Raw genomic sequence first — 52,263 nt, forward strand, 5'->3', positions numbered from 1 at the left:
CCCTTATCCCCCTGCACCCCCAAACCCCGACAACGCTTTTAGGGGTTACGCATTTTCAATGCGTAACTTGAATTCCTTTAAATTTTTGCGTGGGCGGTATTAAGCTCAAAAAACTAACCCCTAAAAATCCCACGAATAGTAGAATCTCACAATATGCGAGGTGTTTTTGGGCTCATAGAGCGCTACATCTTTGCCGGTATAATCTGTGAGGCGCGCGGGATTTGAGCCTTCCACGCTCCAAAACTCATATATCACGCCAAAGGAATTTTTCTCCCCATCTTTGTTGAAAAAAGAAAATCCCACTTTTGCAATTCCCCCCAAGCCTTTTGTCTGCGTGGTATCAAGCGCACCACTATAGCCCCAGCCATAGCCATTTGTGTAGTGATTCCCAAATAAAAAGAGATTGTAGCCAAGCGCATAATCAAGGGCTAATTTCTCACTTAGCGCAACTTGTCCCTCCACCTCAAGCGGAATATACGCATAGCCCTGCAGACGCGGGATAGAGAGGAAATTTGTCCAATTAAAATAATACCCAAACCCGCTTTGCAGATACAAACTCGCAGAAGAAAAGGACTTTAGCACATCATAGCCCACGCGCCCCACACCTTTTATAAAAGTATTGCCAATGAGCGTTTGCAGGCTTTGCCCATCGCGATTTGCATTTGAAGTATCAAGTACAGCGCCGGTATAAAGCCCAATCGAAGCATTAATCTCTGCTAGCGCGTCAAGTTTTAGCCCATTTTCATACGCCTTGCCAAGACTCCCAAACACGCCAAGTGGCGCAGTATCCATACGCATGACAAAATCCCCTCGCCTATCAACCTCGCCATAGTAGTAATATCCAGCGCTTAAGCCTACATTTTTATATACGCCATTTTTTAGCAAACTCATCTTTTCTGCGCCATTCACCACGCCTTGCAATCCCAAAAACACAAGAGCCACAAAATAAAAAATATTCATTCTTTTCATACAGCCCCCTTAGAATCCAAAGCCAATTTTTAGGTTGATACCCAAAGTGTTGTTTGATGGATAAAACACATCTGCGCGCACATCGCCTAAGATTGCGGGGTTAGAATTTGGCGTGCGGGAAGGTGTGAGAATCTGCTGTGTGGGGCTTTGCGGTGCGTAGATATAGCTTAAGATTAACCTTGCAAAGAATCTCGCATCTTTGCTGACTTTATAACTCACTCCCGCGCCCAAGCGCACACCATACGAAATCACATACTCTTTTGCCCTCTCTTGCGCGCTTTTCCTCACCGTGGTAGGACCAAAATTATAAATCGTGCTCATCAAATCAAACGCGCCAAGATAATAGATTCCAAACTTTTCATTATGATAAAACAGCCCCTCGACTTCAAAGGGGATCACAGAATGCACGATATCCGCATACGCATCGCCCACACTTGCGATTGCTATATCTTTGACATACATTCCGCTATTAAGATAAAGTGTGCCATGCGTGGCGTTGCTGCGCTCAAGGATATTTATCCCGCCTTTTAAGCCAAACTCAAAATTTAGAAGTTGCTTCGCGCCTTGATAGCGCGTGGTGGTATCGACAATGCTAGGATTGCTTGAAACAAAACTTGCGCTCTTATCACTCATAGGCGAAGAAAGAAAGCTTCCTAGCAAGCCAATTTTGAAAGTATTTTGCAAAATATAGCCAAGCTCAAAGCCAATGCCACTAGGGATTGCGCTCGCGCTTGCATTGCTATTTGTATGGTAAAAATAGCCTGTATTAAAGCTTGCCTCACCATAAAATCCGCTTTTAGCCTCTAAGCTAAAACCTTGCGAACAAAGCAAAAACGCGCACAATAAGAGTTTTTTACAATGCCTTTTCAAAAGAATCCTTTTTAGAAAAAAATTCCTAAGGATTCTATCTAAAAACTTATATATTTAGTGGCTAAATTTTACACGCAAAATACGCCAACTGCGCTAAACAACGCGCTTAATGGCAACTCGTAGCAGCAACATAGCCATAAGAAAGTATGCGCTCCACATCTTTTTTAGGCGCTTCGCCCTGCGTGGTGAGATAATCGCCCAGCACAACGGCATTTATCCCACATTCAAAGAGTGCCTTTTGCTCCTCGCCAAAAATATGCTCTCTCCCGCCTGCTATCATCAAACGCGTATTTGGCAAAAACTCGCGCGCCAGCACCACGCATTCTAGCGCCTCTTCTTTGGTGAGCTTTTGGGCAGAAAGTGGCAAGTTTGGATTTGCGATAAAAAAATTTATCGGGCTTGAGTGCGGGGTGAGAATCTGCAAGGTTTTTAGCATATCAATCCTATCGCTCCAGCTCTCCCCTAGCCCAAAAATCCCGCCACTGCAAAGCCCAAGCTCGGCTTTTAGCGTATTTTCGCAAGTCTCAAAGCGCTCATTCCAAGTGTGCGTGCTACACACCTGCGGGAAAAAATTCTTTGAAGTCTCTAAATTGTGATTGTAGCTATCCACGCCGCTCTTTTTAAGGTATTTTAGAGAATCCAAATCCGCACGCCCACAGCACGCGATAATATGCAAGCCCAAATCTGCCTCTTTTATCGCGCTTGCAGCCTTTGCGATATATTCACATTTATTAGAATCTAGCCCGCGCCCAGAAGTTACTAGACAAAACCCAAGCGCGCCATATTCCTTTAGCGTCCTTGCTTCTTGCAAAATCTTTTCAATCGGCTTGTTTTTATAAGTTGCAATTTGTGTATTGTATTTCGCACTTTGCGTGCAGTATTTGCAGTCCTCCGCGCAGTTTCCAGAAGTCACATTGCAAATACTGCAAAGAAAAATTTCATTTTGAGCACTCACCTTTTTTCTCCTAATTTCCTTAATTCAAAGTTGTTGTGTTGTTTTACGCTACGCGCTTAGTTTGATTATTTCATTTGCCACAAGGGGGGGGGCTATGAGATTTTGTATCTTATTTGCCACAAGCATGGCGTTTTTGCCATCATTTTCATTTGGTGCTTTTGGGCTACTTTTACCACTGCGACACATATTTGCAAAGTCTAGCAATTCCAAAAGTAGCGCTTCTTGCGGGCGCACCTCGATAGATTCACTCCGACTAGAAATTGAGATATTATGCAAATGTTGCTCGATAGTTTGCTTATTTACAAGCACTTCTTTACTTAAAAGATTGCAATCCACATACATATCTTCACAAGTTACGCTTATTTGACGGATTCTCTTTTCTGTCACGCGTGAAGCGGTGATGGTGCTAAATGCGCCATTTGTGTGCGTTATCATCGCGCGCGCGTATTCTATCATGCCATTGATTACCACGCCATGGGCTTCTATCTTTTCCGCCGCTCCGTTAAAAAGCAAACTCAAATCAATATCATGTATCATCAAATCCATCACCACATCAACATCTGTAATGCGATTGCTCATTTTATTTGTGCGGGTTAAATCGATATTAAAAATCCGCTTTGAGTTTTTCAGCAACTCCTGCAGTGCGCAAATCGCCGGATTATAGCGCTCGATAAAGCCTACTTGGATATTGAGATTCTTTGTTTTGGCAGCATTAACGATGATTTCAGTTGTATCAAGCGTGTCGGTTAGGGGCTTTTCGACAAAGATATTTTTGATATGACTGCTCACTTTTTGGATATAGTCAAAATGCGTAAATGTCGGCGTTACGATAATCACACCATCGCTTGCTTTTAATGCGTCCTCTAGCTCGCTATCATTTTTAAGCGCGTGGATTCCAAATTCTTTGGCAGTTTTTTGCAAAAGCTCTTCATTCGCATCATAGATAAAGCTCACCTCGACATTTTTTAACATATTGAGATTTCGCAAGTGGTTTTGCCCCATTTTGCCAATGCCTAGCAAGCCGATTTTTACAAGTTTATTTTCCATGAGAAATTGCCTTTTTTAAAGTTTGTGGATTTGAGAATCTAGCGTCTTTATAATGTAGTCTTGCTCCTCGTGTGTGAGAAACGCGCTAAAAGGAAGCGAGAAAATCTCACTTGAGACTTTTTCGCTCACTGGGAAATCGCCAAGCTTGTAATCAAGGTAGCGCAAAGATTCTTGCAAATGTAGTGGGATAGGATAATGCACAGCTGTTGGGATACCTTGAGCGTTAAGCGCATTAAGCAAAGTTTCTCTTTTTTGCGCGCGGGATTTAAGCGCAGATTCATCAAGTGGCGCGCTTTCGCACAAAGAGTGAGAATCCACCAAACGCAAGGAATACTGCGCATACACGCTCACGCAGTTATTTGGCACAAAAGGCAAAATAAGGCGCGGATTAGAATCTGCACTTTGCGTAGCCCCGCTTTTTTGAGCGGATTCTAAAAACGCAGATTCTGACAAGCTCAAAGGTGCAAAGCCTTCATTATAGCGCTTTGCTAGCTCTTGACGCGTGGCAAGTTCAGATTCAAAGTATTTGAGTTTTGCATTCAATACCGCGCACTGCAGGGAATCTAGCCTTGCATTAAGCCCGATATATTTATGCACATAGCGCCCGATTTGCCCGTGATTGAGGATTGAAGCGATTTTGGAATCTAGCTCCTCATCGTTGCAAAATATCGCCCCGCCATCGCCATAGCACCCAAGCGGTTTTGAGGGGAAAAAGCTCGTTACGCCAATGCTCACAACGCCTTCCTTGCCTAAATTGCAACTTTTGCGCCCTTTATAAAGCGCGCCAAAGCTCTGACATGCATCTTCGATTACTGCGAGATTATGCGTTTTAGCGATTTCATTGATTCTATCCATATCCGCGGGCAAACCATACAAGCTCACAGGGATTATGGCTTTGGTTTGAGGGGTAATTGCTTCTTCGATTTTGTTTGGATCAATATTATAAGTGCGCTCATCAATATCCACAAATACCGGCTTTGCACCAAGTAGTGCTATCATCTCGGCTGTAGCGATGAAGGTAAAAGGCGTAGTTATCACCTCATCACCGCGCGTAATGCCAAGCGCCATAAGCGCCACCAAAAGAGAATCCGTCCCACTAGAAATCGCCTTTGCTCCCGCGCTTCCTACAAACTTCGCAAGATTAGATTCTAGCTCTTGCACGCTTTTACCCAAAATATAACTGCTAGATTCCAAAACTTCCGCCATGTGAGAATCTATATCCGCTTTATAGGCACTGTATTGGGCTTTGAGATTGATAAACTCAATGCGCTTTGTATTCATTAATAAGCCTTTTGTTAGATTTTTCAAGCAAATTCTACCAAAAAAGTATTAAAGTTTTTTGCGACTTTCCGATTTACACCTCAACCTATCGCAAGGACGCGGAGGAATAACTACAAGGAGTAACACATGGCTTTCCAAGTCAATACAAACATTAACGCACTTAACTCACATGTGCAAGGGGTCTTCACACAAAATAGCTTGAAAAGTTCTTTGGAAAAATTAAGCTCAGGTTTAAGAATTAACAAAGCAGCTGATGACGCGTCAGGTATGACGATTGCAGATAGTTTGAGAAGTCAAGCTAGCGCGCTAGGGCAAGCTATTAAAAACACAAATGATGGTATGGGGATTATCCAAATTGCGGATAAAGCGATGGATGAGCAAATCAAAATCCTTGATACAATCAAAGTAAAAGCCGTGCAAGCAGCACAAGATGGACAATCTACACAATCTCGTCAAGCAATTCAAGCTGACATTAAACGCTTGATTGAAGGTCTAGATATGATTGGTAATACAACCACTTACAACGGACAAGCTTTGCTTTCTGGTGCATTCTCTAATAAAGAATTTCAAGTGGGCGCGTATTCTAACCAAAGCATTAAAGCATCTATTGGTTCTACAACTTCTGATAAAATCGGTCAAGCGCGTATCGAAACAGGTCAGAATGTGACTTCAACTGGTGAAGTGAAAATTAAATTCATCAATGTTGATGGTATCAATGATGTCGAGCTAGAATCTGTAAAAATCTCTACTTCAGCAGGCACAGGTTTAGGAAACCTCGCAGAAGTTATCAATAAAAACTCTGATAAAACAGGTGTGCGCGCACAGGCAAATGTTATCACCACTTCAGATGACGCGATTAAAGCAGGATCACTTGGTGGCGTGGTGCTAAATGGCGTAACAATTGGTGATATCATCGGTATTAGAGATAATGACAGCGATGGACGCTTGGTGCAAGCAATCAATGCTGCTACTCAAGATACAGGTGTGGAAGCTTACACAGACAATCTTGGTCGCTTAAATCTACGAAGCACAGATGGACGCGGTATTAGCTTTGTAACAACAGGCGTGGTAAATCAACCCGGTGCAGGACAAGGCGGACAAGGACAACAAGGACAAGGTGCGCTTGCTATTGATACCGTTAATGGCGGACAAAATATCCAAGGAACAGTTAATAATGGTGTAGCTACAGGTGGTTCTATGAACCTTGGGCGTCTTTCACTTGTGCGCACAGACGCAAGAGATATCCTTGTAAGCGGAACAGGTGTGAGTGCTACAGGCTATAGCCCAAATCAAACCGTGGCAGAAGCTACTGTGAATCTTCGTGAAGTTACAGGCTCTTTTGGTGCGGATATCCGCTCTGCTGCTGGTGGTAACTACAATGGCGTATTTGCTGCTGAAGACAAAGGGCTTGGCGCTGGTGTAACAAGCTTACGTGGTGCGATGGTGGTAATGGATATCGCAGAATCTGCTACAAAAATGCTTGATAAAATCCGCGCTGACTTAGGTTCTGTACAAGGACAAATGGTGAGCACAGTAAATAACATTAGCGTTACTCAAGTGAATGTCAAAGCAGCTGAATCTCAAATCCGCGAAGTGGATTTCGCAGCTGAAAGCACAGAATTTAGCAAGCTCAATATCCTTGCTCAATCTGGTAGCTATGCACTTTCACAAGCAAACGCAGTGCAACAAAATATCCTAAGACTTCTTAACTAATCTTAAGAAAGTCTTTCAAAAGCTAGGGGCTTCCCCTAGCTCTCTTACAAATCCCCCTACAAAACCAAATCCCTAAAAATCCCTTTTTCTTAGCAATTTTTTATAACTCTATAGAATTTAAAAATAGATTCTCGCGCCACTTTGGACTGAAAGCGTAGAAGTGTAATTATTTGGCACAAGGTTATATTCCAAAGTTGTGAAAAGCCCTAGATTATGGATAAGATTAATTGACGCGCTCAAAGTGACATAATGCCCAAAAGTGCGCAAATCATAAGCCCTAAATTTATATTCTGTATTAAATTTCAAGCGCGCATCGTTTGAAAGCGAAACCCCAAGCACATTTGCAAGCAAAAAATCTGCTTTATTTTTGGTATTAAAATAAATTGTTGGCTCAAAGAGATAATAGGCAAACGAATTGCGCCCGATATTTTTTGACACACCCCCGCCAAAGGACGCATAAGCGCGCAAATGTGGTGTCAAAAACTGCCTTGAAGCACCCAAATCCATTCTATAAGAAAATGGCGTGAAAAATTTGCTCACGCCTGCAAATGAGCCGATGGATAGCAAGTGGCTTGATGGACTTGCAAAACTTGATTATTTTTAGAATCTAAGCCCGCATAAGCTAAGACTTTTAAAAACTCGATTTGCGCACCTTTCAAATATCCCAAATCATTATCCGTAATATCATGGTAAGTCAAGCGAAAATCAAGCCCTAGTGCATTTGTAGCATTGCGCGCATTGTGAGAATCTAACCTTGCGTGATAAAAATACATTGGACTTACGCGCAAACCTTGATTTGCCCCTAATGGCGAGCTAGGCGCGGGCGGTTGCAACGCAGTGCTTGCACCTAGATTGCTACGCTCTAGCGCAGCTTTGTGCGCAATATCGGTGTATTGCTCCTTTTCAAGCTTGCCCTTCATATACCAATACTCGCTCATTTCAATGCTAGATTCTAAAATAAATTGCTTTTGGTTGAGAGAAAGCACAGAATCTCGCGCTATAGTTTGGGGCTCAATTTTCCCTAATGCCACTTTCTTTGCCTTCCTCACATCGCCAAAACTCATATAGCGCTCATACTCAAGCAGTTTTGTGCGTTTACTTGGGCGAAAAGTCTCTTTTTCAATCAATCCTGCCTCATTAATGGCATGCAATGTTTCAGGCGGATTGACTTGATAGATAAACTTTTTGCGTAGATTTAGGCTCGGGCGCGCGACTTCAAGCAACCACAGCATATTATACGAGCAATTTTCATCAAAAAAATAATACCACGCCCACGCATCGCCAAGCTCCCAAATATGCCGATACATCTGCGCAATCTCATCACTTGTAAGATTTAGATCAAACTCCCAAATATCGCGGTTTTCAGAATCCCGATATTCTTTAATCTTGTCGTAATATGGCAAAATCGAGTAACGCCCCTCATAAAAGCCCAGCAAGCCTTTATACGCAAACGCAAGACCATTTTCGCTTTTCTCATCAGCGGCAGCTTGGTAATTGATTGCAAAAGAGAGCAAGCGCGAGTTAAAGCCGGAATTTAGCAATAAAAATGTATGCCCAAACATCGAAGCAGGCGAGTTAATATGCGCGGAAGGAAAAATAAGCGTGGCACTTTTTGGATTGACATAATCGCGCATTTGGTGGAATTCCTCGCATTCTACTTGCGGAAGATTCTCAAAATTTAGCACAGAATTAAGATAAAAAAAGCGCGCAGGAAAGCGACAAATCGCGTGATAATCTTGCTTTTTTGCCGAACGGCGTGGCAGTGAAGTCACCGCGGAATCCAAAAGCGCATTTGTTTTTGAAACCTTTTCTTCAAAATCTTTTGGCACTTCCACCAAATCTATTGGCGTATAAAATGCCTTGATAGTAGCGATAAGCTCAGCCTCCGCGTCCTTTTTGCCATTTGGCGCGTAAAAAAATTCTAGCGAATCAATCTCGCTTTCCCACCTGCCAAAATGAAGCAAATCTCGCCATTGCTTAGAATCTGCAAGCTTGAGCTCTAGGGCTTTGTTGATAGGATTTGTAGATTCTATTCCATTAATTGTATCACCTTCGCGGGAATGAATCCCGCTCGGCTCCGCTTCGCGTGCATACTCGGGGTTTTTTTGATTTGTTAGATTTGTAGATTCTGTAATGCTGTTTGGTTGATGAGATTCTATGTCATTAATTGTATCACCTTCGCGGGAATGAATCCCGCTCGGCTCCGCTCCACTGCGTTGCGCGCTCATACTCGGCGTTTTTTGGTTGCTTAGATTTGTAGATTCTGCAATGTTTTTTGGTTGATAAGGTTTAGAATCCGCCAGCAGTGGAGGAAAGAGCGAAATAAAAAGAAGCCAAAGAAAAAAGAGTTTGGGAAATTTCATCATTATTTATAAAGTAGTGTGTAAAAGCGCCCCATTTTGCAAGTATTTTTGCGTAATGAGGGCTTTTAAAAAATTAAAGTGTAGCTACGCCGCCTAGCACATCAGCCATTTGAGCGTCTTTGCTTGCGTAAAGTTTATTGTAGTTTTCTTGCAATGCTACTTTGAAGCCTTCTTTATCCTCAACTTTTAGAAGCTCTACTAAAGTATCAAGTGACTCGCCCTTGCCTTGCGCGATTTCTTTAGAAAGTTGGTCCATATTTGAAGCCACAAATTCTTGTGTGCGTGTATCCATTACGAGACCTTCATTTTTACAACCAAGCGTTCCTGAAGTGATACCAAAAGTTTGATTCCAAAGAGTTGAGTTTGTTGTAAGTTGTAAAATATTCCAAACAAGCCCTTTTTTGTCAATCAAATATGATCCAAGACCACAACCTGTATTCGAGTTTGCCGCAGCAAATGTGCCACTTACCAATGTGCCTGCTAGGGCTAAACTTACTAGAACTTTTTTCATTGTCCTGCTCCTAAAATAGATTTTGAAAGCTTAAAGCTTTCGGGCGTGCATTGTGCCAATTCTTTACTTAAAAATAGATTTTACAATTTCAAGCATCGCATTGCATTTGCTAAGGCTATCAGCGCCACGCCCACATCGCCAAAAACTGCTTCCCAAATATTTGCCAAGCCAAAAAGCCCAAGCACGATAAACGCGCCTTTGACTGCAAGCGCGAAAATAATATTTTGATAAATGATGATTTTTGTTTTTTTAGCGATTTTTATGCTTTTTAAAAGCGTGCCAAGAGAATCATTTAGCAAAATCACATCAGCATTTTGATGACTTATATCACTTCCCCCACCCATAGCGATCCCAACATCAGCAAGCGCTAAAGTCGGCGCGTCATTGATTCCATCGCCTACAAAGGCAACTTTGCCTTTGCCCTTATTTTGAACGCGTGCTTTTAATTCAGAAAAAATCCTTGACTTATCTTGTGGCAATAAGGAATGATAATACTCACAACCTAGCTTTTTTGCCACCACTTCGCATGGATATTTCCCATCGCCACTTAGCATAACGCATTCTATGCCCATATTTTTGAGCTCATGTAGCACTTCTATCGCGTCATTTTTAAGCTCATCAGCAATTAGAATATAGCCCAAATAGCTTTTATCCACGCTAATATGTATCACGCTTCCTTCCACATGGCAGGTATTATGCAAAATATCAAACTTATGCAAAATCTTATCATTTCCCGCGATTATCTCGTGATTATCACATACAGCGCGCACACCAAGCCCGGAAAGCTCCTCATACTCGCTCACATGGTGCGTGTGGGAAAGCTCCTCATACGCGCTTTTGATAGATTGTGCGATGGGGTGATTTGAGAGATTATGCGCACACAGGGCGTAATGCAAAACATCATTTTTACTATAGCCTTGAGCAGGGAAAATATCAATCACCTTAAAAACGCCCTTTGTGAGCGTGCCGGTTTTATCAAACGCGATGAGAGAGAGCTTACTTAGCGCCTCAAGGTAGTTTGAGCCTTTTAAAAGCGCACCATTTTTACTCGCTGCGCTTAATCCCCCAAAATAGCCAATCGGCACAGACACCACCAGCGCACAAGGACAGCTCACCATCAACACCACAAGCGCGCGGTGAATCCACTCTTCAAAAGATTCCCCAAAAACAAGTGGCGGGATAATCGCAATAAGCACAGCAAGCGCAAGCACGATAGGTGTGTAATAGCGCGCAAAAGTGGTGATGAAATTTTCTGTATAAGATTTTTGCGAAGAAGCATTTGTGATAAGCTCGGTAATTTTAGCAATTTGGCTTTTTTCAAAAGGGCGCAAGATTCTAAGCTTTATCGCACTTCCTAGCGCAATTGAGCCAGAAAGCACTTCAGAATCCTTGCTAAAATCACAGGGCAGAGATTCCCCGCTAATTGCCGCGCAGTTAAAACTCGCGCTAGATTCTAAAAGCGTGCTATCACAAGGCAGCATTTCTCCCGCATACAGCACGATTTCATCACCCACTTTCAATTCCTTTGGATCAATATCCTCAACCTGTGCGCCTTCAATTTTATGCGCGATGGTTGTTTGGTCCAAAGTAGCGGCGTTTATTGTGTCTTTTGACTTTTTCACGCTCACATCTTGCAGATATTCCCCCGCGGAAAAAAACAGCATAATACTCACCGCCTCTTCCCACGCACCAATGCAAAATGCCGCAATGGACGCGCTTAGCATAAGCACATTTTCATCAAAAAACTCTTTTTTCTTAAAACTCCTTAGCGCACCCAAAAACACATTGCGCCCGCTTACAAGGTAGATCCCAACCCAAAAAATATGAAAAAACACCTCATAATTTTGCGCGCCTTCAATATAGTGAAACACCCAAAGCGACGTCAAAAACAGCGCCACCAAACCAAGAAGCAAGAAAAACTGCGAATTAAAAAAATAAGTCTTTTCCTTTTTCTCACTCAAAGTCACATCTGGCTCTAGGCGCGCAATGAGCGCTTTTATAGATTCTATATCATCGCAGTCAATTTGCAAAGTATTAAGCGCAAAAGAAAGTTTGACTTCGCGCACACCCGGCGCATTTTTGAGCTCTTTTTCAATCTTTGCAGCACAAGAAGCACAATCTAAATTTTTTATAAAAAATGTCTGCATAAATCTGTCCTTAAAGTAAATCTCATAGAATCTTGCAATCTTGCAAATCCCGCAATTTCGCGTGCCAAAATGGCGGTGAGATTCTCATTTTCCCTTAAAAATTAGAATAATTCTTAAGAAGCCTCGCATTATATGATTTTTGGGTAAAAATCGCGCAATTGTTTTTCTCTAAGATTCTAAAATCTCTCTAATTAGCATAATAATCGCGCTTTCACACGCTTGCTTTTGGATACTTGTGCGCGTCCCTTTGAAGCAATGGCGCTCGATTTTTGCGCCTTTATTTTTGCCCTGCACACTTATAAACACAAGCCCTACAGGCTTTTGCGCACTTCCGCCCAGCGGTCCTGCAATCCCACTTGTCGCAAGCGCAATATCCGCGCCACTTAGCTCTAGCGCGCCTTTAGTCATCTGTCCAACGACAGATTCACTCACCGCACCAAAAGTTTCTAAACTTTGAGAATCCACCTTAAGCCACTTTTGCTTTATCGCGTTTGCATAGCTTATCACGCCTCCATCAAAGACTTCTGACGCGCCACTAAGTTTGGTAAATTGATACGCCAAAAGCCCGCCGGTGCAACTTTCGGCGGTGGTGAGTTTGAGATTTTTTGCTTTTAAGAGATTGAGCGCGATTTGTGGCAGACTTTCGCCAAAAAGCGCTTTTGAGCCAAAGAGCGCCAAAACTTCCGCGCAAAATCCTTTCAAGCCAGAATCATTTGAGCCAGCGCGCGGTTCATCATTTTCACGCGCACAAAGCAAAGAATCCTTTTCCTCTAGCACCACACCAAAACGCTGTGCTTGCCTATTGAGCAGGATTTTTGCACTTTGAGAATCCACACCTAATAAAAGTAAATTTATCTTGCGCATTTTAGATTGTTTCATTTTTTACCTCCGCATACAAAACTTCTAATTTTAAAAGCTATTTTAAGTAACAACTTTTTGTTAAATGATACCATATTAGCTTATTTGAATTACAAGGAGTGAGCATGTCTAAGGAAAAGCAGTTGGTTATCCGCCCGGAGAATGAGCTTGATTTAAAAGAAGTGTATAAGGCTAAAAATGGTCGCATGAAAGAGAGCTTTTACGAGCAAGAATTGCAAAAACTTCACATTGAATTATGCAAGTTGCAAAATTGGGTGAAAAAGTATGATAAAAAAATCGCCATACTTTTTGAAGGGCGCGATGCAGCGGGGAAAGGTGGCACAATCAAAGCATTGAAAGAACATCTAAATCCGCGTGGTTGTCGCACGGTGGCACTTCCTAAGCCAAGCGAGGTAGAGCGCACAGAATGGTATTTCAAACGCTATATTTCAACATTGCCAAGCGGTGGGGAAATCGTCTTTTATGATCGTAGCTGGTATAACCGCGCGGGTGTGGAGCGCGTGATGGGCTTTTGCTCACAAGAGCAGTATAAAGAGTTTATCACGCAAGTGGCGAATTTGGAGCATATGCTAATCGCAAGTGGGACGATGATTTTTAAATATTTCCTTGATGTGGGGAAAGATGAGCAAAAACGCAGAATCTTGCGTCGCAAAACTGATCCGCTTCGCATGTGGAAGCTAAGTCCGATTGATGATAAATCGCTAAGCTTGTGGAATGAATACACCGAAGCATTTGAAAAAATGTTTGCGCGCACGCATACGCATTTTTGCCCGTGGATTTTGGTGAATACCAACGACAAAAAGCGCGCAAGGCTCAATATCGCGCGCGATTTGCTAAGCAAAATCGATTATGAAGAAAAGGATCAAACGCGCGTATGCCTTTTGCCTGATCCGCATATCGTGTGGCAGTATTCTGAATACCAACACCACAGCGATGACCCAACGCAGGAGATTCTAAGGCAGTTTAAAGAGCGCAAAAAGGCTGAAAAATCCCAAAAGAAAAAAGACAAAAAACTTCAAGCCAAAGAGCAAAAAGAGTTGAAAATCTTAAAAGCAAAAGAGCAAGAGGTGAAAAAAGAGCTTGCAAAAAGTGGAAAAGATTCTAAACAAAAAGAGCTCAAAGCGCCTAAAGAAAATAAAGAATCTAAGGCAAATCAAGAGAGCAAAGCTAAAGATTCTTAAAAATAGCGCAATAAAATCTCTTTAAGAAAATCTCGCAACCTTAATTGCCTTCTTAATTGCTTCTTTAGTTGCGCTTATTGCGTTAAATTAAGGAAGCTAAAGGCAAGCGGGATTTTCACTTTTGCAAATTAGAGAATCTAAGCTTTTTTAAAACGCATTTTTTCTCTTTCACTTTTTATCCCCCCCCCCAGCCACGCGCTACCTTTAAAATTTCTCTACAAAAACGCTATAATTTCTTTTAAAAATTTTTAGGAGAGAGGCGATGCAATCCCGCAAAATGGCATGGGCATTTTTACTATTAGCCATAGCTTTGGAAGTGAGTGGCGTAAGCATGCTAAAAGCTTTGCAAAATCCGATATACGGGAAAATCACAATGATTGTATTTGTGAATTTTTCTTACTTTTTTATGGCATTAGCACTGCGTCAAATCGCCCTTGGCGTGGCATACAGCGTGTGGGAGATTCTAGGGCTTGTGGGCGTGCTGGCAATTAGCTTTTTGTTTTTTAACCCACATTTAAGCACACAGCAATATTTTGGCATTGTCGTTGGCTTTGTAGGCATTATTTGTATTATTGCTGGTGAAGAGCATTAGAAAGATTTAAGGGGGATAAATGGGCTTTTTGATGATTGTATTTTCTGGAATCTTAGATGTGCTGGCAAATCTTTGCTTGCAAAAATCGAATGGATTTAAGAATCTTATTTGGGGCATTAGCGCACTTGTGCTCGTAGATGTGGCGTTTTTGCTTTTAGCGTATGCAGTGAGTTTTGGCATTGCATTGCCTATTGCTTACACGCTGTGGGGTGCTATTGGGATTTTAGGTTCAGTGCTTGGGGGCTATGTGTTTTTTAAACAAAAGCTAAAGCCTATCGGCTATGTAGGCGTGGTGCTTGTAATAAGCGCGGTTTTGTTGCTAAATCTCTAAGTTAAGAATCTTTACAGATTGCTTCAGCTCTGCCTCGCAGTGACAAATTAAAAAACTTGCAAACCAAACAACACTAACAAAGGCAGAAATCCAAACAACTATAAAAGGTGGAATGTGCGCTAGCGAGACGATACAAATTAATGAAATACGCTATTGCTTAATGCCTAGCAAGGTTTCTATCATTCTATCAATGGTTGTTATCACCTTGGCATTTGCTGCGTAGCCGCCTTGGAATTTGATGAGATTTACCATCTCTTCATCAATGCTTACTTGAGAAATCGCTAAATGCTCCTTTTTCACCGCCGCCAAAACAGAATCTTTTGTCTCTTTTGTGCGTTGTGTGGATTCTGTTTGCGTAGCCACGCGCCCTGTGAGCGTTTGGAAAAACTCCGTGATACGCATATTTTTCTTTTCAAACTTATTGACATAAAAATCCACATTCTCATATTGAAGCTGCTGCATCATATTTGCCACTTCAAAATTCCCATTCACAGGCGCAAGCCACGGACGGATAAGGGTAGAATCTTTCTCATACTCTCGATTAAGCGCAATATCTTTTGCATTTGAGCCTTCAAAAAATTTATTTAGCCCAAATGCGCCTGTGAAGTTGCTCCCATTGTCTTTAATCGCGATATACAGCCCTTTTGAAGGATCTTTTGCTTGGATTACAAATTCCCTTGAAACATTATCAAAAGACGCCTCAAAGTAGTCATCAACATCATTGAGTGGGTTATTGTCTTTATTGTCATCAGTGCTGGCGTTGATGGCATTGACGACATCATTCATTGAAGTAATGCGATTTATCTCAATAGTCTTTCGCACCATCTCCTCGCCCGTAGTGCCATAAACGATAATATCAAAACTCCCTTCTTTGATATTATAATTCGTATCGCTCAAAGCCGTTGTGCGCCACACATCAAGCTTATCACTTTTGACAACCTTTGAGGCACTTTGCGCATAGATGGCATTTGTCGCTTCGATAAAGCCTTTTGAAAATACATCAAGCTGGTTGATATAATCTTGGATTTTACCCACCGGTGTGCCTTCCACCCCCGAGCTATACAGCGCGATGAGCGAGCCAGCTTTGCCTTGATTGATTTTATCTGTGATTTCGATGGTTTTAAAATCATCACCTTGAAAATACACACGACTAAGATTCTGCGCGTTATTTTCTTTATTCAAAATGATAGGGTGATACATCGCTCCATCTACGATATTAAAGCCATGCCCGATATTTAGCACATATTCATCATCAAAATCCGCGCGCATTGGGTGGATCGCATAATCGCTTCTTAGGTGGTTTTTAAACACATTCGCGCCGATAAGCGTTTGAAGGTTAAACTCAAGTTCATCGCGTCTATCGCGCAATTCATTTGCTTGCTTGAGCTCTAAACCATCTTCCATTTCTTTAAGTTTTTTATTGATTTCTGCAATTTCTTTGGCATTTTGATTGACTTCTTTTACCACGACTTCTAGTTCATCGCTTGCCTTTTTTTGCAGGATTTCAAGCCGTCTGCGCGTGTCTGTGATATTTTGGGTGAGCGTTCTAGCATCTTTTGCTAGGACTTGCTTTTGGGCTGGATCACTGGAATTTTTAGCTAAATCTTTCCATGAGTTAAAATACTGCTCTAGGTCATTGTAGATTCCCACGCCATCGACTTCTGGGAAAAACGCGCTTGCTTCGCGCAAAAAAGTAAAATGTGTGTCATAAAACTGCGCTTCTTCATTTGCCCTGCGGTAGCGCGAGAAGACAAATTCATCGTGGATTCTTGCGATTGTCTCAATGCTCACGCCACGCCCAAGATTGTAGTCTTGGTGGTAGATTGGGCGTTCTGGGCGCACGACTACTTTTTGTCGGCTGTAGAATTCATCGCTTGCATTTGAGATATTATTTCCCGTTACATCTACCATCACCTGATGGGCTTGCAAGCCCGTGTAGGAGGTGTTAAGAGAAGAGAGAATCCCGCCCATTTGCCTTTTCCTTAAGCTTTAGTTTGCAAAAGCTGACTTGACGCCCTGCTTTTGTTGTAACCATTTTCTTCATGTGGCACAAGGCGCATAAGCAAAGAAGTGTAAAACTCTGAAACCGCATACACACTTTGCGCATACGCACTATTGAGCTTTTTAAGCTCTTTGAGCGCATCACGCATAGAATCTAACCCCGCATCAACTTCTGCTGAAAGTAAATCGGCAAGCTCTTTTTGCGGATTATCCTTTAAAAGCTGGTGCATTTCTTGCTGCATAAGGGATTTTTTTTGCTCGAAAGATTTGATAAGCGCATTTTTTGTCTCATTGCGCGCGAAAATCGCCTCATTATTAGCGACTTGTATATCGGCAATGTCATCTTGAGTGAGTTTGATGAGCTCTTGCAAATCTGTCGTTGCGCCCTGTAAATATTGCTCTAACATATTTTCTCCAAGCACCCCTACCACAGAGTTTGCAGGCTCTCATTATATGGAAGGGATAGTTTTTAAATATTAAGCAAGTCTTGTGCCATTTTCCTTGAAGTTTTGTCCATATCAAGCTTGTAGCTACCATTTGCTATTTGCTCTTTGATTTGGCTTACTCTATCAGCATTTACGCTTGCTACATTTGCAAGTGCGTTATTTTCGCTAGTTTCAGCATTTTGCGTATATGCACGCTGTAAATCTTTGTTGCCTTGCAGTGAATTTGTCGCTGCGAGATTTGCATTTATGCCTGTAATCATCTTTCGTCCTTTTTTGTGGATTTAATGCTTTTTAGATTTTGTTTAAAACAAACTCAAATCGACTAAAACTTTTTTTCTTAAAGCTTTAGTTGATATATTTGTTTAGCTCCTTTTTAAAGTCGCCAACACTCGTCGTTCCGCTACTTTGCGCGCCTTCAAAAAGCGGGGCTTTAGAATCCCTATAGGTATAAACCCCAAGCAACGCCAATGCATACAAAAATAAAAAAAAGCTCACGCATGGCACAAGCCAATTTTTAAGCCCTTTTTCCATTTACGCCCCCTTAATTTCGCGAGATTCTATAGCCATTGTAAAATGCTTTCTTTAAGCTTACTTATCCCAAGATTTGTATTTTGGCTTATTTTTTTCTCAAATAACGCCAAAATCTTTGGGTGCAATGCCACATTTTCGCGCCCAAGCTTTTTACATTCCGCAAGGATAGATTCAATGGCTTTCTTATCGTCTAAAATTGTAAAGCCCTTAGAATCTTTAGAATCTCGCCCTGCTTTAGAATCTTGAGAATCAAGTTTGAGCGCCTTTGCCACGATAGGCGCAAATTTACTCCACTCCGCAGTCGAGCAAAGCACAAATTTCGCCGCTTTAGATTCACGCCCTTTTGCGTTTGCAAACTCCTTGTACGCCTTAATACCACAAGCAGTGTGAGGATCGATTAGTATTCCATGCAAAAACGCCTCTTGTATCAACGCCTCGCATTCGCTATCATTGCAAAAACTCGCGCCAAACTCATTCTGCAACAACGCCAATTCGCTAGCTTTCAGCGTATAGATTCCCTCTTTTTCAAGGCTTTGCATACATTCCCTCGTGCGCTCTGCACCAAAAAGCTCAAACAATACTCGTTCCACATTTGAGCTTTTCAAAATATCCATCGCTGGGGAATCCGACTTGATTAACGCGCGATTGCGGATATCATAAATCCCTGTGGTTATAAACTCATAGAGAATCTTATTTGGGTTTGACGCGCTTATGAGCTTAAGGAAAGGGATTCCAAGCTTTTTGGCATAAAATGCACCCAAAATATTGCCAAAATTCCCACTAGGCACAATCGTATTCACGCCTTCACCAAGTGCTATTTCACCACTTCTCACAAGCTCGCAGTAATTCCAAATGTGATAAATTATCTGAAAAACCACACGCCCAATATTCACAGAATTTGCCGCGCTAAGATGCAAGCCCTTTGCCTGTAGTGCGCTTTTAAAGCCTTCATCTTTCAAAAGATTTTTTAACGCATTTTGCGCAGTGTCAAAATCCCCTTCAATGCCTATGACTTTAAGATTTTCGCTTCTTTGCGTCACCATTTGTAGGCGTTGCACATCTGAAGTGCCATTTTGCGGATACAAGCACACAACCTTGACATTTTGAGAATCCGCAAACGCTTCCAAAGTCGCTGGTCCCGTATCGCCACTTGTCGCGCACAAAATAAGATACTCGCGCTTATTCTCTTTTGCCAAAGCATTGATAAGCACCCCAAAAGGCTGCAATGCCATATCCTTAAAAGCGCGCGTAGGTCCGTGATAAAGCTCTGAAATAAATAAGCAATCATCATATTTTTTTAGCGCAAGTGGGGCGTTTGTGGTGGCAAAAGTATCAAATTTTTCATAACTTTTTAGCGCAGATTCTAATAATTTTTCATCAATGCCCAAATCTAGCAACTCAAAAACACGCTTGCAAAGCGCTTTATAAGAAAGTGTCGTCAAATGCGCCAACTCGCTAGAATCTATCTTTGGCACAGAGCCTAGCGTAAAAAGCCCGCCAAAGCTCGCTGATGGGCTTAATAACGCCTGCAAAAAATCCATATTCGCAACTTCGCCTTCTCCTCGAGTTTGCAGTAATTTTGTCATAATTTTTACCCTTTTTTGGAATAATAGCGCGCTTAAAGCCTTTGTTTTTAAAAAGGCGCAATTCTACCATAAAAGGATTATTCTCATGAAAAAACTCTTTAAATTCACTCTAGGCGTTGTGTTTGCTTTCGCGGTGGGCGCGATTTTTAGCGCATGTGGCGAAGATTCTAAAAAGCAAGAAGTAAGCGCGTTGGAGCGCATTAAACAGCGTCAAGAGGTATTTATCGGCGTATTTGGCGATAAGCCACCATTTGGCTATATTGATTCTCAAGGGGAAAACGCAGGCTTTGATGTTGTCCTTGCAAAGCGCATTGCAAAGGATTTGCTAGGCGATGAAAAGAAGGCAAAATTCATCGTTGTAGAAGCGGCAAATCGCGTGGAATTCCTGCGCTCAAACAAAGTAGATATCATCATGGCAAACTTCACAAAAACGCCTGAGCGCGAAAAAGTCGTGGATTTTGCAAAGCCTTATATGAAAGTCTCTTTGGGCGTGGTGAGCAAAGATGGCGCAATAAGCGATGTCAAAGAGCTTGAGGGCAAAACTTTGATTGTCAATAAAGGCACGACAGCGGATTTTTACTTTAGCAAAAATTTCCCAGAGCTAAAGATTCTCAAATTTGAGCAAAATACAGAGGCTTTTGCTGCATTGAAAGACGGCAGGGGCGATGCGCTCGCGCATGATAACACGCTACTTTTTGCATGGGCGAAGGAAAATCCGAGCTTTAAGGTTGGCATTAAAGAGCTAGGCGAAAATGATGTTATCGCGCCAGCGGTGAAAAAGGATAATAAAGAATTGCTTGAGTGGCTAGATTCTGAAATTTCTGCGCTTATTGAAGAGGGCTTTTTGCTTCAAGCGTATGAAAGCACGCTAGCGCCTGCTTATAGTGATGAAATCCACGCAAGCGATGTGGTGTTTTAGCGCGCTATTCCTTTTAATGTATCACTTGTAAGGGCAAAGCCCTTACAAGCTCCGCTCCAGCTTCGTTACACTTCGCTTGCGCGCTCACACTCGGCGTTTTTTAGTTGATAGGATTTGTAGATTCTGCCACCTTGCTTTGTGGTTTAGAATCTTATTCCATTAATTGGTATCGTCTCAGCGGGAGTGAATCCGCTTCGCGTGTTATTTTTGATTGGTTGGAATTTTTAGAATCCCTTAGCGATTATCAATTTTTTCTGGATACAAATCATGGTTTAAAAGCCTGTGTTGCGCCATTTGCTCGTATTTTGTATTTGGGATTCCATAATTTACATATGGATCGATGCTAATGCCCCCGCGCGGGGTAAATTTCCCCCAAACTTCTAAATATTTTGGCTCCATGAGCTTAATCAAATCTTTTGCGATAATATTTATACAATCCTCGTGGAAATCCCCATGGTTGCGGAATGAGAACAGATAGAGCTTGAGCGATTTAGATTCCACCATTTTAATCGCTGGAATATAGCTAATATAAATGCTCGCAAAGTCCGGCTGTCCTGTAATGGGGCAAAGCGAGGTAAATTCTGGGCAATTAAATTTCACAAAATAATCCACCTCAGGGTGCTTGTTTTCAAAGGTTTCAAGCACTTGCGGGCTGTAAGTTTGCGGATAGCTGACATTTTTTGCACCTAATAAAGAAAGAGAACTTTTGGAATCTATTCCATTAGATTGTATCGTCTCAGCGGGAGTGAATCCCGCTTCGCCTCCGCTCCACTGCGTTGCGCGTTCATACTCGGCATTTTTTGGTTGATGAGAATCTTTAGAATCTAGCATATTTGCTCCTTTTGTAGGGTTTTTATGTGCGTTAGGATTTTCTTTGCCTGAAGTCTATTTGCGCGCTTTTTTTCTGCAAGATTCTGCGCATTTTTTATACTTTCCATCTCGCGTGTAAGGTAGGATAGTGCTTCATTAGCGATATTATTTTGCAAAAAAAGTTTTTGTAAAAATTCCTCAAAGCAAAATGCGCGATTTAATAGCTCTCTGATATTTTCAAGGCTTGGTTCAAAAAGTGGGAATTTTTCATCTTTGCTAAAAGTGCGCACGCCGCGCCAAATAAGAGAATCTAGCTCGGCGCATACAAAGCTAATGGCGTTGCTAAAATTTGTATGTAAAAGCGTCTCAAGCGCGGAAGTTTTAGCGCTAAGTTTTGTTTGTGCGTGCGAAAAAATATACGAAGTTTGCGCGCTAAAATTTTGCGCCAAATCCGCTAAATCCATCAAATCCTGCCCCAGATTCTCTTGTAATTCCTCATTTTGCGCGTTTTGCCACTCCAAAAACGCATTTGCAAAAAGTTTTTCTAACTCCTTAAAAGTAATCTTTTTTGCCTCTCTAAAAAACTCACTTTGGGAATCAAACTTACGCAAAAGCGTGTCCTTTGGCAGCGTGGGGACTTCCTTTGTGACAAAAAAAGATTTTTTTATGCCAAGCGTATTTTTCTTTTCTCTCAAAAATTCCATTTTTTCTTTCAAAACGCCCGCAAAAATCGCACGAGAAAGGCTATCAAGCAAAGAATCTGCAAGATTATACACCTTCAAACACTCCTCTTGCGCCTTTTTTGCAAGTGGATTTTGAGAAGCAAAAAGCGCAATTTGGGAATCTAAAAATTTTTCATAATCACACAGCGCGTAATTTTTCCCACGCAAAAAGCTCACAGAATCTAAAAGCAAGGCTTTAAGCGCGTTTATAATGCTTACTTTGCGCGCACTTTCGCGCAGTGGGATAAGCGCGCCATTGATAAAGTCCAAAACGCTTTGCATATTAGAATCTGCAAATTTTTGATCCTGCAATTGCAAACTTTTAAGATTTTGCGCGCGCTTAGATTCAAGCGCATCTTTTGCAGAAATCGCCACAATCTCGCTAAAAATCCCGCTAAACGCGCTCTTTGCGTATTCAAGGCTTGTCTGCACTTCAGATTCATTTTTGAGCCTATCTTTTTGGTTAAGCACGCAAAGCGCCTTTGTGCTGTATTTTTTGATATGCGTGTTTAAAATTTCTTTCTCGCTTAATTTGCCGACATTATCAATAAGGCTCAGCCAAATAACCCCATCAACTTCCTCCAGCAAGGCATTTGTCGTGTCTGTGTCGTTTTGATTTTGTGAGTTAAAGCCCGGTGTGTCAAAAAAGCTCATTTCTTTGAGAATCTCAATTGGCGCAAAGAGCTTGTAAGAAGCGATTTTCTCATTTTCTTGTGGGGAAATTTGCTCCAAAACCTCCAAACTTTCAAACGCATTTGAACCATCTTTGTAAAGAATCTCTAAACACAAATGCTTGCCATAGCTTATTTCGCACACTTTTGAGGTGAGAGGAATAATCCCACTTGGCAAAAATTCCTCCCCAAAAAGCGCGTTTAAAAAAGTGCTTTTTCCACTTGAAAACTGCCCGATAACCGCGATTTTGAGCTTAGAATCTATTTTTGCTTGCAAACGCGCTAAAATCTGCGTGCTTTTTGTATCTAGTAATTGCAAATTTTCCAAAAGATTTTGCGTCTGCAAAATAAGCGCTTGCAACTCTTGTGCGTGCGCATCAAATTGTGTGTCAAAATGTGTGTTATGCGCGCTAGGATTCTGAAGCTCTTGCGTATTTGTAGCGGATACAGAATCTAAATTTTGAGCATTTTTAAAAGCACTTAATTCAGCGATAAATCTTTCCAAAATATCCATTTACGCCTCCAAAAACGCCCGCAGAGAATCTAGCTTGTGGCTAATGTTTGAAAGATTTTCTTGCAACGCGCCCATCTCTTTTTCTAAATTTTTATTTTTCCCTTCCTCGCGCCTTGCAAGAGTTTGATTTAAAAGCGCGTTTGTATGCGCGATTTGCTCTTCATACGCTTTGTAGGCATTTTGCGCGATGGAGTCAAAAAACGCAAGATTTTCGCTCTTTATCTGCGCACTTTTTTCAAAAATGATTTTTTCAAACTCTAAAAAAACTTCCTCAAAAGCCTTTTGTATAGGCGCTTGAAACTCCCTTGTTTTCGCATATTTTGCAATTTGTGCGCTTAAGTTTTTAGCAAAAAGTTCCACTTGAGAATCTTTAGCATAAAAGCTAAAATTTGGCGCGTTTAAAAGTTCAGATTCTCCCACAAAGCCTTCATTTTGAAGCGCTTGAAGTGTTTGAGAAATTTTGGCGTTAAGATGAAATTTAAAGCCCCGCGTAGTGTCTGCAAAAATATCTTTCAGCCCAATAAGCAAAGAATCTTGCAAAAGCTCCACTTCAAACGCGCGCTTTTGCGCCCTATCATAAGCAATATTGCCACAAATGCGCTCGCACAACCGCTCCCTTTGGCTTTGCAAATTTGTATTGATGGCATTTTGCATTGTATTAAGGGCATTTTTTAGCTCCTCAAACTTTGCTAAAATCGCCTCTTTTGCGCTCTTTGCCTGTGAATGCAGAGAATCATTTTGCGCTTTAATCTCTGAAATTTTTTCTTGCAATTGAATATCTGAAGCAAAAAGCAAGCTAGATTCTAGCTCCAAATCCGCTTCTTTCTCCCTCACAAGCTTTTGCAATGCATTGAGCGCAAGATAAAGCATATCACGCGATTTTAGGCTATTTTCCCCAAAAAGCAAGGTTTGCAAATACTGCTCGATTTCTAAAATCCCTGTTTTTTCTAGCGCAACTTTTGGCGTGCGCGCGCTATCATTTATCCTATGTAAAAGCGCATCATGCCCACAAAGCGGGATAAAAGTAATGCGCGAAAGCATTTCTGAAACATCAATTTTTGCTGAAAGCTTGGCAATTTGCGCGCGCAGGCTTTGCTTTGTGTAATTTAGACTTTGCTCTAATTCTTTTTGACTAATCAAATCCGCGCGTGTCAAAACCACAAGCAAACGCGAAATATTGCGCTCGCTCAAAGTCTCCAAAATAAAATCAATATCAGTCTGCGTAGCCGCACAGCTGGCATTCATCAAATGTATCAACAAATCACAATGCACCAAATAGCTTTTTGTGATCTCCTCTCGCTTTGTGATAGGATCATCAAGCCCGGGTGTATCGACAATAGAGACATTTTGTTCTAAAAATTTTAGCGGCAAATTTATGCGCACCTCGCGCACAAGATTACAAAATTTATCTTTATGATTAGCCGAAGTATAAGCGCTTAGGGAATCTAAAGAGATTTCCTCAACGCGCGGAGGCTCAGTAAGATAGCCCGCAAGATTTGTGTTAAAAAGTTCCTGCGTCTCTTTGACAAACTGCCTAATATCCGCATCTTTTTGCGCGCATAATTCCTCCCATTCCCCCCTACTCCAAAAGCGCACTTGAGCGCAATTTTTCGCGCCATATTGCAAAATTGTGAGATTTGCAGTTTCTGGGATTGTGGAAGTGCTTAAGATTTCTTCACCTAAAAGCGCGTTTAAAAAAGTGCTTTTCCCCGCACTCAAAACCCCGCTCACACCGATACTAAAATGCCCATTTGTAAGATTTTCTATAATAGATTCTATGGCTTTGGTGGTTTTCTTATCTTCAAACTGCGTATTTGTAAAAAGTGCCTGAATCTCCCTTGCAATAATAAAAAACTGCTCTTTTATCTCACTTGGTTGCAAAAGATTTTCTTGCAAAAGATTTTTGATTTTTTTCTGCATTGCAATAATATGCGCTTCCTCGCAAATTTGGGCGTTTTGGATTTTTTTTAGCGCAGAATTTATTGCCAAAAGCGCGGGAGATTCTAATTTTGGCAAAATTTCTTGGCTAGATTCTGCAATGCGTGAAAGATTTTGCGCATTAAGCACTTGGCCTAATTGCGCAAAAAGTTCTTTTATCACTTCACTTTGCAAATACTGCGCGTTTAAATCTTGGCTAAAAGCTAGCAAAATGGCGAGCTGCTCATTTTTGCAAGTAAAAAGTTTTGCTGGAATCTCTTTGCTAGTTTGAGGATTGTGGCGTGTTTGGCTCATTTTGGCTGGGTTGTTTGAGAGAGGATTTCTAAGCGACGCTCAATCACGCTCAATTGGTATTGCAAAAAATTTATCACCATTTCAAGTTGCTTGTTTGACTGCAAATTTTGCTGATTAAGCCCTTCAAACAGCACAAGCAAGCGCTCTTGGAGGAGCGAAAGGAATTGCACTTCATCGCTTAACGCTTCTTGGCGCTTTGGCTCATTGATGACTGAAAGGACGGAGGGCGCAAACTCGCTTGGAGTTTTTGACGCGTTTTGGTGATTTAGTGTGTGGCTTAATGTGTGATTTGGCGCAAATGGTGCAATGTGTGGCTGAGTAAAATTTTGGCTAAAATCTTGTTTTTGGGCTTGTGGGGCATTTTGCGCTTTATTTAATGCCTCAAAAGATTCAAGCATAGATGCAGAATCTAAAGGCATATTTTCTTTAATTTCGCTAATTTCGCTAGATTCTTGCAGGCTTTGCGTGGATTCAAGCGAGCTGATTGTCTCTAAAATAATATCTTTTAATTCCATTGTAGTAGCCATTGTTGGAATTTTTTATTTTGGTTAGAATCCGCGATATTTGCAAAAACTTCAAGCCATTGCGCGTTTGCCTTGCTTTCATACTTTTTGCCCTCTTGCCCTTTTAAGCGTTCAACCCCTAACCTTGCTTCCTCGTTATTTGGATTTGCACTCAAAATATATTCATAGATTTGCAAGGCATCATCCTTCAAGCCTTGATTCTCATAAATTGTCGCAAGGGTGATTGTTTTGATACTACTCAACGCGTGATTCCTTTAGGTAGTTTGCAATTTTTGCTAAAGGGCGCAATTCTAACAAAAAATCCTTAAAACTACTCTTTGCGCTAGCCCAAAAATTAGCAAAGAAATTTTTAAATTTTACGCGCAAAAAGCCTAAGAAACCAAACTCTATAACCGCATTTTAAGCCGCTGTAATATACAATCCGCCAAATCTAAATACTTAAAATCCACTTCACACAAAAAGGACATTTATGCCTAAGCGCAACGACATTCACACTATTTTACTTATCGGCTCTGGTCCCATTGTCATCGGGCAGGCATGCGAGTTTGACTACTCTGGCACACAAGCGGCAAAAACGCTAAAAAGCCTCGGCTATCGCGTGGTGCTTATCAACTCAAATCCAGCGACTATTATGACAGACCCAGACTTCGCGCACCGCACTTATATTGAGCCTATCACTGAAGAAATCATCGCAAATATCATCAAACAAGAAAAAGTTGATGCGATTTTGCCAACTATGGGCGGACAAACCGCGCTAAATGTGGCGATGAGTATGTATGAAAAGGGGATGCTTGAGGGCATAGAATTTTTGGGCGCGAAGCCAGATGCGATAAAAAAGGGCGAGGATAGGCAGGCGTTTAAAGAAGCGATGCTAAAAATTGGCATGGATTTGCCAAAATCCTGCTATGCCTACAATGAGGATGAAGCGCTAGAAGCGGCAAAAGAGATAGGATTCCCGCTCATTATCCGCGCGAGTTACACGCTAGCAGGTGGTGGCAGTGGCGTGGCGTATAATATCGAAGAGTTTAGGATTCTGGCAAAAGCGGGGCTTGAGGCATCGCCCATAAGCGAGATTCTCATCGAGGAATCGCTTCTTGGTTGGAAAGAGTTTGAAATGGAGGTTATCCGCGATAAATTTGATAACTGCATCATCGTGTGTAGCATCGAAAACCTCGATCCTATGGGCGTGCATACAGGAGATTCTATCACTATTGCACCAGCACTTACGCTCACTGATAAAGAATACCAGCGCATGCGCGATGCGAGTTTTAAGATTTTGCGCGAGATTGGCGTGGATACGGGCGGAAGCAATGTGCAGTTTGCGATAAATCCACAAAATGGTAGAATGACGGTGATTGAGATGAATCCGCGCGTATCGCGTAGCTCGGCACTTGCTAGCAAAGCCACAGGCTATCCGATTGCTAAAGTTGCAACGCTGCTTGCGGTTGGATTTTCCCTTGATGAGATTAAAAACGACATAACAGGCACGCCGGCGAGCTTTGAGCCGAGCATTGATTATATCGTTACCAAAATCCCGCGCTTTACTTTTGAAAAATTCCCAAACGCAGATTCCACGCTCACTACTTCGATGAAGTCTATTGGCGAGGTTATGGGGATTGGGGTGAATTTCGCGCAGAGCTTGCAAAAGGCACTTTGTAGCTTGGAAGTGGGCTTGAGCGGGTTTGAAGGTATCAATCAAGACCTTGAGACTATAAAAAAAGAAATCCGCCGTCCAAACGCGCAAAGGATTCTCTACATTGCGGAGGGTTTTAGACAGGGCTTAAGTTTGGAGGAAATCCACGCGCTAAGCGCGATTGATAGGTGGTTTTTACACCAAATACAAGAAATTATCGCCATGGAATCAAATTTGAGCGAGGAGATTCTCAAAAACAAGGCGCAAATGCTGGCTTTCAAGCAAAAAGGCTTTAGCGATAAAATGCTTGCAAATCTGCTAAACAAGGCGTATAAGCTGGATTTGCGCGAAGGCGATGTCACAAATGCGCGCGAGGAGATGGGAATAATCTATGCGTATAATGAAGTGGATACCTGCGCGGCGGAGTTCCCGAGCCTCACGCCATATTTGTATTCTAAAATCGTAGATAAGGAAAGCGTGCTGAATGTGATAGATTCTGAAATTTCGAATATAGAATCTAAAAATGCGGAATCTGCTAAAGAATCTCATCGCTCGAATGAAACGCGTGAAAAAATTCTAGTATCTTGCGATGATTTTGGTAGCTGTCAAGAAAAAGGTGAAGGGAGCTACCAAAGCGGTAGTGACCGAGACTTTTTCGCAGACTCTGCCAAAAGCGCGCAAGAGACGAATTTTAAAAAAGTGCTTATTATTGGTGGTGGTCCAAACCGCATCGGCCAAGGCATAGAGTTTGATTACTGCTGCGTCCATGCTTCCTTTGCCCTGCGCGATTTGGGCGTGCAAAGCATTATGTATAACTGCAACCCAGAGACCGTAAGCACGGATTACGACACCAGCGACACGCTGTATTTTGAGCCTATCGATTTAGAGCATGTCCGCTCTGTGATAAAAAAAGAGAATCCAGATGGAATCATCGTGCATTTTGGCGGGCAAACACCGCTCAAACTCTCAAAAGCGCTTAGCCTCATGGGCACAAAAATCATTGGCACAAGCGCAAAAGTCATCGACAAAGCCGAGGATAGGGAAAAATTTGCGGCATTTGTGGAGGAAAACAACCTTTTGCAACCAAAAAATGCCATCGCACGCACAAAGCAAGAGGCGCTGGATTTGGGCAAGGCGCTTGGATTCCCGATTTTGGTGCGTCCGAGCTATGTGCTAGGTGGGCGTGCAATGCGCATTGTGGATAATGAAGAGGAATTGCGCGTGTATATGGAGGAGGCGGTGAAGGTGAGTGAAGATTCCCCAGTTTTACTTGATAAATTCCTAGATTCTGCGCTAGAGCTTGATGTGGATTGTATCAGCGATGGGGAGCGCGTGTATATTGGCGGGATTATGCAGCATATCGAGGAGGCGGGAATCCATAGTGGCGATAGTGCGAGCTGTTTGCCACCTTTTGGGCTAGATTCTAAGATGATTAAAAATATCGAAGAATTGAGCGCCAAAATCGCGCTAAAGCTCGGCGTAATAGGGCTTATGAATGTGCAGTATGCAATTTATCAAAATGAAATTTATCTTATTGAAGTCAATCCACGCGCAAGTCGCACCGTGCCTTTTGTCTCTAAAGCGACAGGCATTCCGCTTGCAAAGGTTACAACGCGCGTGATGTGGCAAGGGGATTTGCGCGAGGCGCTGGAATTTTATGACAGCTATAAAAATGTGGATTTTAGCGGGGAGATTTATAAACACAAGAAGCTAAAAAGCGTTGCGATTAAAGAATCTATCTTTCCATTTAGCAAGCTAAGTGGCGCGGATATGAGTTTGGGACCGGAGATGAAAAGCACGGGCGAGGTTATGGGGATTTCTGATAATGTCGGTATAAGCTTTGCAAAATCTCAACTAGCATGTAAAAACGCCATTCCTTGCGGTGGGGAAGTATTCCTATCCTTAAATGATAAAGATAAACTTGCGGGAGTAAATCTTGCAAAAAAACTAAGTGCGCTTGGCTTTAGCATTTGCTGCACCAGCGGGACTTACAAGGTGCTAAGTGAGGCAAAAATACAAGCAAAGCTCGTGCTAAAAATCTCTGAAGGGCGCCCAAATATCACGGATTTGATGACAAATGGGCAAATCGCTATGGCGATAAATACGAGTGATAGCAAGTCAAATCGTGGCGATACCGCGCTTATCCGCGCGCAGATTCTGCGTGATAATATCCCTTATTTCACAACGCTAAGCGCGGCAAATATGGTGGTGCTAGCCCTCGAAGCGATGAAAAAACGCGATATAAATAAGGCTGTGGCACTGCAGGAGTATTTATAAAGAAATTATTTAATTTTAAAGGAATAGATAATAAAATAGTAGCTATTCTTAAGATTAAAGGAGAAAAAATGAAACTAGACATACAAGAAACTTTGTTAAAGCAATATTTAACAAGCGATTTAAGGGTAGATACAAAGAGGTGGGATAAATTAATTAATGACGATTGGAAAAAGTTAGATAATGGTAAATATGAGGAACAAGAAAAAGCGGTAAAAGTAGCTTTTGACAACTCCTCTCATGGAGACATCACTCAAGTTCTCATAAAAATTGCTATTTTAAATGACTTCTATAGTACAAATATTTTTTATACTCTTGAAATGGCAAAACATATCGTTGGACTTCATAATAAGATTAATATTGACAGAAAAATAAAAAATGGTGATGAAGATTTAGTGGAACAAATAGCCAATATAAAACTAAAGGATAAAAAAGGAGAATCAAAAGAAATTTGTTATTATTCTTTTGCTAGTAAATATTGCTCACATCATAACGAAGTGGCATTTCCTATATATGATAATCTCGTAAGCAAAGTATTATTAGCTTTCAATAAATACTGGAATTTTAGCGATAAGTTTAAAACTGAAAATGACTTAAGAAACTACAAAACATTTAAGGCTGTTTTAGAGGATTTTAAAAAATATTACAATCTTTCATATAGTTTTAAAGAACTTGATAAATGCCTTTGGCAAATAGGTAAAGAAGAAGCGGATAAGCAAAGAAAAAGGAAACAAAAAGCTAAAGAGCAACAAAAAGAAGCCAAAAAGTAGGCTTGGCATGTTAGATTCTCACAAAAAAGCAGAATCTAACGCCTCGCGGGCAAAGAAATTCCCTTCGCGGTTTTATTCCTTTCTCAAACTCCTTGCAAAGCACCTTTGGCAATCCTACAAAGACACAAGCAAAACCATAAACACCACAAGCACTTTGAGCGTGCGACTTTTAGAGAAAAAGTCTCATTGGATTTTTTTCATGCTTGGTTGTTTGTGCATTTTTGGGATTTTTTTATTTTTAGAATACCGCAACTACGCGCGCTACATAGATTCTATGCAGAATCCAACCACACTAAGCGCGCAGGTTTTGGCGCAATACACAAAGCTAGATAAAAAGAACAAGCCCTATTTTGTGCTAAAGCTCCGCGCGCAAGATGGTGCGATACTCTACACCACTTCAAAAGAGGACTTAAAGGATCTTACGCATGCCTTTGTAGAAGTGTATGGCAAAAGCGCGGAATGCGGATTCTGGCAGTATTTACAATCCTGTTTTTTCATTACTTTTTCTTTAAGTTTGGAATCTACAAAGGACTTTCACGCGCCTTTGCGTGAGTTTATTAAAGCGCAGCATGCAGATTCTAAGTTAAGTGAGCTGTATTTGACACTCTATTTGGCGGATTTTTTACCAAAATCTTTGCGCGAAGTGAGCAACAAACTTGGAATCGCGCATTTAATCGCCATTAGTGGTTTTCATCTTGGCGTGCTAAGCGCATGTATTGCCTTTGTGCTAAATCTCTGCTACAAACCACTGCAGCGCTATTTCCCCTATCGCAACCGCTTTTTTGACATTAGCGCGCTTACACTTCTTGCGCTTTTTGGTTATCTTTTGCTTATCGATTTAAATCCTTCGTTCTTACGCGCGTGGGCGATGAGCGCGCTTGCGCTGTTTTTTGTGTATAAAGGCGTGCGGGTGGTGAGTTTTGAGTTTCTCTTTATCGCGGTGATTCTTTGTGTGAGCTTTTTTCCGCGCCTAATTTTTAGCGTTGGATTCTTTCTCTCATGCATGGGCGTGTTTTATATCTACTTATTTTTGCGCTATTTTCACCCATTAACGCGCTCAAAGCTTTATAATCTCACGCTCACACCGCTATTTTTTAACACAAGTATATTTTTACATATGCTTATCATCGTGCATTTTTTCTTTCCTTATTTTAGCGCCTACACGCTTAGCGCCATTCCTTTGAGTATCGCTTTTGTGCCATTTTTCCCGCTTAGCATTTTGGCGCATTGTTTTTCACTTGGCGGGATTTTTGATTCCTTACTTTCAAGGCTTTTTAGCTTAGAAATATTTTCTATTGAAGTTTTCGCGCCCGCGTGGCTTTTTGGAATCTATCTCATTTTAAGCGCGCTTAGTATGCGGTTTTTGAGCGCATATATTGGGCTTTTTGTGTTGAGTACAGGATTTTTTGGATTCTTAGTTTATAGCCTATGCGTGGCATAGGGAAGGACATTTTTCAAATCAAAAACAATATGCTTTTGAGAATCTTTTAACAAAGCCCTTATATCAAGCTCTAAAAACTCGCTGTGCGCGTTAATTAGCATAATAATATCAAACTTTTTCCCCTCCACACTTTTAAGCGTGGAAAAGCCAAACATTTCACGCGCGCTTTCCCTATCAATGAGCGGGTCATACACCTTGACTTTGAAGCCATTTTTTTTGAGCTTTTTACGCAGGGCGGGGATTTTTGAGTTGCGCATATCAGGGCAATTTTCCTTAAATGATAATCCCAAAATCAGCACGCGCGCAGGATTTGGAAGATTTAGCTCTTTACTTAAATGCGTGATTTTTTGCGCCAAAAATTTTGACATAGTGTTATTTACACGCCGCGCGGAATTAAGAATCTGCGACTTATAAGAAAAGCGCTTTAGGATAAACGCCAAATAATACGGATCAACACTTATGCAATGCCCGCCCACAAGCCCGGGATTAAAGGGCAGAAAATTCCACTTTGTTTTCGCCGCGCTCAACACCTCGCTAGCACTTAAGCCTAATTTGTCGCACATTATCGCCACTTCATTGATAAAGGCGATATTTAAATCCCTCTGGGCATTTTCGATGAGCTTTGCCATTTCCGCCACTTCAATGCTGGGCGCTAGATAAGTATCCGTAACGCTCTCATACAGGCTTTTTAGGCGCTTTTGCACAGCTTTAGTGTTGGTGGCAATGAGCTTTGTGGTGTTTTCTAGCGTGTGTTTGGAATCTGCTGGATTAATGCGTTCTGGGGAATAAGCGATGAAAAAGTCCTTGCCCTCTTTAAGCGTGGTATTCTCACGCAGAATCTGCGCGCACTCTATGCTTGTGCAAAATGGATAGGTTGTAGATTCAAACACGACAAGATCATTTTTTTTTAATACCTTCCCCACAAGCTTGCTTGCGTGAAACAAAAACGAAAGATTTGGGCTTTTATCCTTATGAATTGGCGTAGGCACGGCGATGATAAAGACTTCGGCTTTTTTTAGCTCTTGTGGATTGTGGGTGAAATGCAGATTCTTACTCTGCGGAAAAGTTTCATTTGTATTGCGCTCAAATCCGCTTTGAAGCTCTTTTATGCGCTTTTTGTCAATGTCAAAGGCGATGACAAAATGACTTTTTGCAAACGCGCGCGCGAGCGGATAGCCCACATAGCCAAGTCCCAAAATCGCGATATTAGCCAAGCTCCACCACCGCGCCATCTCTTAGCTCATAAATACTTTTATCAAAGCTATCAATCGCCCTATTTTGAGAATCAAACTCCATTCTCACCCCCGCCTTATCCACAAAGCCAACAAGGCGCGCGGGATTCCCAACCATAAGCCCAAATGCTGGCACATCTTTTGTCACCACACTTCCCGCACCAATAAGCGCATACGCGCCGATACTAATCCCGCACACAATAGTCGCATTTGCGCCAATGCTCGCACCTTGCTTGATGAGTGTGGGGCGGAACTCATTTTTGCGCGAGAGAAAGGCGCGCGGATTTTTGACATTTGTAAAAACCACGCTAGGCGCGATAAACACGCTATTTTCCACCACCACACCGCTAAAAAGGCTCACATTATTTTGGATTCTCACATTTTCGCCAATGCTGACATTTTCGCCAATCATGCAGTTTTGCCCGATTACGCAATTTTTACCAACTTTGGCACTTGCAAAAATATGACAAAAATGCCAAATCTTGCAACCTTCCCCAATACGCGCGCCCGCGTCAATCACTGCGCTTTCATGTGCGAAATATGCCATTATGCGCCTTTGAGCTTTTCGCACAGCGGGTGGATTCGTCCCTCTTTGCTAGGGGGGATTGAGCGTAGGGTTTCAACTATTTTTATGCTAGGAAGGCTAGATTCTATCCCAAAGCCTTTGCCCTCTAGAATCTGGCGGTAACTTTGCGTGTGTAAATCCTCAAATCCGCTACTAAAATCAACTTCTTCAGAATCCACGCGCATACAGCGATAGGTGCGCGCTTGTGGATTTTCAGGCAAAAAGTTGCTGGAGACTGAAAGAAACCACGAAATTTGCGCGTGCTTGCATTGCAAAAATCCGCTCATCGTCTCTCTACTTTTATAATGCAAAATATTTTTTTCCACCGCGCCAAAAATATACTGCAACATATCAAAAAAATGTATGCCAATATTGCACGCCAGCCCCCCGCTCTTTGCCTCATCGCCCTTCCAAGAGACAAAAAACCAGCTCCCGCGCGCGGTGATATAAGTAAGCTCAATGTCAAAAATATGCGCGCTATTTTGCGCTAGGATAGAATCCACGCGCTTTTTTAACGCAATGATATTTGGATGTAGGCGCAGTTGCAAAATAGTCCAGATTTTTTTATTAGAATTTTTTTCTAACGCGAGCAATTCCCTTGCATCTTGCGCGCTCAATACAAGAGGCTTTTCACAAATCGCATTCATTCCATGCTTTAGGGCAAACTCACAATGGCTTTTATGCAAAAAATTTGGCGTGACAATGCTAAGAAAATCAATGGGACTTTGAAAATCAAGGGGCTGGCTTTGGTTATTAATGGATTGATTTTGCAAAAACGCGCTAAAAGATTCTAAACTAAGAAAAAAGCGCGCATCAGGGAAATAGCTATCTAAGATTCCCACGCAGTCATTTGTGTCGATGGCTACTAGGAGGGTGTTATTTGTCTGCTTGATAGCTTGAAGATGGCGCTTTGCTACAAAGCCCGCCACGCCAACTAAGCCAAATGCATACATTCTAAGCGCTCTTTGTGGTTGCTAAAGCCTAAAGGCTACTTTACCTCATAATAAAAAACTTGATCGCCCATATCAGTTTTGATCTTTAACATATCGTGATTTGCGTCAGTGCGGGAATTATAAGGTCCGATGAGATATTTTGTAGCATTTTGCACATTATAAACGCGATAGCTGTAATTTTCTAACTTGCCCAAAAACTCTTTGTTTGGCGTATTTGAGAATGAGCCAACTTGTATATAATGCCCTCTTTGCGCGTTTTGCCCATTTTTGCTTTTATCAATTGTTTGTGATGGGAAAGTTTGGGCGATTCCGGGGACATTTTGCGTTGCATCTTGTCCGGGGCGTGCTGGCTGTGCTGCTGGTTTTGGCGCTGGTGCAGGTGTAGCTTGTGCTGGGCGTGGTTGTGTGGTTTGTGTTTGCGCTGCTGGTTTTGGTGCTGGCGCTGGTTGTTTTGCAGGCTGTGTGGTAGGGGCTGGTTTTGGCGTTACAACTGGTTGTGTTTGTTGTGGTTGTGCTGGCTGTGGTTGTACAGGAGCTGGTGTAGGCAATACTTGCTGTGTTTGCGCAGGTTCTGTATTTTGCGCAAGTGCAGGATTTTGCTCGGTTTGCCTTTTTTGGATTTGTTGCACAATTTGCCCGAATCTATCATCTTCATCAGTCGTGCTTTGTGGTTTGATAGGCTCAAACTCATCAGAATTTTCTTGCGCTGGCGTGCTTGCTGGCTTATCTGCAAATGCTAAAGGATCTTTTTGCAAGCCACCTTCTGTAGCAGTGCTTTGCTCTAGTCCTTTTTGCACTTTATCTTCATTTAAGCTCGCAATCACCGCAATCACAAGGATCGCAAAAAGCAACACTGCTGCAACTACCAAAAGAATAATCTTTTTGCTACGATTTTGGTATTGCGCCCTTTCATCGATTAAAATATCATTAAATTCTCTTCTATCTTCCATTTTTTCTCCTTAAGAGTTTCCCTTAGAATCTTAATCCTTAAGCAAAAACCTTACCATAATTACTTAAACTACATATGCTTAGACCACGATGCCCCGCGCTCTTTTGCAAAGACATCATAAGGCAATGCGAGAATATTAAAAGTCGGTGGGAAAGTATCATTTGGGAAAACCTTCCATTCTAGCGGACAGCTTTGAGAAAGCTTCTTGAAAGCGTCTTAGCTAGCCTCTTGCCCTCTCCTAATTCCGTATGTCCTTTGTGAATGTATAAATGCAAATGTCCGGGCGTTTTAGTCGTGTAAGCAGTAAAGTTAATAAACCCTTCATCGCGCAATAAAAGCTGCGCCCTGTGGTAGAATCTATCCGGATTACGCCCATTGTAGTCAAAAACGATATTTTCGACCTTTGAGTTTTTCAAAATGAGCGAATGCGCGATGATGATTTTCTTATCCCAATGCTCGTGGATAAGCGACGAAGTCAGCATAGAATCTACGCGTTTAAACTTGTCATAGAGGATTCTAGCCGAATAAACTACCTTCTGACCGATACCGGGCTGCTTTAGGTAGTAATGCGAAGTATCCATTTTTATCAGCTTCAAATCCATCTCTGTCATAGTGCCGTCCTTTTGCTAGATTCTCTTTTTAAATAAATCCTAATAAATCGCTCTATCATAAATAATAAAATCTTTCCCCATCTCCTTAACTTCCTGCGCTATGCGCTCTTGCAAAGAAGTATTTGTAATATCATCTAAAATATCCGCGATTTTTCCACCAATCCATTGAAACTCTTTTTCCTTCATACCGCGCGCAGTGAGTGCTGGTGAGCCGATACGCACGCCACTTGTTACAAAAGGTGAGCGTGTTTCACCCGGCACGGTGTTTTTATTTACCGTTATGCCCGCATTTCCGAGTGCTAAATCCGCGTCCTTACCGCTAAAATCCTTATCAAGGAAGCTCATTAAAATAAGGTGATTATCACTTCCTCCGCTCACAAGCTTATATCCGCGTGAAACAAGCACTTTAGCAAGCTCAGAAATATTAAGTTTTACTTGTTTTGCGTAAGTTTTCCACTCAGGCTTGAGATTTTCTAAAAATCCTGCTGCTTTGCCCGCGATAACATGCATCAAAGGTCCGCCCTGCACGCCGGGAAATACCGCTTTATTGATTTTTGTGCTTAGTTCCTCGTCATCTGTCATAATCATACCGCCTCTTGGTCCGCGCAAAGTCTTATGCGTGGTGGTGGTAACGATATGGCAGTGCGGGAATGGATTTGGATATTCTCCCGCAACGACAAGCCCCGCCACATGCGCGATATCACCCATCAACAGCGCCCCTACAGAATCCGCAATCTCGCGCAACCTCTTAAAATCAAGCGCGCGCGTATAGGCTGAAAATCCACATACCAAAATCTTTGGCTTCACCACCTGCGCGTATTCCATAACCTTATCATAATTAATATACCCATCAAGCTCCACGCCATAAAAAAAGCTTTGGTAAAGTTGTCCGCTCGTGCTTACTTTCGCGCCATGTGTCAAATGCCCGCCGTGGCTTAAATCCATACCCAAAATTTTGTCATAAGGTTTTAAAAGTGCTGCATACACTGCGCCATTTGCTTGTGAGCCAGAATGCGGTTGGACATTGACAAACTCACAGCCAAAGAGTTTTTTTGCCCTTTCAATTGCGAGATTCTCAATCTCATCGACAAACTCACAGCCTCCATAGTAGCGCTTGCCCGGATAGCCTTCAGCATATTTGTTTGTCAGCACACTTCCCATCGCTTCCATAACGCTTGGAAAAGTGAAGTTCTCACTTGCAATCATCTCTAAATGTGTATTTTGACGCTCCAACTCTTTATTAATAAGTGAAAAAAGTTCAGAATCTTGCTCTAAAAAATACGCCATTTTCTCTCCCTTAAATGTAAGTTTTGTATGAAGATAGTTTTATTTTTCCTTATCCTCTAGTATATCATAATTTCCTTTATGTGGCTTAAGGGCAGGGAATAAAATCACATCTTTAATGCTTTTATTGTTTGTCAAAAGCATCACAAGCCTATCAATACCTATGCCTTCCCCAGCCGTTGGTGGCATACCATAACCAAGCGCCCAAAGAAAATCCTCGTCCATATATTGCGCCTCTTCATCGCCTGCATCTTTTTGCGCCACCTGCTCTTCAAAGCGCGCCTTTTGATCAAGCGGATCATTTAGCTCATTAAAGCCATTTGCAATCTCGCGCCCACCGATAAAAAGCTCAAAGCGCTCTGCAATATCAGGGTTTGCCTCACTTCGGCGTGCAAGCGGGCTAATCTCTATTGGATATTCCACGATAAAAGTTGGGTTAATTAACTTAGATTCCACAAAATTCCCAAACGCTTCATCAAGCAATTTTCCATAACTTAGATTTGGCGCTAGTTTAATGCCAGCTTCGCGCAAGTAGGATTCCAAACGCTCTTTGTTTTCGATAATTTCAGAATCTAATCCGCCAATTTTTTGCAAAGATTGCTTATAACTTAGAATCTCCCACTTGCTAAAATCAATTTCCATCTCGCCAAATTGAAGCACTGAAGGCAATTCCAAACGCTCAAATAAAAAGGCAAAAAGCTCTTTTGTAAGCGCGATTAAATCCGAAAAAGTATGATACGCCCAATAAAACTCAATGCTGCTAAACTCGGGGTTATGAGAATGATCAATGCCTTCATTGCGGAAGTTGCGGTTAATCTCATAAATCGCCTCAAAGCCCCCAACAATGAGGCGCTTCAAATAAAGCTCTGGCGCAATACGCAAATAACGCTCAACATTAAGCGCATTATGATGCGTGACAAATGGCTTTGCGTTCGCACCGCCGGGGATTGGGTGAAGCATTGGCGTTTCAACTTCTAAGAATCCTAAATTATCAAAAAATTCTCGAATAGAAGCGATGATTTTAGAGCGCAAAATAAAAGTTTTTTTCACATTATCATTTACAATCAAATCCACATAGCGCTGGCGGTAGCGCAATTCCACATCGCTTAAGCCGTGAAATTTTTCAGGCAAAGGAATGATGGCTTTGCAAAGGATTCTAAAATCTTGCGCGTGAATACTTAGCTCGCCACTTTTGGTAACAAACGCAAATCCGCTCACACCGATAATATCCCCAACTTCTAAAATCTTTTTTATCTCCTCAAAGCGTTCGCCCACATCATTTTTACTAATATAAGCCTGCAAAATCCCGCTTTGATCCTCAACCTTAATAAAACACGCCTTTCCCATAAGGCGGATAAAGCGCACGCGCCCGACAATGGATTCTGTAGTGGAAGCTTTTTTAGAATCTGCAGATTCTGAAGTGCTTGCCTGCGTATCTGCTTGCAAAGCAGAATCCTGCGTGCAAAGGTAGTTATATTTTTCTAAAAATTCTTTATTGCTTAGCGAGCGCACAGCATTCGTGCCATAAGGGTTTTGCCCAGATTCTGCAAGAAGCGCGGCTTTTTTAAGTCGTTGCTGGATATAAAAATTTGAAAACATTGCCTTTCCTTAAATTTGCTTAATTTTCTAAATGTCCCTAACTTCTAAATTTGCCTAAATTTGAGGCGCACTTTACCGCGATAAAGCTTATGCTAGTTTTTGCCCTGCACAGCGTTACCTGTGGATTCTATAGTTTGGGTTACGATTTCAAAATCCGTAATATCATGCGCGAAACTCTGCATCAATCGATACACAAAGCTTTCACTCTGCGCCTTTTGGGCGAAATTTTGCAAAAATGAAATTTGCGCAAGAAAAAAGATAATAATCGCAAGCAACGCAAATGATTTACAGAATCCAAAAATCAGCCCAAGCGCCTTATCTAAGCGCTCTGCAAGCGTATTTTGCACCCACCTTGCGATAATCTCACTTAGTAGCACAAAAAGCAAATATACAATCGTCGCCACCACCAAAAACGCGATAATCGTATTTATCTGCGGGGAAAAATTAAAAACATGCGCACTTAGCACATTGCTTGTCTGCGTGTAAAAACGCGCTGCTAAAAAAATCCCAAGAAGCAACCCTAGCAAACTCCCAAAACTGCGCACAAAGCCTTGATTGATACTTTTCACGCTCAAAAGCGCACTTAAAAGAAGTAAGCAAACATCAATATAACTTAGTTGCTCCATTGTTGTCCTAAGGTGTGGGATTTTTGTGGCGTTAAAAGCGCGATTCTAGCTAAGATAAGCTTAAAATGAAGTAAGGTTTTTTCTCTAAATTCCCACTCACGCAAACAAACTCACAAAATCCGCTCCATAAAAAGCAATATTAAAAGTCTTGCTTTTTATTTAAGGCGCTTTGTTGTTGAAACGCCTTTAGCGCCTATTTTGAAATTTCAGCAAGCAAATCTTCTAGCGCTTTTTTGCTCACCTGTGCAAAAACTGGGGCAAACTCCTTGCCTTCAATAAGCGCTTCTTGCGTGATTATGCCGTTTTTCAATGGGTGCAAATCTTTTGAGTTAATAAGCTCAAAGTGCAGTGCTATCGTGGCGTATTGCTCGCTACCTTTTTGCATGATAAGGAATCTATCAATGTAGATTTTTAGCGTGTAGGCAAGCTTTGTGCTACCAAATGGCGCGCGCACGGCGTTGAAACCTTGCGCATTCATCATTCCTACAAGGCTTGAGGAAAGCATATCGCGCGGTTTTGTCGCCCATTGCATATTTGGCAGGGCTTTTAGTTGCAAGCTTTGAGAATCAAGCTTAAAAATATCCGTGCTATCATAAGGCATACTCGCTGCAAAGATGATTCCATAAGTTTGGGCGGATTTGTTTTTTGCAGATTCCATTTCATTGCCAAAGCTAATATCAAAAAGGCTAATTTCTGGAATCTCTGTCTTTATATCCACATTTACGCACGCGCCTAGCATAAATGCTAGCGCTAAAATACCAAAAAATTTTTTCATACAATTTCCTTTGATTTTTAAAGATTATTTCGCTGGCTTTTGTCTGCCAAAGATGCTGTCATATGGGTTTTTCTCGATTTTATTTACCAAATGCGTGGCTTTTGAGAAAAAGACATTCATCTGCAAAAGCGCATCTTGGAGTTGCAACATTGTGGGATTGAGAATCGAGCGGATATCATATTGCCCATCTTTGAAGTTTGTATCTACCTTTAGCGCGATAGAATCTAGCCTTTGAGTAAGGACATTGAGATGATTTGTCACCAAAGTGAGTTGCTCTAAAAGTAGGCTTATGTTTTTGGTATTTTCCTCGCTTGTGATTTTTGCGAGATTTGTTATCATCTCATCGGCTTTTTCCCCAATATCACCGGCTTTTTGCAATAAAATATCAAGTCCGCCTTTTTGGATTTCTAGGATATTATCATTTTTTGGCGCGCCATTGCCTTGCGTAAGTGCGAGGTAATTTGAGCCAGCAAGCCCGCTTGAAGCCACGCTTACAAACGCGCCTTCTTTTAGCGTGAGCGCAGATTCTAGGCTTAGTGTGATTTTGATTTGCCCAAGACTTAAATCTTCAAAGCTTACATTACTCACTTTCCCAACGCCTATGCCTTTAAACTTCACAGGCGTATTTACACCCACAGAGGAAAGCTCATCTTGCGTGTAGATATAATAGACTTTGTGCTTATTTGCGTTAAAATCAAAGCGCCCAAGCCACAGCACAAAAAAGCATAATCCAACCACAATGCTAATAAATACAATTCCAATTGACATATATCTGACATTGCGTTCCATAAAAACTCCGATTTGCAAAATGTATATAAAAGGCTAGTGCAAAAAGACTAATAAGAGAATAAAATTCGCATTGTTCTGCTCTGTAATGTTTAAAGAAGTATGGCGTGCTCGGAGGGATTCAAACCCCCGACCTACAGGACCGCAACCTGTTGCTCTATTCAGCTGAGCTACGAGCACTTGTTTATGTGATACAAAAAAGAAGCGCAATTATAGCTTAAAATCCTTAATGTTTGTTTTAGAATTTTTACATTACAATTTCTGCCCTAATTTATATAGAAAGAAGGTGAGAGTATGCCGGGTATTAAAGTTCGAGAAACTGAAAGCTTTGATGAAGCGTATAGAAAGTTTAAAAAGCAAACTGATAGAAATCTCGTAGTGACAGAAGCGCGCGCGAGAAGATTTTTTGAGCCACAAACTGAAAAACGCAAAAAGCAAAAAATCAACGCGAAGAAAAAACTTCTCAAGCGTCTTTATATGCTTAGAAGATACGAGTCAAAACTTTAAAAATCCTTTTCTAGTGGCTTTTGAAGTCACTAGATTCTATAATTTCTGCAATTTTTATAAACTTCTTAGCTAAAAACCTAACTATCCCCTAATTTTTGCTATCTCATCGCGCAGTCGTGCAGCCTCTTCAAATTCCAGATTCTTAGCAGCTTGTAGCATTTTAGTTTTGAGTTCTTTAATGATAGAATCCCGCTCGCTTTTTGGGATTTTTTTAGCATTTTTTTCATACAATCTCCCGCTAGCGCTTGATTCTAGCTTAAGTTCCTCCTCTACATTGCGCTTGACAGATTGTGGCGTGATATTATGCGCTTTATTATAGGCTTCTTGCTTGCTTCGGCGGTAGTCTGTGATTTCAAAAGCGCGCTGCATTGAGTTTGTGACTTTTTTAGCATACAAAATCACCTTGCCTTCCACATTGCGCGCTGCGCGTCCCATCGTTTGGATTAGACTTGTTTCTGAACGCAAAAAGCCCTCTTTGTCCGCGTCCATTATCGCAATAAGGCTCACTTCGGGTAAATCCAGCCCCTCGCGCAAAAGATTTATCCCAATGAGCACATCAAATTCGCCAAGCCTAAGCGCGCGGATAAGGTGATTACGCTCGATAGCATCGATATCGCTATGCATATAGCGCACTTTGATTCCAAGCTCGGTGTAGTATTTACTAAGCTCTTCAGCCATTTTTTTAGTTAGCGTGGTGATAAGCACGCGCTCATTTTTTGCCACACGCGCTTTAATCTCGCTCACCAAATCAATCACTTGATTATCAGAATCTCGCACCTCATACAGCGGATCAAGAAGCCCTGTTGGGCGGATAATCTGTTCAGCACTATGATTAATGCTAAGTTCGAGCTCTAAACTAGCCGGCGTGGCGGAGACGAAAAGATAATGTGGCGCTTTATTAATAAACTCATCAAAGCGCAAAGGGCGATTATCCAGCGCACTAGGCAAGCGGAATCCATACTCCACAAGCACTTCTTTCCTGCTCCTATCGCCCGCATACATTCCGCCAAATTGTGGCAGGCTGACATGCGATTCATCAACAATGATAAGATAAGGCTTATTTTTTTGCGCGAAATAATCTAACAAACTATAAGGCGTCTCGCCCGGCGCCTTGCCGGTTAAATGGCGCGCGTAGTTTTCAATGCCTTTGCAAATCCCAGATTCTCTAATCATTTCTAAATCAAACTCCGTGCGCCCTTTTAAGCGCTGATATTCCACCTGCCTATCCTCTACCTCAAACTCGCCCAAGCGGGAATCTAGCTCAGATTCTATATTTTTAAGCGCATTTTGCAAACGCTCCGCGCCCACGATAAATTGATTTGCCGCATAGAGCACAAAAGATTCTACGCTTTTTACTTTCACACGCTCGATACTATCATACAGCGCGACGCTTTCAACCTCATCGCCAAAAAACTCCACCCGCACAAACTCGCTTTCATTATACGCAGGGAAAATATCCACCACCTCGCCCTGCACGCGGAAATTTCCCCGCTCAAAAATCGTGTCATTGCGTATATAGCCCATATCAACGAGCTTTAGCAAAAAGCCCTTTTGTGCGCGGATTTGCCCCACTTCGATTTTTTCGATCATACTTAAATACTCGCTTGGATTACCCAAACCATAATTCGCACTCACGCTCGCCACCACAATCACATCATCATACGCAAGGAGCGAAGTTGTTGCAGAAAGCCTTAGGCGCTCTAGCTCTTCATTAATACTAGAATCTTTTTCGATAAACAAGTCCCTGCGCGGAATATAGGCTTCTGGCTGATAATAATCAAAGTGGCTGATGAAATATTCCACATGATTTTTTGGAAAAAAGCCCTTGAACTCACTATAAAGCTGTGCGGCAAGGGTTTTGTTATGCGTCATTATAAGCGTTGGGATATTGAGCGTTGCGATGATATTTGCCATCGTATAAGTTTTCCCACTGCCTGTAACGCCGATAAGCGTGGAATACTGCGCGCCATCATTTATGGAATCTACGATTTTCTTAATCGCTTGTGGTTGGTCGCCTGCTGGGCTATAGGGCGAGTGTAGCTCAAAGTTTTTCATAAATGTTTATTCCTTTAAATTGTATCGTCTCGCGGGAGTGAATCCCGCTTCGCCTCCGCTCCACTGCGTTGCGCGTTCATACTCAACCTTTTTTTAATTTTTAAGATTGAAAGATTCTTTAACCCTTTTTGGTAACTTAAGAATCCGTTCCTTAGGTTTTCATTATGCTTCGCTTTCGCGCACATATTTTACCTTGATTTGATTGACAAGATTCTACAGATTCTCTAACGCGTTCTAGTGGTTTAGAGAATCTGCGCTTAAAAAGCGTGTTCTTATTTCTTTGTGTTATAATTGCAATTTTACTCTACTTACTTTAAGGATTGCATGATGGATTCACAAATTATGGAAAAACTCACCCAAAAAATCGAGGAAATGCTGACAAAAATCGCTTCACAAAAAGAAGAGATAGAATCTTTGCGCCATGAGATTGTCAAGCTGAAGTCTGAAAATGAGGCAAAAGATTTGCAAATTTCAAATCTCTATGAAAATATAGGCTCGCAGAAAAAGGGCATAGAAGAGCTTTTCAGCAAAATTGATGAAAGCCTTAAAGTATGAGTGAATCTATTGAGATAAATATCGAGGATAGGCGCTTTAGCATTTCTTTAGCGCCTTTGAGCGCGCGCGCGCAAAGCGAAATCCGCGCGTTTTTTAGCCCCGATAACGAGCAAAAGCGCGTAAAAATCGTTGAGCTTTTGCAAGCCTATATCACAAAATCCGAAGAACATGCAAGACTACATCAAAGTTTAGAGCATCTTTACAGCGAGATTGAGCAGACGCAAAAAGCGTCAAAAGCTGAAGCTTCAAACATTGATAGCCCACAAATTGATATTTTAAGTAGCGAAAATCTCTAAAACTTTCTAGCTACTTCTCTTTCTTTTCAAAAAACTTCCAAAAAAAGCCCTCTTTGTTGCTTTGCTTTTGGCGTGAGATGGCTAATGCACCATTTGGCACATCATGCGTGATTGTGCTACCTGCGGCAATGAGCGTGTTTGATTCTACCCTTACAGGCGCGATAAGCTGAGAATCGCTTCCCACAAAGACATTTTCGCCGATGAAGGTTTTGTATTTTTTCTTGCCATCATAGTTGCAGGTGATGACGCCAGCGCCGATATTGCTGCCATTTTGTATCTCGCAATCGCCTAGGTAGCTTAAATGCCCCGCTTTGACACCTTGAAGATTCCCAGCTTTTACCTCGACAAAGTTTCCGATATGTGTGTTTGAAATCTCGCTATTTGGGCGGATATGCGCCATAGGTCCAATGTCAGAATCTACTATTTTGCTAGATTCCACCACGCTATGGGCTTTGATATGCGCGTTTTGCAAAAAGCATTTTCCGCTAATCCTCACGCCATTTTCAAGCCTGCATTCCCCGCTAAATTCCACGCCACATTCTAAATAAATCGTATGTGGCAAATCCATAATCACGCCATTTTCCATGGCTTTCACCCTTAAACGCTCCAAAAGCACCTCTTGAGCCTTAGCTAAATGCGCTTTGGAATTCACCCCCATATATTCGCGCTCACTCACGCGCACAGCGGCTATTTGCACACCTTCAGCGCGAGCAAGCGCGATAATGTCGGTAAGATAGTATTCTTTCTGCGCGTTGTCGTTTTTAAGGCGCGGAAGATAGGATTCTAAAATCTCTCTATCAAAGACATACACGCCCGCATTTACACTTTTAAGTGTGAGTTCCTCTTGTGTGGCGTCCTTTTGCTCGACAATCTTTTGCACACACAAAGCATTTGGCTCGCTAGATTCTAGCACCACGCGCCCATAACCGCTAGGATTTTCCAAAAACAGCACACTTAGCACGATAGATTCCTTACGCGCGCAAAGCTCGCGCAAGCTAGATTCTTGCACCAAAGGCATATCACCATTTAACACCAAAATGCGCTTGTGCTTTGTCTCAATGCCACGCAGTGCGCCACCTGTGCCGGGGAAGTTTTGATGATCTTGAAGGTGAAAAAAGATTTTTTCCCCAACAAGCGCGCCAAAATCCCTCTGTATCTGCTCTTTAACAAGCTCTGCCTTGTGAAAAAGCACAATATGGATATCTTCGCTCATTGTAAGCGCACAATCAATGCTAAGGCTTAGCATGCTCCTGCCACAAAGGGTATGCAACACCTTTGGCGTGTCTGATTTCATACGCGTGCCTGCCCCAGCGGCTAAGATGATGACAGATAACATTCAAAATTCCTTTTTGCTAAATTTATTAAATTTTAACACACTAAACCTTATAATTGCACGCTTGCGATGGGAAAATAAAGGTAGCACGTCATTGCGAAGATTCTGCAGGAATCCGAAGCAATCCATTAAGGATTCTAAAATCACCAAACCGCGGGGCAGAATCTTAAAACCTCATCAACCAAAAAAGATAAAATATGCGCGCGAAAGCGAAGTGCAACGAAGCTGAAGCGGAGGCGAAGTGCGATTCACTCGCACGAGACGATACAATTTAAAGGAATAATTTGCAAAAAATCTTAACACTACTTTTTTTATGTGTTGCAATACTTTTTGCGCAGGGCGAGGAATTCCCCTATATGATAGAAGTGGAAAATCCAAACACGCCCCCACCTCCGCTTATTGAAACGCTCAATCCCCAACCGCAATCTCAAGCCACGCCAAGCACGCAAACGCAGGAAATCACCAGCACACCGCTTGTTGATATCCCCGCTCCTGCGCCGATTCCAAAAATCGATCTTTCCCTAAGCGCGCCGAGCAACCCAAGCGAGCTTGTTACCACGCTTAATATTGTCATCATCATCACACTGCTTGTGCTCGCGCCATCGCTGATTTTGGTGATGACGAGCTTTACGCGCATTTTGATTGTTTTTGCCTTTTTACGCACCGCTCTTGGCACGCAGCAGTCCCCGCCCACGCAGATTCTCGTGTCATTATCACTTGTGCTGACATTTTTTATCATGGAGCCGGTGGTAACCAAAGCGTATGAAGATGGCATCAAGCCCTATATTGCCGAGCAGATTTCCTATGATGAGGCGTTTATGCGCGCGGCGAAGCCTTTTAAGGAGTTTATGATTTACAACACGCGCGAGAAAGACATTGCGCTTTTTTTGCGTATCCGCAATATGGATAATCCCCAGACAATCGATGATGTGCCCCTAAGTATCGCGATTCCGGCGTTTATGATTAGCGAGCTTAAGACGGCGTTTTGGATAGGATTTTTGCTGTATTTGCCATTTCTTGTGATTGATATGGTGGTAAGCTCGGTGCTGATGGCGATGGGTATGATGATGCTCCCGCCGGTGATGATTTCACTTCCTTTTAAGATTCTCGTGTTTGTGCTTGTCGATGGGTTTAATCTCTTGGTTGGCAACCTCGTAGCGGGGTTTAAGTAGCTTTGCATTGCCCTGTTTTTGGAATCTGCGGAGGTTGCGCGGAATTTGCAGAATATAGTTTTGCAAAAAAAGTCGCACAAGTATTAGAAGACTTTAGCCCACTTGTGGCAGAAAACCTCGCAAAAAGATTCCCAAAGTTTGAGCATATCCCAGCTTTTGAGTCTAAGGATTCCTATTTTCGCTCGCGGGCGGATTTTAGATTCTATACCCAAAGAGAAACGCCCAACCAACGCCTTTTCTTCGCCACAAACAGCCTTGGGAAAAATAATCGCATCGCCATACAATCCTGCCCCATAGTCCTAGAGCCCATAGAGCGTTGTATGAGCGCGCTACTAAGCTACCTAAACGCACTTGCGCCCTCACATATTTTGCGCCACAAACTCTATGGCGCGAGCTTTTTAGCAAGTCAGAGCGAGTGCATTTTTAGCCTCATTTATCACAAGCACCTAGATTCTGCGTGGGGATCTAGCGCGCGGGAATTGATGGCGTATTTAAATCACACGCACAAGGATTTTACAAGCTTTTTATTGGGGCAAAGCAAGGGGCAAAAGGTGGTTTTAGAGCGCGATTATTTGCTTGATAATTTTAGTTTCTATTTAGATACAAACACGCGCAGTGCGTTAGGATTAAATTTTAAGCTTGAGAAAATGAGTTCTTTTAAAAAATACGCGCTTTTCTCTCAACCAAACCCTTACGCAAATGCCAACATGAGCGCGTTTTTACTGCAAGAAATCCCAAAGATTCTGCCAAATCACAAGGCGTGCGATTTGCTGGAACTTTATTGCGGTAGTGGGAACTTCACGCTTGTTTTGGCGCAGGTATTTAGGAGCATTTTTGCAAGCGAGGTTGTCAAGGATTCCATCGCGCTTTTGCGCCACACGCTGGAATTTCAGCATATCACAAACATCACCATCGCGCGCCTTAATGCTAAAGAGACGCAAAGCGCGCTAAAGCGTGAGCGGGAGTTTGAGCGCTTGAAGGGCGTTGATTTGGATTTTTTTAATTTTGGCGCGGTGCTTGTCGATCCGCCACGAAGCGGGATAGGTGACAAGGAGATTCTGGAGTTTTTAGCGCAATTTAGGTGTATTATTTATATTTCTTGCAATCCGCGCACGCTAGATTCCGACTTGCAAAGTTTGCTTCGCACGCATAAAATTGCAAGTTTTGCTTTTTTTGAACAATTCCCCTACACGCACCATATTGAATCTATCGCGATTCTCACACGCGGATAAAAATCTACTTAGGAATAATTGAATTTTTTCGTGCTGTTTTTTGCAAGGAAAAAACACAAAAATTTAAAATCAAAAAACATATCATGCCGATAAGATAAAATGTTGTTGCTATAGAAGGGGTGAGTGTTTCAATTTGAAAAAGATGCAGTAAATCATTTGCTCTGAAATTGCTCACAAGTGGACTAAGTAATTGGGGTGCACTTATTAAAACAACAAAAAAAGCAATATAAAGTGCCAATCTAAAAGTTATTGCTATAAAATTGTTTTTACATATAAAAATACTATATGCAAGGGTTAGTGTAATCATATATGCCAACAGCATAAAGAATGTTAGCTGTTTTGTCTGGTTTTCAAATAGCCAAGTGTAGGATAACACAAAACATACACACAAACCAAACAATAAGCTAGCAAGTGAAATTTTATATCCACTTGCATAACGCATGATAATGCAACAAAAAAGCATAATAATAACACTTGCTAGAACATAAACAGCAGTTAACCTAAGAGAATCTAAAGAGGATAAAAATGGCTCCAATAAAATAACACCATAAAAAAATAAAGCATGTACCACCACCATCCATGCTGAAAAATTTACAATTCTTGCAAGACTTGTATAATGCTCACTCGTATGCCTATAAAATTTTAACATTAAACATTCTATTGTCTTGGAAAAATCATGGCTTGGCTTAGAATACTCATTTTTTATTTTTTGCATAAAACTAGGTTTTACAGATTTAACATTTTTGTTTTTTAAAATATCTATTTCTATCTCATTTTCTAATGCCATTTCTTTTAGGTAAAGTTCATATTTATAGTATTTTGACACATCTGAAAGACTATCGCTAGCAATAAATACACTCTTATAGATTCTAAAGCTTTCAGAATATTGATTAAGGATTTCTTGCTTACGGATATTTTGTTGTGTATCATTTTTTCCTGTAATATTTTCTTTTTTGCATTCCTGCTGAATAAACTCTTTTAGCTCATCAAGGCTTTTTTCACATCGCGCACCTGAAAAATTTGCGTGCTTTTCAAATTGGTTGTCATATATTTTTGGCGGATTAAGAAATACCACATTACAAAAACTTGCTCGAGTAAAATCATTATTACACAGCTCTAAACGCTTAAACTGCGCGCTTTCAAAATAAACATTCTCTCTAAATTTTGCATATTTGCAAATAAATTCTTCAAATTCGCAATATGAAAAATTTACACTTTGCTCAAAAATACATTCTTCAAACACTAATGATTTAATACTTTTTTTCTTGGTAGCCTCTCCTTTAAATTCAAGCGGTTGTGTAAATCTACAACGACAAAAGCAAAGAGAATAAAGATGAAGTTTCTCTAATTTTAAGGATTCTAGCTCTAAGGACTCTTTGCTACTTTTTGGCTGTATAGTGTAGGTGCCAGTAGCGGTATCATAAGCTACTCTAGATTTTTGTGCATTCACACCTAGCAAATTAGAAACTTCTATAACTTTTTCTTTATATTCGCGCCCTTCTTTCAAAGCTCGTTTGTGTATCGCTAATGGTGGATTCATATTTAAAACTTACCCCTTAATCTTCCCACGCATAGCTTCTATCCTTGCATTGAGTTCATCGAAGTCCTTGCAGTCCTTGAAATTCTCAAAAAATTCCTCTTTTAGCGCTTGAAGATTCTTAAAAACTTCGATTGCCTTTTTGCCTTCACTCGTTAGCTGTGTGCCGCTATTTTTCCCGCCACCTGCATTTGAGAGCACCAACTCATTTGGGTGCGAAATCTTATTCATAATATCCACGCTATCCCACGCGGCTTTGTAGCTCATTTTCATCTGCTTTGCAGCCTTTGAGATTGAGCCACTCTCTGCTATGCGCTCTAGCAGCTCCACTCTCCCAGCGCCTAAATAACTCTTAGTATCCTCCCTAATCCAAATACGCGAACATACAAACATCTTGCCCCCTTTATGTAAAAATTTATATATTTTTTGGATTTTAGCAAAATTTTAGGTTTGTGGGAATGTAAAGTCTCTTTTTTAAGAAGTGATTTGGCGACCCCTGCAAGATTTGAACTTGCGTGCCCGCCTAGAAGGGGCGGTATCCTTGGCCACTAGATGAAGGGGTCAAAGGCGCAATTATAACAAAAACGAGCAATGCTAGCGCAAACAACTTTTAGTCTTTAGAGTTTTCAATCGCCTAACCACGCGAGAATCAAATTTCCATCAAAATTTCACTAGATTCTGCCATTTTGTTTGGTAATTTGAGAATCTGCACTATAATAACGCCCAAAATTCACCTTCAAGGACAGCAATGTTTAAAAATATTTTTGGGCTTACCTTGGTTTCATCTTTGCGCTTTTTTGGGCTTTTTATCGCGCTGCCTGCGATTTCGCTTTATGCTTCTAGCTTTGAGACAAGCGCGTTTTTGGCAGGAATTGCAGCTGGTGGCTATGCGATTACGCAGATTATTTTTCAAACGCCCTTTGGGATCTGGAGCGACAAAGTCGATAGAAAAATCGTGCTTATTTTTGGGCTTGTGATTTTTATCATCGGCTCGTTTGTGTGCGCGTTTGCGGATTCTATTACGATGCTAATTATTGGGCGCTTCATTCAAGGTGCAGGCGCGATAGGTGGCGTGATAAGCGCGCAAATCGCGGATTTAGTCAGGGAGGAATCACGCACAAAAGCCATGGCAATCATGGGCGCGGGCATTTTTGTGAGCTTTATTTTAGCGATGATTTTAGGACCGATTGTTGCGGCGTATTTGGGGCTCAATGCGATTTTTTTCCTCACAGCGGGGCTAAACCTCATCGCGCTTTTGGTGCTAATCTTCAAGGTGGAATCTAGCCCTGTTATGCAGTATTCCTATCAAGATTCTCAATTTGATACTATTTTGAAAAACAAAAACCTGCAAATTATGAATCTAAGCGCGTTTTTGCAAAAATTTTTGATGATTCTAAGCTTTGTCGTCGTTGGCATGGCGCTAGAAAATCACTTCGCCCTGCATGAGCTTGACTTGTGGAAAATCTACGCACCCGCGGCGATTTTGGGGCTTTTGGTGTTAGCACCCGCTACAATTTTGGCGCAGAAAAAGGGCTATTTCAAGCAAGTGCTGCTCTGTGGCATTGGCGCATTTGGCGGGGCGTATTTGCTCATTGGCATTGCTGGCGTGATGGAAAGTCTTTGGCTTTTTGTGGTTGGCGTATTTTTGTTTTTCATCGGATTTTCAATCCATGAGCCCATCATGCAAACGCTCACAAGTCGCTACGCAAAAGCTTCGCAAAAAGGCTCGGCGTTAGGGCTTTTCACCACGCTTGGCTTTGTAGGCTCGGCACTTGGGGCAGTGTGCGGGGGATTGCTTTACGATCTTTTTGATATTAGCTTGCTTGCGTGCGGAGTGGTTATTGTGTGCGTGCTGTGGGCGATTGTCATGGCTTTGGGATTGCAGAATCCAACGCATGAAAAAAATCTCTACCTCCCGCTAGATTCTTTTAATTTAGAGCATTTTACGCGCCTTAATACGCGCTTTGGGATTATTGAATGGTATGTCAATAGCACGCAGGGCGTGATTGTAGTCAAATATGAGGAAAGTAAGATTTCAAAAGAAGAGATTTTAGAATCTGTGGGGTAGATTCTAAAATTCTAGCCAACATGAGGGAATCTTGCAAAATCTTTGCAAGAATTTAGAATCTTTAGAATCTTATTTGTGTTTTTAATTCCTTTAAAAAGATTCTATTTCTCAAAGCTTTTTAATTTTGTCAAACCCCACTCGGTGTTTTAAAGTTTTCTTTTTGCAAGGGGGACAAGGGGGCTTGAATTAGCAAGCTCGCTCCCCTCCCCCTTATC

At 41.7% G+C, this 52,263-nt stretch carries 48 protein-coding genes, 2 tRNA genes and 1 pseudogene; 15 read left to right on the forward strand and 36 right to left on the reverse strand.

What is annotated here, in order from left to right; genetic code table 11:
- Nucleotides 1-120 precede the first annotated feature (120 nt).
- From CQA49_RS05265 to CQA49_RS05285, 5 genes are all read right to left on the reverse strand, one after another.
- A complete protein-coding gene (locus tag CQA49_RS05265) occupies nt 121-969 on the reverse strand; it encodes a hypothetical protein (RefSeq protein ID WP_115574922.1) in 849 nt (282 codons plus the stop codon).
- Between the two features lie 9 nt (nt 970-978).
- Entirely contained in the window at nt 979-1,839 is an 861-nt protein-coding gene (locus CQA49_RS05270) for a hypothetical protein (protein WP_115574923.1), read from the reverse strand.
- Between the two features lie 106 nt (nt 1,840-1,945).
- Nucleotides 1,946-2,794, reverse strand: a complete 849-nt coding sequence (locus tag CQA49_RS05275; RefSeq protein WP_220271726.1) for a biotin synthase — start codon at nt 2,792-2,794, stop codon at nt 1,946-1,948.
- Between the two features lie 48 nt (nt 2,795-2,842).
- Nucleotides 2,843-3,841 (reverse strand): Gfo/Idh/MocA family protein, encoded by a 999-nt coding sequence (locus CQA49_RS05280; protein ID WP_115574925.1) that lies wholly within the window; start codon nt 3,839-3,841, stop codon nt 2,843-2,845.
- Nucleotides 3,842-3,856: 15 nt separating this feature from the next.
- Nucleotides 3,857-5,122, reverse strand: coding sequence for a DegT/DnrJ/EryC1/StrS aminotransferase family protein (locus CQA49_RS05285; RefSeq protein WP_115574926.1), 1,266 nt, complete (start codon nt 5,120-5,122; stop codon nt 3,857-3,859).
- 126 nt (nt 5,123-5,248) lie between these two features.
- Here CQA49_RS05285 and CQA49_RS05290 point away from each other — a divergent pair, with 126 nt between their 5' ends.
- A complete protein-coding gene (locus CQA49_RS05290) occupies nt 5,249-6,835 on the forward strand; it encodes a flagellin A (RefSeq protein ID WP_115574927.1) in 1,587 nt (528 codons plus the stop codon).
- Between the two features lie 117 nt (nt 6,836-6,952).
- Here the strand turns inward: CQA49_RS05290 and CQA49_RS05295 are convergent, their stop codons facing one another.
- The 5 genes from CQA49_RS05295 to CQA49_RS05315 form a co-directional block, all read right to left on the reverse strand.
- A complete protein-coding gene (locus CQA49_RS05295; RefSeq protein WP_147288655.1) occupies nt 6,953-7,402 on the reverse strand; it encodes a hypothetical protein in 450 nt (149 codons plus the stop codon).
- Entirely contained in the window at nt 7,372-9,198 is a 1,827-nt protein-coding gene (locus CQA49_RS05300) for a DUF4105 domain-containing protein (protein ID WP_181882614.1), read from the reverse strand. The genes CQA49_RS05295 and CQA49_RS05300 overlap by 31 nt, the downstream gene beginning before the upstream one ends.
- A gap of 73 nt (nt 9,199-9,271) precedes the next feature.
- Nucleotides 9,272-9,709, reverse strand: a complete 438-nt coding sequence (locus tag CQA49_RS05305; RefSeq protein ID WP_115574930.1) for a DUF3015 family protein — start codon at nt 9,707-9,709, stop codon at nt 9,272-9,274.
- A gap of 80 nt (nt 9,710-9,789) precedes the next feature.
- Nucleotides 9,790-11,856, reverse strand: coding sequence for a heavy metal translocating P-type ATPase (locus CQA49_RS05310; RefSeq protein ID WP_115574931.1), 2,067 nt, complete (start codon nt 11,854-11,856; stop codon nt 9,790-9,792).
- A 168-nt stretch (nt 11,857-12,024) separates the two neighbouring features.
- On the reverse strand, nt 12,025-12,735 hold the full coding sequence (locus CQA49_RS05315) for a CinA family protein (RefSeq protein ID WP_258864206.1): 711 nt from the start codon (nt 12,733-12,735) through the stop codon (nt 12,025-12,027).
- A 104-nt stretch (nt 12,736-12,839) separates the two neighbouring features.
- On the opposite strand from CQA49_RS05315, the gene ppk2 reads away from it, so the two are divergent.
- The 3 genes from ppk2 (at nt 12,840) to CQA49_RS05330 (ending at nt 14,839) form a co-directional block, all read left to right on the forward strand.
- Entirely contained in the window at nt 12,840-13,916 is a 1,077-nt protein-coding gene (gene ppk2, locus CQA49_RS05320) for a polyphosphate kinase 2 (protein ID WP_115574932.1), read from the forward strand.
- A 262-nt stretch (nt 13,917-14,178) separates the two neighbouring features.
- Nucleotides 14,179-14,508 carry a multidrug efflux SMR transporter gene (locus CQA49_RS05325; RefSeq protein WP_115574933.1) on the forward strand — a complete coding sequence of 110 codons (330 nt, stop codon included), beginning with the start codon at nt 14,179-14,181 and terminating at the stop codon, nt 14,506-14,508.
- Nucleotides 14,509-14,527: 19 nt separating this feature from the next.
- A complete protein-coding gene (locus CQA49_RS05330) occupies nt 14,528-14,839 on the forward strand; it encodes an SMR family transporter (protein WP_115574934.1) in 312 nt (103 codons plus the stop codon).
- A 150-nt stretch (nt 14,840-14,989) separates the two neighbouring features.
- Here CQA49_RS05330 and flgK read toward each other — a convergent pair whose 3' ends face one another.
- The 5 genes from flgK to thrC form a co-directional block, all read right to left on the reverse strand.
- A complete protein-coding gene (gene flgK, locus CQA49_RS05335; RefSeq protein ID WP_115574935.1) occupies nt 14,990-16,810 on the reverse strand; it encodes a flagellar hook-associated protein FlgK in 1,821 nt (606 codons plus the stop codon).
- 11 nt (nt 16,811-16,821) lie between these two features.
- The gene (locus tag CQA49_RS05340; RefSeq protein ID WP_115574936.1) at nt 16,822-17,247 is read right to left on the reverse strand and encodes a hypothetical protein; all 426 of its coding nucleotides are present in this window, start codon (nt 17,245-17,247) and stop codon (nt 16,822-16,824) included.
- A 62-nt stretch (nt 17,248-17,309) separates the two neighbouring features.
- Nucleotides 17,310-17,546: a flagellar biosynthesis anti-sigma factor FlgM gene (locus CQA49_RS05345; protein ID WP_115574937.1), complete on the reverse strand. Its 237-nt coding sequence runs from the start codon at nt 17,544-17,546 to the stop codon at nt 17,310-17,312.
- 85 nt (nt 17,547-17,631) lie between these two features.
- Nucleotides 17,632-17,817: a hypothetical protein gene (locus CQA49_RS05350; RefSeq protein ID WP_115574938.1), complete on the reverse strand. Its 186-nt coding sequence runs from the start codon at nt 17,815-17,817 to the stop codon at nt 17,632-17,634.
- Between the two features lie 26 nt (nt 17,818-17,843).
- Nucleotides 17,844-19,403: a threonine synthase gene (gene thrC / locus CQA49_RS05355; RefSeq protein WP_115574939.1), complete on the reverse strand. Its 1,560-nt coding sequence runs from the start codon at nt 19,401-19,403 to the stop codon at nt 17,844-17,846.
- A gap of 85 nt (nt 19,404-19,488) precedes the next feature.
- Here thrC and CQA49_RS05360 point away from each other — a divergent pair, with 85 nt between their 5' ends.
- Nucleotides 19,489-20,322 carry a cysteine ABC transporter substrate-binding protein gene (locus CQA49_RS05360; RefSeq protein ID WP_115574940.1) on the forward strand — a complete coding sequence of 278 codons (834 nt, stop codon included), beginning with the start codon at nt 19,489-19,491 and terminating at the stop codon, nt 20,320-20,322.
- A 234-nt stretch (nt 20,323-20,556) separates the two neighbouring features.
- On the opposite strand, the gene queF is transcribed toward CQA49_RS05360, so the two are convergent.
- From queF to CQA49_RS05385, 5 genes are all read right to left on the reverse strand, one after another.
- On the reverse strand, nt 20,557-21,039 hold the full coding sequence (queF, locus tag CQA49_RS05365; RefSeq protein ID WP_309544429.1) for a preQ(1) synthase: 483 nt from the start codon (nt 21,037-21,039) through the stop codon (nt 20,557-20,559).
- Between the two features lie 107 nt (nt 21,040-21,146).
- Nucleotides 21,147-23,039 carry a dynamin family protein gene (locus CQA49_RS05370; RefSeq protein ID WP_115574942.1) on the reverse strand — a complete coding sequence of 631 codons (1,893 nt, stop codon included), beginning with the start codon at nt 23,037-23,039 and terminating at the stop codon, nt 21,147-21,149.
- Nucleotides 23,040-25,271 carry a dynamin family protein gene (locus CQA49_RS05375; protein WP_115574943.1) on the reverse strand — a complete coding sequence of 744 codons (2,232 nt, stop codon included), beginning with the start codon at nt 25,269-25,271 and terminating at the stop codon, nt 23,040-23,042. It abuts the gene before it with no gap.
- Nucleotides 25,268-25,786 carry a CiaD-like domain-containing protein gene (locus CQA49_RS05380; RefSeq protein ID WP_115574944.1) on the reverse strand — a complete coding sequence of 173 codons (519 nt, stop codon included), beginning with the start codon at nt 25,784-25,786 and terminating at the stop codon, nt 25,268-25,270. The genes CQA49_RS05375 and CQA49_RS05380 overlap by 4 nt, the downstream gene beginning before the upstream one ends.
- Nucleotides 25,777-26,037, reverse strand: a complete 261-nt coding sequence (locus tag CQA49_RS05385; protein ID WP_115574945.1) for a hypothetical protein — start codon at nt 26,035-26,037, stop codon at nt 25,777-25,779. The genes CQA49_RS05380 and CQA49_RS05385 overlap by 10 nt, the downstream gene beginning before the upstream one ends.
- A 227-nt stretch (nt 26,038-26,264) precedes the next feature.
- Between CQA49_RS05385 and carB the strand changes: the two genes are divergently transcribed.
- The 3 genes from carB (at nt 26,265) to CQA49_RS05405 (ending at nt 31,913) form a co-directional block, all read left to right on the forward strand.
- A complete protein-coding gene (gene carB, locus CQA49_RS10280) occupies nt 26,265-29,705 on the forward strand; it encodes a carbamoyl-phosphate synthase large subunit (RefSeq protein ID WP_220271727.1) in 3,441 nt (1,146 codons plus the stop codon).
- A gap of 68 nt (nt 29,706-29,773) precedes the next feature.
- The gene (locus CQA49_RS05400) at nt 29,774-30,472 is read left to right on the forward strand and encodes a hypothetical protein (protein ID WP_115574947.1); all 699 of its coding nucleotides are present in this window, start codon (nt 29,774-29,776) and stop codon (nt 30,470-30,472) included.
- A gap of 7 nt (nt 30,473-30,479) precedes the next feature.
- Nucleotides 30,480-31,913 (forward strand): ComEC/Rec2 family competence protein, encoded by a 1,434-nt coding sequence (locus tag CQA49_RS05405; RefSeq protein ID WP_115574948.1) that lies wholly within the window; start codon nt 30,480-30,482, stop codon nt 31,911-31,913.
- Here CQA49_RS05405 and CQA49_RS05410 read toward each other — a convergent pair.
- From CQA49_RS05410 to CQA49_RS05460, 11 genes and pseudogenes are all read right to left on the reverse strand, one after another.
- A complete protein-coding gene (locus CQA49_RS05410; protein WP_115574949.1) occupies nt 31,892-33,145 on the reverse strand; it encodes a nucleotide sugar dehydrogenase in 1,254 nt (417 codons plus the stop codon). The two genes, CQA49_RS05405 and CQA49_RS05410, sit on opposite strands and share 22 nt — an antisense overlap.
- Complete coding sequence (locus tag CQA49_RS05415; RefSeq protein WP_115574950.1) at nt 33,120-33,692, reverse strand: acyltransferase; 573 nt, start codon at nt 33,690-33,692, stop codon at nt 33,120-33,122. Before CQA49_RS05415 ends, CQA49_RS05410 begins: the two co-directional genes overlap by 26 nt.
- Nucleotides 33,692-34,663 (reverse strand): Gfo/Idh/MocA family oxidoreductase, encoded by a 972-nt coding sequence (locus CQA49_RS05420; protein WP_115574951.1) that lies wholly within the window; start codon nt 34,661-34,663, stop codon nt 33,692-33,694. The genes CQA49_RS05415 and CQA49_RS05420 overlap by 1 nt, the downstream gene beginning before the upstream one ends.
- A gap of 35 nt (nt 34,664-34,698) precedes the next feature.
- Nucleotides 34,699-35,613: an SPOR domain-containing protein gene (locus CQA49_RS05425; RefSeq protein WP_115574952.1), complete on the reverse strand. Its 915-nt coding sequence runs from the start codon at nt 35,611-35,613 to the stop codon at nt 34,699-34,701.
- A gap of 68 nt (nt 35,614-35,681) precedes the next feature.
- A pseudogene (locus tag CQA49_RS05430) lies at nt 35,682-36,223 on the reverse strand (DUF1882 domain-containing protein).
- Nucleotides 36,224-36,262: 39 nt separating this feature from the next.
- Nucleotides 36,263-37,510: a serine hydroxymethyltransferase gene (locus CQA49_RS05435; protein ID WP_115574953.1), complete on the reverse strand. Its 1,248-nt coding sequence runs from the start codon at nt 37,508-37,510 to the stop codon at nt 36,263-36,265.
- A gap of 39 nt (nt 37,511-37,549) precedes the next feature.
- On the reverse strand, nt 37,550-39,106 hold the full coding sequence (lysS, locus tag CQA49_RS05440) for a lysine--tRNA ligase (RefSeq protein WP_115574954.1): 1,557 nt from the start codon (nt 39,104-39,106) through the stop codon (nt 37,550-37,552).
- A gap of 92 nt (nt 39,107-39,198) precedes the next feature.
- Nucleotides 39,199-39,732: a CvpA family protein gene (locus tag CQA49_RS05445; protein ID WP_115574955.1), complete on the reverse strand. Its 534-nt coding sequence runs from the start codon at nt 39,730-39,732 to the stop codon at nt 39,199-39,201.
- 193 nt (nt 39,733-39,925) lie between these two features.
- Entirely contained in the window at nt 39,926-40,507 is a 582-nt protein-coding gene (locus tag CQA49_RS05450) for an ABC-type transport auxiliary lipoprotein family protein (RefSeq protein ID WP_115574956.1), read from the reverse strand.
- 24 nt (nt 40,508-40,531) lie between these two features.
- Nucleotides 40,532-41,296 (reverse strand): MlaD family protein, encoded by a 765-nt coding sequence (locus CQA49_RS05455; protein WP_115574957.1) that lies wholly within the window; start codon nt 41,294-41,296, stop codon nt 40,532-40,534.
- 100 nt (nt 41,297-41,396) lie between these two features.
- A tRNA-Arg gene (locus CQA49_RS05460) sits at nt 41,397-41,473 on the reverse strand.
- Nucleotides 41,474-41,587: 114 nt separating this feature from the next.
- On the opposite strand from CQA49_RS05460, the gene rpsU reads away from it, so the two are divergent.
- Nucleotides 41,588-41,800 (forward strand): 30S ribosomal protein S21, encoded by a 213-nt coding sequence (rpsU, locus tag CQA49_RS05465; protein WP_115574958.1) that lies wholly within the window; start codon nt 41,588-41,590, stop codon nt 41,798-41,800.
- Nucleotides 41,801-41,881: 81 nt separating this feature from the next.
- On the opposite strand, the gene uvrB is transcribed toward rpsU, so the two are convergent.
- The gene (gene uvrB / locus CQA49_RS05470; protein ID WP_115574959.1) at nt 41,882-43,855 is read right to left on the reverse strand and encodes an excinuclease ABC subunit UvrB; all 1,974 of its coding nucleotides are present in this window, start codon (nt 43,853-43,855) and stop codon (nt 41,882-41,884) included.
- Between the two features lie 324 nt (nt 43,856-44,179).
- Here uvrB and CQA49_RS05475 point away from each other — a divergent pair, with 324 nt between their 5' ends.
- Complete coding sequence (locus CQA49_RS05475) at nt 44,180-44,410, forward strand: hypothetical protein (RefSeq protein WP_258864207.1); 231 nt, start codon at nt 44,180-44,182, stop codon at nt 44,408-44,410.
- Entirely contained in the window at nt 44,407-44,706 is a 300-nt protein-coding gene (locus CQA49_RS05480) for a hypothetical protein (RefSeq protein ID WP_115574961.1), read from the forward strand. Before CQA49_RS05475 ends, CQA49_RS05480 begins: the two co-directional genes overlap by 4 nt.
- Nucleotides 44,707-44,716: 10 nt before the next feature.
- Here CQA49_RS05480 and glmU read toward each other — a convergent pair whose 3' ends face one another.
- A complete protein-coding gene (gene glmU / locus CQA49_RS05485) occupies nt 44,717-46,042 on the reverse strand; it encodes a bifunctional UDP-N-acetylglucosamine diphosphorylase/glucosamine-1-phosphate N-acetyltransferase GlmU (RefSeq protein ID WP_115574962.1) in 1,326 nt (441 codons plus the stop codon).
- Here glmU and CQA49_RS09870 point away from each other — a divergent pair.
- From CQA49_RS09870 to CQA49_RS05495, 3 genes are read left to right on the forward strand one after another with little or no spacing between them, the layout of a single operon-like run.
- Entirely contained in the window at nt 46,026-46,268 is a 243-nt protein-coding gene (locus CQA49_RS09870; RefSeq protein WP_147288656.1) for a hypothetical protein, read from the forward strand. The genes glmU and CQA49_RS09870 overlap by 17 nt on opposite strands.
- A 55-nt stretch (nt 46,269-46,323) precedes the next feature.
- Nucleotides 46,324-47,211: a flagellar type III secretion system pore protein FliP gene (gene fliP, locus CQA49_RS05490; protein WP_258864208.1), complete on the forward strand. Its 888-nt coding sequence runs from the start codon at nt 46,324-46,326 to the stop codon at nt 47,209-47,211.
- Between the two features lie 2 nt (nt 47,212-47,213).
- Complete coding sequence (locus CQA49_RS05495; protein WP_115574963.1) at nt 47,214-48,443, forward strand: tRNA (uridine(54)-C5)-methyltransferase TrmA; 1,230 nt, start codon at nt 47,214-47,216, stop codon at nt 48,441-48,443.
- Nucleotides 48,444-48,447: 4 nt separating this feature from the next.
- Here the strand turns inward: CQA49_RS05495 and CQA49_RS05500 are convergent, their stop codons facing one another.
- The 3 genes from CQA49_RS05500 to CQA49_RS10015 form a co-directional block, all read right to left on the reverse strand.
- Nucleotides 48,448-49,983, reverse strand: coding sequence for a hypothetical protein (locus CQA49_RS05500; protein ID WP_115574964.1), 1,536 nt, complete (start codon nt 49,981-49,983; stop codon nt 48,448-48,450).
- A 9-nt stretch (nt 49,984-49,992) separates the two neighbouring features.
- Entirely contained in the window at nt 49,993-50,373 is a 381-nt protein-coding gene (locus tag CQA49_RS05505; RefSeq protein ID WP_115574965.1) for a winged helix-turn-helix domain-containing protein, read from the reverse strand.
- Between the two features lie 94 nt (nt 50,374-50,467).
- Nucleotides 50,468-50,543: transfer RNA gene (locus CQA49_RS10015), tRNA-Glu, on the reverse strand.
- A gap of 185 nt (nt 50,544-50,728) precedes the next feature.
- Between CQA49_RS10015 and CQA49_RS05510 the strand changes: the two genes are divergently transcribed.
- Nucleotides 50,729-52,048: an MFS transporter gene (locus CQA49_RS05510; protein WP_115574966.1), complete on the forward strand. Its 1,320-nt coding sequence runs from the start codon at nt 50,729-50,731 to the stop codon at nt 52,046-52,048.
- The last annotated feature ends 215 nt before the right edge of the window (nt 52,049-52,263 follow it).

Origin of the sequence: Helicobacter sp. MIT 00-7814, from assembly GCF_003364115.1 — a bacterium.
GTDB lineage: Bacteria > Campylobacterota > Campylobacteria > Campylobacterales > Helicobacteraceae > Helicobacter_F.

Bases quoted from the DNA above. Each gene is read 5' to 3' on its own strand.
- lysS (WP_115574954.1), bottom strand. From the start codon at position 39,106: ATGTTTTCAAATTTTTATATCCAGCAACGACTTAAAAAAGCCGCGCTT.
- CQA49_RS05300 (WP_181882614.1), bottom strand. From the start codon at position 9,198: ATGAAATTTCCCAAACTCTTTTTTCTTTGGCTTCTTTTTATTTCGCTC.
- ppk2 (WP_115574932.1), top strand. From the start codon at position 12,840: ATGTCTAAGGAAAAGCAGTTGGTTATCCGCCCGGAGAATGAGCTTGAT.
- CQA49_RS05330 (WP_115574934.1), top strand. From the start codon at position 14,528: ATGGGCTTTTTGATGATTGTATTTTCTGGAATCTTAGATGTGCTGGCA.
- CQA49_RS05285 (WP_115574926.1), bottom strand. From the start codon at position 5,122: ATGAATACAAAGCGCATTGAGTTTATCAATCTCAAAGCCCAATACAGT.
- CQA49_RS09870 (WP_147288656.1), top strand. From the start codon at position 46,026: ATGATGACAGATAACATTCAAAATTCCTTTTTGCTAAATTTATTAAAT.
- flgK (WP_115574935.1), bottom strand. From the start codon at position 16,810: ATGGGCGGGATTCTCTCTTCTCTTAACACCTCCTACACGGGCTTGCAA.
- CQA49_RS05350 (WP_115574938.1), bottom strand. From the start codon at position 17,817: ATGGAAAAAGGGCTTAAAAATTGGCTTGTGCCATGCGTGAGCTTTTTT.
- CQA49_RS05360 (WP_115574940.1), top strand. From the start codon at position 19,489: ATGAAAAAACTCTTTAAATTCACTCTAGGCGTTGTGTTTGCTTTCGCG.
- CQA49_RS05340 (WP_115574936.1), bottom strand. From the start codon at position 17,247: ATGTTAGAGCAATATTTACAGGGCGCAACGACAGATTTGCAAGAGCTC.
- rpsU (WP_115574958.1), top strand. From the start codon at position 41,588: ATGCCGGGTATTAAAGTTCGAGAAACTGAAAGCTTTGATGAAGCGTAT.
- CQA49_RS05480 (WP_115574961.1), top strand. From the start codon at position 44,407: ATGAGTGAATCTATTGAGATAAATATCGAGGATAGGCGCTTTAGCATT.
- CQA49_RS05315 (WP_258864206.1), bottom strand. From the start codon at position 12,735: ATGAAACAATCTAAAATGCGCAAGATAAATTTACTTTTATTAGGTGTG.
- CQA49_RS05420 (WP_115574951.1), bottom strand. From the start codon at position 34,663: ATGTATGCATTTGGCTTAGTTGGCGTGGCGGGCTTTGTAGCAAAGCGC.
- CQA49_RS05310 (WP_115574931.1), bottom strand. From the start codon at position 11,856: ATGCAGACATTTTTTATAAAAAATTTAGATTGTGCTTCTTGTGCTGCA.
- glmU (WP_115574962.1), bottom strand. From the start codon at position 46,042: ATGTTATCTGTCATCATCTTAGCCGCTGGGGCAGGCACGCGTATGAAA.
- CQA49_RS05510 (WP_115574966.1), top strand. From the start codon at position 50,729: ATGTTTAAAAATATTTTTGGGCTTACCTTGGTTTCATCTTTGCGCTTT.
- thrC (WP_115574939.1), bottom strand. From the start codon at position 19,403: ATGACAAAATTACTGCAAACTCGAGGAGAAGGCGAAGTTGCGAATATG.
- CQA49_RS05505 (WP_115574965.1), bottom strand. From the start codon at position 50,373: ATGTTTGTATGTTCGCGTATTTGGATTAGGGAGGATACTAAGAGTTAT.
- CQA49_RS05445 (WP_115574955.1), bottom strand. From the start codon at position 39,732: ATGGAGCAACTAAGTTATATTGATGTTTGCTTACTTCTTTTAAGTGCG.
- CQA49_RS05415 (WP_115574950.1), bottom strand. From the start codon at position 33,692: ATGGCATATTTCGCACATGAAAGCGCAGTGATTGACGCGGGCGCGCGT.
- CQA49_RS05265 (WP_115574922.1), bottom strand. From the start codon at position 969: ATGAAAAGAATGAATATTTTTTATTTTGTGGCTCTTGTGTTTTTGGGA.
- CQA49_RS05370 (WP_115574942.1), bottom strand. From the start codon at position 23,039: ATGGATATTTTGGAAAGATTTATCGCTGAATTAAGTGCTTTTAAAAAT.
- CQA49_RS05410 (WP_115574949.1), bottom strand. From the start codon at position 33,145: ATGGCGCGGTGGTGGAGCTTGGCTAATATCGCGATTTTGGGACTTGGC.
- CQA49_RS05450 (WP_115574956.1), bottom strand. From the start codon at position 40,507: ATGAAAAAATTTTTTGGTATTTTAGCGCTAGCATTTATGCTAGGCGCG.
- CQA49_RS05290 (WP_115574927.1), top strand. From the start codon at position 5,249: ATGGCTTTCCAAGTCAATACAAACATTAACGCACTTAACTCACATGTG.
- CQA49_RS05425 (WP_115574952.1), bottom strand. From the start codon at position 35,613: ATGGAAGATAGAAGAGAATTTAATGATATTTTAATCGATGAAAGGGCG.
- CQA49_RS05280 (WP_115574925.1), bottom strand. From the start codon at position 3,841: ATGGAAAATAAACTTGTAAAAATCGGCTTGCTAGGCATTGGCAAAATG.
- carB (WP_220271727.1), top strand. From the start codon at position 26,265: ATGCCTAAGCGCAACGACATTCACACTATTTTACTTATCGGCTCTGGT.
- CQA49_RS05500 (WP_115574964.1), bottom strand. From the start codon at position 49,983: ATGAATCCACCATTAGCGATACACAAACGAGCTTTGAAAGAAGGGCGC.
- CQA49_RS05345 (WP_115574937.1), bottom strand. From the start codon at position 17,546: ATGATTACAGGCATAAATGCAAATCTCGCAGCGACAAATTCACTGCAA.
- CQA49_RS05455 (WP_115574957.1), bottom strand. From the start codon at position 41,296: ATGGAACGCAATGTCAGATATATGTCAATTGGAATTGTATTTATTAGC.
- CQA49_RS05325 (WP_115574933.1), top strand. From the start codon at position 14,179: ATGCAATCCCGCAAAATGGCATGGGCATTTTTACTATTAGCCATAGCT.
- CQA49_RS05305 (WP_115574930.1), bottom strand. From the start codon at position 9,709: ATGAAAAAAGTTCTAGTAAGTTTAGCCCTAGCAGGCACATTGGTAAGT.
- uvrB (WP_115574959.1), bottom strand. From the start codon at position 43,855: ATGAAAAACTTTGAGCTACACTCGCCCTATAGCCCAGCAGGCGACCAA.
- CQA49_RS05400 (WP_115574947.1), top strand. From the start codon at position 29,774: ATGAAACTAGACATACAAGAAACTTTGTTAAAGCAATATTTAACAAGC.
- CQA49_RS05435 (WP_115574953.1), bottom strand. From the start codon at position 37,510: ATGGCGTATTTTTTAGAGCAAGATTCTGAACTTTTTTCACTTATTAAT.
- CQA49_RS05475 (WP_258864207.1), top strand. From the start codon at position 44,180: ATGATGGATTCACAAATTATGGAAAAACTCACCCAAAAAATCGAGGAA.
- CQA49_RS05380 (WP_115574944.1), bottom strand. From the start codon at position 25,786: ATGGAATTAAAAGATATTATTTTAGAGACAATCAGCTCGCTTGAATCC.
- CQA49_RS05375 (WP_115574943.1), bottom strand. From the start codon at position 25,271: ATGAGCCAAACACGCCACAATCCTCAAACTAGCAAAGAGATTCCAGCA.
- CQA49_RS05405 (WP_115574948.1), top strand. From the start codon at position 30,480: ATGTTAGATTCTCACAAAAAAGCAGAATCTAACGCCTCGCGGGCAAAG.